This window comes from Stenotrophomonas sp. CASM101, from assembly GCF_049384845.1.
GTDB classification, from domain to species: domain Bacteria; phylum Pseudomonadota; class Gammaproteobacteria; order Xanthomonadales; family Xanthomonadaceae; genus Stenotrophomonas; species Stenotrophomonas hibiscicola.
The window spans coordinates 172,003-219,003 of sequence record NZ_JBMRFR010000007.1; the positions used below are offsets into that span (position 1 = coordinate 172,003).

At 66.5% G+C, this 47,001-nt stretch carries 40 protein-coding genes (1 of these 40 only partly in view); 22 read left to right on the forward strand and 18 right to left on the reverse strand.

What is annotated here, in order from left to right:
- Positions 1 to 124: the 3' portion of a phosphogluconate dehydrogenase (NAD(+)-dependent, decarboxylating) gene (gnd, locus tag VG543_RS12555; protein WP_111098686.1), read on the forward strand. Its footprint begins 782 nt before the window's first position; only the last 124 of its 906 coding nucleotides appear in the window; the start codon falls outside the window, past its left edge; it ends in the stop codon at positions 122 to 124.
- A gap of 349 nt (positions 125 to 473) precedes the next feature.
- Here gnd and VG543_RS12560 read toward each other — a convergent pair whose 3' ends face one another.
- Positions 474 to 1,517, reverse strand: a complete 1,044-nt coding sequence (locus tag VG543_RS12560) for an oxidoreductase (RefSeq protein WP_262213993.1) — start codon at positions 1,515 to 1,517, stop codon at positions 474 to 476.
- 169 nt (positions 1,518 to 1,686) lie between these two features.
- Here VG543_RS12560 and VG543_RS12565 point away from each other — a divergent pair, with 169 nt between their 5' ends.
- The 4 genes from VG543_RS12565 to VG543_RS12580 all read left to right on the forward strand — a co-directional run bounded on the left by VG543_RS12565 (position 1,687) and on the right by VG543_RS12580 (position 6,077).
- Positions 1,687 to 2,070, forward strand: coding sequence for a BON domain-containing protein (locus tag VG543_RS12565; RefSeq protein ID WP_423178987.1), 384 nt, complete (start codon positions 1,687 to 1,689; stop codon positions 2,068 to 2,070).
- A gap of 236 nt (positions 2,071 to 2,306) precedes the next feature.
- The gene (locus VG543_RS12570) at positions 2,307 to 4,124 is read left to right on the forward strand and encodes a sensor histidine kinase (protein ID WP_251103458.1); all 1,818 of its coding nucleotides are present in this window, start codon (positions 2,307 to 2,309) and stop codon (positions 4,122 to 4,124) included.
- Positions 4,121 to 4,561 carry a response regulator gene (locus VG543_RS12575; RefSeq protein WP_005411057.1) on the forward strand — a complete coding sequence of 147 codons (441 nt, stop codon included), beginning with the start codon at positions 4,121 to 4,123 and terminating at the stop codon, positions 4,559 to 4,561. The genes VG543_RS12570 and VG543_RS12575 overlap by 4 nt, the downstream gene beginning before the upstream one ends.
- A gap of 4 nt (positions 4,562 to 4,565) precedes the next feature.
- Positions 4,566 to 6,077, forward strand: a complete 1,512-nt coding sequence (locus VG543_RS12580; protein WP_019660666.1) for an ATP-binding protein — start codon at positions 4,566 to 4,568, stop codon at positions 6,075 to 6,077.
- Between the two features lie 75 nt (positions 6,078 to 6,152).
- On the opposite strand, the gene VG543_RS12585 is transcribed toward VG543_RS12580, so the two are convergent.
- Complete coding sequence (locus tag VG543_RS12585; protein ID WP_019660665.1) at positions 6,153 to 6,896, reverse strand: proteasome-type protease; 744 nt, start codon at positions 6,894 to 6,896, stop codon at positions 6,153 to 6,155.
- A 91-nt stretch (positions 6,897 to 6,987) separates the two neighbouring features.
- Here VG543_RS12585 and folK point away from each other — a divergent pair, with 91 nt between their 5' ends.
- The gene (gene folK / locus VG543_RS12590; protein ID WP_346470129.1) at positions 6,988 to 7,473 is read left to right on the forward strand and encodes a 2-amino-4-hydroxy-6-hydroxymethyldihydropteridine diphosphokinase; all 486 of its coding nucleotides are present in this window, start codon (positions 6,988 to 6,990) and stop codon (positions 7,471 to 7,473) included.
- 76 nt (positions 7,474 to 7,549) lie between these two features.
- Here folK and VG543_RS12595 read toward each other — a convergent pair whose 3' ends face one another.
- Positions 7,550 to 8,287, reverse strand: coding sequence for a pteridine reductase (locus tag VG543_RS12595; RefSeq protein WP_019660663.1), 738 nt, complete (start codon positions 8,285 to 8,287; stop codon positions 7,550 to 7,552).
- 58 nt (positions 8,288 to 8,345) lie between these two features.
- On the opposite strand from VG543_RS12595, the gene VG543_RS12600 reads away from it, so the two are divergent.
- Positions 8,346 to 9,530, forward strand: coding sequence for a class I SAM-dependent methyltransferase (locus VG543_RS12600; protein WP_058981625.1), 1,185 nt, complete (start codon positions 8,346 to 8,348; stop codon positions 9,528 to 9,530).
- Positions 9,527 to 9,919: a VanZ family protein gene (locus tag VG543_RS12605; protein ID WP_312542095.1), complete on the forward strand. Its 393-nt coding sequence runs from the start codon at positions 9,527 to 9,529 to the stop codon at positions 9,917 to 9,919. The genes VG543_RS12600 and VG543_RS12605 overlap by 4 nt, the downstream gene beginning before the upstream one ends.
- A gap of 125 nt (positions 9,920 to 10,044) precedes the next feature.
- Here the strand turns inward: VG543_RS12605 and VG543_RS12610 are convergent, their stop codons facing one another.
- From VG543_RS12610 to VG543_RS12620, 3 genes are all read right to left on the reverse strand, one after another.
- A complete protein-coding gene (locus VG543_RS12610) occupies positions 10,045 to 12,396 on the reverse strand; it encodes a family 20 glycosylhydrolase (RefSeq protein WP_423178986.1) in 2,352 nt (783 codons plus the stop codon).
- A gap of 110 nt (positions 12,397 to 12,506) precedes the next feature.
- A complete protein-coding gene (locus VG543_RS12615; protein ID WP_423178985.1) occupies positions 12,507 to 15,206 on the reverse strand; it encodes a TonB-dependent receptor in 2,700 nt (899 codons plus the stop codon).
- Positions 15,207 to 15,349: 143 nt separating this feature from the next.
- Positions 15,350 to 16,366 carry a glucokinase family protein gene (locus VG543_RS12620; protein ID WP_423178984.1) on the reverse strand — a complete coding sequence of 339 codons (1,017 nt, stop codon included), beginning with the start codon at positions 16,364 to 16,366 and terminating at the stop codon, positions 15,350 to 15,352.
- 375 nt (positions 16,367 to 16,741) lie between these two features.
- On the opposite strand from VG543_RS12620, the gene VG543_RS12625 reads away from it, so the two are divergent.
- The 10 genes from VG543_RS12625 (at position 16,742) to VG543_RS12670 (ending at position 28,844) form a co-directional block, all read left to right on the forward strand.
- Positions 16,742 to 18,031, forward strand: coding sequence for a sugar MFS transporter (locus VG543_RS12625; protein WP_423178983.1), 1,290 nt, complete (start codon positions 16,742 to 16,744; stop codon positions 18,029 to 18,031).
- Positions 18,032 to 18,070: 39 nt separating this feature from the next.
- Positions 18,071 to 19,138, forward strand: coding sequence for a LacI family DNA-binding transcriptional regulator (locus VG543_RS12630; protein WP_005411045.1), 1,068 nt, complete (start codon positions 18,071 to 18,073; stop codon positions 19,136 to 19,138).
- A gap of 7 nt (positions 19,139 to 19,145) precedes the next feature.
- Complete coding sequence (locus VG543_RS12635; protein ID WP_423178982.1) at positions 19,146 to 20,174, forward strand: SIS domain-containing protein; 1,029 nt, start codon at positions 19,146 to 19,148, stop codon at positions 20,172 to 20,174.
- Positions 20,174 to 21,322: an N-acetylglucosamine-6-phosphate deacetylase gene (gene nagA, locus VG543_RS12640; protein ID WP_423178981.1), complete on the forward strand. Its 1,149-nt coding sequence runs from the start codon at positions 20,174 to 20,176 to the stop codon at positions 21,320 to 21,322. Before VG543_RS12635 ends, nagA begins: the two co-directional genes overlap by 1 nt.
- Entirely contained in the window at positions 21,322 to 22,389 is a 1,068-nt protein-coding gene (locus VG543_RS12645) for an acyltransferase family protein (RefSeq protein ID WP_423178980.1), read from the forward strand. The genes nagA and VG543_RS12645 overlap by 1 nt, the downstream gene beginning before the upstream one ends.
- A gap of 226 nt (positions 22,390 to 22,615) precedes the next feature.
- Complete coding sequence (locus VG543_RS12650; protein ID WP_423178979.1) at positions 22,616 to 25,642, forward strand: autotransporter outer membrane beta-barrel domain-containing protein; 3,027 nt, start codon at positions 22,616 to 22,618, stop codon at positions 25,640 to 25,642.
- A gap of 224 nt (positions 25,643 to 25,866) precedes the next feature.
- The gene (locus VG543_RS12655) at positions 25,867 to 26,901 is read left to right on the forward strand and encodes a S41 family peptidase (RefSeq protein ID WP_423178978.1); all 1,035 of its coding nucleotides are present in this window, start codon (positions 25,867 to 25,869) and stop codon (positions 26,899 to 26,901) included.
- A gap of 3 nt (positions 26,902 to 26,904) precedes the next feature.
- A complete protein-coding gene (locus VG543_RS12660) occupies positions 26,905 to 27,240 on the forward strand; it encodes a hypothetical protein (RefSeq protein ID WP_423178977.1) in 336 nt (111 codons plus the stop codon).
- Between the two features lie 49 nt (positions 27,241 to 27,289).
- On the forward strand, positions 27,290 to 27,724 hold the full coding sequence (locus tag VG543_RS12665; protein ID WP_021204661.1) for an SseB family protein: 435 nt from the start codon (positions 27,290 to 27,292) through the stop codon (positions 27,722 to 27,724).
- 115 nt (positions 27,725 to 27,839) lie between these two features.
- On the forward strand, positions 27,840 to 28,844 hold the full coding sequence (locus VG543_RS12670) for an RHS repeat-associated core domain-containing protein (protein WP_423178976.1): 1,005 nt from the start codon (positions 27,840 to 27,842) through the stop codon (positions 28,842 to 28,844).
- Between the two features lie 237 nt (positions 28,845 to 29,081).
- Here the strand turns inward: VG543_RS12670 and VG543_RS12675 are convergent, their stop codons facing one another.
- Both VG543_RS12675 and VG543_RS12680 read right to left on the reverse strand, forming a co-directional pair.
- On the reverse strand, positions 29,082 to 30,302 hold the full coding sequence (locus VG543_RS12675) for a multifunctional CCA addition/repair protein (RefSeq protein WP_423178975.1): 1,221 nt from the start codon (positions 30,300 to 30,302) through the stop codon (positions 29,082 to 29,084).
- Positions 30,303 to 30,508: 206 nt separating this feature from the next.
- Entirely contained in the window at positions 30,509 to 32,494 is a 1,986-nt protein-coding gene (locus VG543_RS12680; RefSeq protein ID WP_423178974.1) for a transglycosylase SLT domain-containing protein, read from the reverse strand.
- Positions 32,495 to 32,645: 151 nt separating this feature from the next.
- Between VG543_RS12680 and VG543_RS12685 the strand changes: the two genes are divergently transcribed.
- Positions 32,646 to 33,053 (forward strand): ExbD/TolR family protein, encoded by a 408-nt coding sequence (locus tag VG543_RS12685; RefSeq protein WP_423178973.1) that lies wholly within the window; start codon positions 32,646 to 32,648, stop codon positions 33,051 to 33,053.
- A gap of 9 nt (positions 33,054 to 33,062) precedes the next feature.
- On the opposite strand, the gene VG543_RS12690 is transcribed toward VG543_RS12685, so the two are convergent.
- The gene (locus VG543_RS12690; RefSeq protein ID WP_423178972.1) at positions 33,063 to 33,404 is read right to left on the reverse strand and encodes a hypothetical protein; all 342 of its coding nucleotides are present in this window, start codon (positions 33,402 to 33,404) and stop codon (positions 33,063 to 33,065) included.
- A 411-nt stretch (positions 33,405 to 33,815) separates the two neighbouring features.
- On the opposite strand from VG543_RS12690, the gene VG543_RS12695 reads away from it, so the two are divergent.
- The gene (locus tag VG543_RS12695) at positions 33,816 to 36,626 is read left to right on the forward strand and encodes a TonB-dependent receptor (RefSeq protein WP_423178991.1); all 2,811 of its coding nucleotides are present in this window, start codon (positions 33,816 to 33,818) and stop codon (positions 36,624 to 36,626) included.
- Between the two features lie 132 nt (positions 36,627 to 36,758).
- On the opposite strand, the gene fhuE is transcribed toward VG543_RS12695, so the two are convergent.
- From fhuE to VG543_RS12710, 3 genes are all read right to left on the reverse strand, one after another.
- On the reverse strand, positions 36,759 to 38,918 hold the full coding sequence (fhuE, locus tag VG543_RS12700; protein ID WP_423178971.1) for a ferric-rhodotorulic acid/ferric-coprogen receptor FhuE: 2,160 nt from the start codon (positions 38,916 to 38,918) through the stop codon (positions 36,759 to 36,761).
- A gap of 173 nt (positions 38,919 to 39,091) precedes the next feature.
- Entirely contained in the window at positions 39,092 to 39,643 is a 552-nt protein-coding gene (locus VG543_RS12705; protein ID WP_049452794.1) for a peptidoglycan DD-metalloendopeptidase family protein, read from the reverse strand.
- Positions 39,644 to 39,720: 77 nt separating this feature from the next.
- Complete coding sequence (locus VG543_RS12710) at positions 39,721 to 40,203, reverse strand: Lrp/AsnC family transcriptional regulator (protein WP_423178970.1); 483 nt, start codon at positions 40,201 to 40,203, stop codon at positions 39,721 to 39,723.
- Between the two features lie 72 nt (positions 40,204 to 40,275).
- Here VG543_RS12710 and VG543_RS12715 point away from each other — a divergent pair, with 72 nt between their 5' ends.
- Positions 40,276 to 41,151, forward strand: a complete 876-nt coding sequence (locus VG543_RS12715) for an EamA family transporter (protein WP_138952485.1) — start codon at positions 40,276 to 40,278, stop codon at positions 41,149 to 41,151.
- 48 nt (positions 41,152 to 41,199) lie between these two features.
- On the opposite strand, the gene VG543_RS12720 is transcribed toward VG543_RS12715, so the two are convergent.
- From VG543_RS12720 to VG543_RS12735, 4 genes are all read right to left on the reverse strand, one after another.
- On the reverse strand, positions 41,200 to 41,937 hold the full coding sequence (locus VG543_RS12720; RefSeq protein ID WP_005411026.1) for an endonuclease/exonuclease/phosphatase family protein: 738 nt from the start codon (positions 41,935 to 41,937) through the stop codon (positions 41,200 to 41,202).
- 53 nt (positions 41,938 to 41,990) lie between these two features.
- On the reverse strand, positions 41,991 to 42,821 hold the full coding sequence (locus VG543_RS12725) for a thiol:disulfide interchange protein DsbA/DsbL (RefSeq protein WP_134735977.1): 831 nt from the start codon (positions 42,819 to 42,821) through the stop codon (positions 41,991 to 41,993).
- A gap of 107 nt (positions 42,822 to 42,928) precedes the next feature.
- A complete protein-coding gene (locus tag VG543_RS12730; protein WP_019660639.1) occupies positions 42,929 to 43,579 on the reverse strand; it encodes a thiol:disulfide interchange protein DsbA/DsbL in 651 nt (216 codons plus the stop codon).
- Positions 43,580 to 43,684: 105 nt separating this feature from the next.
- The gene (locus VG543_RS12735; protein WP_019660638.1) at positions 43,685 to 44,485 is read right to left on the reverse strand and encodes a c-type cytochrome; all 801 of its coding nucleotides are present in this window, start codon (positions 44,483 to 44,485) and stop codon (positions 43,685 to 43,687) included.
- 156 nt (positions 44,486 to 44,641) lie between these two features.
- Here VG543_RS12735 and yihA point away from each other — a divergent pair, with 156 nt between their 5' ends.
- Positions 44,642 to 45,244 (forward strand): ribosome biogenesis GTP-binding protein YihA/YsxC, encoded by a 603-nt coding sequence (gene yihA / locus VG543_RS12740; RefSeq protein WP_005411022.1) that lies wholly within the window; start codon positions 44,642 to 44,644, stop codon positions 45,242 to 45,244.
- 98 nt (positions 45,245 to 45,342) lie between these two features.
- Here the strand turns inward: yihA and VG543_RS12745 are convergent, their stop codons facing one another.
- Positions 45,343 to 46,317: an MBL fold metallo-hydrolase gene (locus VG543_RS12745; protein ID WP_423178969.1), complete on the reverse strand. Its 975-nt coding sequence runs from the start codon at positions 46,315 to 46,317 to the stop codon at positions 45,343 to 45,345.
- A gap of 262 nt (positions 46,318 to 46,579) precedes the next feature.
- A partial coding sequence (locus VG543_RS12750) for an IS3 family transposase (RefSeq protein WP_423181119.1) occupies positions 46,580 to 47,001 on the reverse strand: 422 nt, incomplete at its 5' end.

Genomic DNA, 47,001 nt, shown 5'->3' on the forward strand with positions numbered 1-47,001 from the left:
GGCCCCGGTGATCACCTTGTCGCTGCTGGAACGCCTGCGTTCGCGCGAATCCAACTCGTTCACCGACCGCCTGCTGTCGGCGATGCGCAACGAGTTCGGTGGGCACGCCATCAAGAAGTCGTAAGCCTTGCTGGGGTCGGACCCCTTTCCGCAGGAAAGGGGTCCGACCCCATGAGGCCACACGAGCGCATTCCGATCATTTCCACGCCATCCACGCATGGCGTGGATCTACTGTGCGGACCAACGGTCGGCACCCACCAACAGCCGCGGGAAACTGTCGAAGGCGGGGTGGGTCCGGTTGCGGGGGTGTCTGCGGCATGGATGGCGCGGCCAAGCCTCCAGGGACGGATTTACGGCGTCCCCCGCAACCCGACCCACCCCGCCATCCCACGGATAGCCGGCTTTTGCTGTTGAGGTTGCCGGCCAGCGGCCGGCACTACCGCTTCTGCGGGTGCAGGGCGCAGCCCTGCCGATCACCCCAACGCGATTCGCCGCCCTTCGCGCGCACTGTCCATGCCGGCCTGCAGCAGCCGCATCAACTGCAATGCCTGCACCGGGCTGACCGTGGCTTCTCCGTCGCCGTGCATCGCCGCGGCGAACTGCGCATACAGCCGCCGGTAGTCGCCAGGCAGGTTGTCCACCGTCGTGCGCTGCACGTTGTCTTCGGCATCGCAGCGCACCAGCTCACCATGCCGCGGATCGATACCCCAGCCTGGCGCACCGGGTGCCACACTGCGGCGCAGCTGCGCCTCCTGCACGTCCAGGCCGTGCTTGATCCAGCTTGCCTTGCTGCCATGCACGCTGAAGTGCGGGGTCTGTGCCGCGACCAATGAACCGGAATGGAGGATCGCGCGATGCCGCGGGTAGTGCAGCACGGCGTGGAAGTAATCGATGCCGCTGCCGCCTTGGCGCAGCACGGCAAGATCCGCATCGATCGCCTCGGGCCAGCCGAACAGCACCAGCATCTGGTCCAGCAGATGCGGACCCAGGTCGTACCACAGGCCACTACCGGGCCCGTCCTGCTCGCGCCAGCGATCGCGCACCTGCGGCCGGTAACGGTCGAAATGCGCATGGCACTCGGCCACGTCGCCCAGTGCGCCTTCGGCCAGCAGCGCCTGCAGGGTGAGGAAATCCGCATCGAAGCGCCGGTTCTGGAACACGGTGGCGATGCGGCCGGCGCTGCGTGCCGCAGCCAGTACCGCTTCGGCTTCAGCGACATCCAGCGCAAACGGCTTGTCGACCAGCACGTGCTTGCCCGCGGCCAGCGCCGCGATTGCAAGCGGCGCGTGCTGCGCGTTCGGTGTGGCAATCACCACCGCGTCCACGGCCGGATCGTCGAACACGTCCTGCGGCATCGCACGGACGTGCACGTCGCTGAACGCGCGCAGCAATGTGTCGCGCTGCGAACTGACGATGCTGTGCAGCGCCAGCCCGGGTGTGTGCTGGATCAGCGGCGCATGGAAGACGCGGCCGGCGAGGCCGTAGCCGATCAGGGCCAGTTGCAGGTCGGGGCGCATGGCAGAGCTCCGGCTGTGGGAAGGGCAGGGTATACGACGGGTGGTGGCAGGCCAAACTGAACCGTTGCCCCAGGAAACAGTTCGATTCACGGCGGCATGACCGCAGCGCCACGCCTGCTCTACGGCGGCTTGTCCAGACTGGCAGCACATCCCGAAGGAGTACGACACGATGAGCAATACCTCCCGCACACTGATTGCTTCTGCCTTGACGCTGGGCCTGGCGCTGTCCTCCTCGGCTGCATTTTCCAAGGATCCCGCTGCCAAGAGCCCGCCGACCAGCAGCCATCCGGCCACGCATGCTGATCGCCATGACTCCAATGAGCCTGTGACCGATACCTGGATCACCACCAAGGTGAAGGCCGACCTGCTGGCCAGCAGCAACGTTCCGGGCACGGAGATCAAGGTGGAAACCGTGAACGGCGTTGTCAGCCTGAGCGGCGCGGTGGCTTCCCAGGCCGAGAAGGACAAGGCGGTTGCCACTGCCAAGGGCATCAAGGGCGTGACCCGCGTCGATGCCGCTGCACTGAAGGTCAGCACTGCTGCCAAGCGCTGACCTGGCGGAGTGGGCGCCCCGGTATGGGGCGCCCACTCCCGTGTGACGCCGAGCCGTGCTCGGCTGCCGTTGGGTTCCAGCCGACCGTGGGCTCGGCCGTACAGCGCCGAAGTACCAGCCGTTCAGCCAGCGGCGCTGGAAACTCCAGAGTTTTGACCCGCCTGCGCTATATTGCCGGTTCCGCCGCACTGGGGCCGGGTACGGCCCATGCTTTGCGGCCGTGTTGATGAGGAACTATGGCGCTGGTTTTCAGTGATGACATCTGGGACCGCTGGCGGATGCCCGCCCTGGCGCTGGCCGCCGCAGCGATCATCGTGGTGCCGTGGTTGACACTGCGCCACCTGCAGCAGGACAGCGAAGATGCGATGGCCTGGGTCAATCATACCCAGGCTGTCGGCGTGGCCTTGCAGCAGCTGCAGGCCGATGTACGCGATGTCGAATCGGCCGCGCTGACCCTGTCCAAGGGCGTGGACGCGCCTGGCCTGCGCGAGCGCATGGCCAAAGCCAATGAACTTCCCGGTCGCCTGGCTGAACTGGGCCGGATGACCCGCGACAATCCTGAGCAGCTGATCCGCATCGGCCGCATCGAGTCGATGCTGGAAGGGCGCATGGCGCTTGCCCGCGAACTGGCAAAGTCAGAGCCCAACAGTGACCAGCGCGAGCTGGTGCAGGACCTGAGCACGCGTTATCCGATCCGCGGGCTGGTGGAGGAACTGCAGGCCAGCGAGCAGAAGCTGCTGGCACAGCGCGCTGAGCAGGCCGCCCGCCAGCGCAAGCAGACCGAGTTGGTGTCGTGGAGTTCGCTGGTGGTCCAGCTGGCGTTGCTCGGCCTGGTGCTGTGGCTGCTGCAGCGGCAGATCGGCCGCCGCCTGCACGCCGAGCGGCAGTCATTGCGTTCGGCCGCGCGTGCAGCGTCGGTGCTGCAGACGGTGCGCGAGCCGATCGTGCTGCTCGACCGCGATCTGCGCGTGCAGCTGCACAATCCTGCTTTCGCCGAGCTGTATGGTCTGCAGGATGAGCGCGCCGAGGGCCTGTTGCTGGATAACGTCGGCAACGGTGCGTGGCAAGACCCGGTGATGCGCCAGCGACTGTCCGATGTGCTGCTGCGCGGCCGGGAACTCTGGGACTTCGAGCATGAACAGCGCACCGCCGATGGCTTGGTGCGCTACATGCTGCTCAACGCTCGGCGCATGCCGCTGCCGGACACCGATGACGAAGTGGTGTTGCTCACGGTCAGCGACGTCACCGTGCAGCGTGCGGTGCAGCTGCGTGTGGAGGAACTGAACCGCCAGCTGGAAGGCAAGGTTGCACAGGTGTCCGAGGTCAACAGGGAACTGGAAGCCTTCAGTTACTCGGTCTCGCACGATCTGCGGGCGCCGCTGCGCCACGTGGCTGGATTCTCCGACAAGCTGTCGCGCCATCTCGGCGATGCGGCCGATGACAAGAGCCGCCATTACCTGGAAGTGATCTCCAGTTCGGCGCGGCGCATGGCCGCGCTGATCGACGACCTGCTGGTCTATTCGCGGCTGGGCCGTGCGGCAATGCGGCACCAGGCGGTGGACATGCAGTCGCTGGTGGCCGATACCCGCGCCATGCTCGATTCCAATCTGCAGGCCGAGGCTGAGGCCAGCGGCCACGTGCACCAGGTGGAGTGGAACATCGCGCCGCTGCCGATCGTGGTGGGTGACGAGAACATGATCCGCCAGGTCTGGCTGAACCTGCTTGGCAACGCGGTGAAGTACTCGGGCAACCGCGAACCGGCGAAGATCCGCGTGGATTACCAGCCCCAGCCCGACGGCGGCCATCAGTTCACGGTCAGCGACAATGGTGCAGGCTTTGACATGGCCTATGCCGGAAAGCTGTTCGGTGTGTTCCAGCGCCTGCACAAGGCCAGCGACTACCCCGGAACCGGTATCGGCCTGGCCAGCGTCCGTCGCGTGCTCACCCGCCATGGCGGCCGTATCTGGGCCGAGGCCGAACCGGACGTCGGCGCCACCTTCCACTTCTACCTGCCCCCCGCGACCGACGCGGACAAACAAGGTCCCTCTGCATGACGACTCTGCGCACCATTCTTCTCGCCGAAGACAGCCCGGCCGATGCCGAAATGGCGATCGACGCCCTGGAAGAGGCGCGTCTGGCCAATCCCATCGTGCACGTCGAGGATGGCGTGGAAGTGATGGACTACCTGCTGCGCCGCGGCGCCTTCGCCAACCGCGAGGAAGGCCTGCCGGCGGTGCTGCTGCTGGACATCAAGATGCCGCGCATGGACGGCCTGGAAGTGCTGCGGCAGATCCGCGAGCACGAAGAACTCAAGCGCCTGCCGGTGGTGATCCTGTCGTCCTCGCGCGAGGAAAGTGATTTGGCCCGCAGCTGGGACATGGGGGTCAATGCCTACGTGGTCAAGCCGGTGGACGTGGACCAGTTCTTCGGTGCGGTGCAGACCCTGGGCAAGTTCTGGGCGTTGATCAACCAGGCACCGGAACTCGAGTGAGCCCATGCCCCTGACCGGTCCTGCCCTGGGGGCGCTGCGCATCCTGCTGGTGGAGGACTCACCGGAAGATGCCGAGCTGATGTCCGAACAGATGCTCGATGCGGGCCTGGACGCTCGTTTCGAGCGCGTCGAGAGCGAGGCGGAGCTGCGCCAGGCACTGGCCGCGTTCCAGCCGGACATCGTGCTGTCCGACCTGAGCATGCCGGGGTTTTCCGGTGATGATGCGCTGCGCATCGTGCGCGAGACGGCGCCGGAAGTCCCTTTCATCTTCGTCTCCGGCACCATGGGTGAGGAGAACGCGGTGGCGGCGCTGCAGAAAGGCGCCAACGATTACATCATCAAGCACCAGCCGGCGCGCCTGCCGTCGGCGGTGGCGCGTGCGATCCGCGATGCCCGCAGCGCCGTAGAGCGCGCACGGGTGGAGACCGAACTGATGCGCGCGCAGCGCCTGGAAAGCCTGTCGCTGCTCGCCGCCGGCCTCAGCCATGACCTGCGCAACATCCTGCAGCCGCTGCTGATCATGCCGGACCTGTTGAAGGCGCGTACCGACGATCCGCAGTTGCACCACCTGGCCGACGTCATCGCCGAGTGTGGCCGCCGCGGCCACGAGATGGCCGAATCGATGCTGTCGTTCGTGCGCGGTTCGCGCAAGCCGAGCGAGCGTATCGAGATCAAGGGCCTGTTCGATGCGGTGGCCCTGCTGTTGCGCAGCAACGTGCCCGATGCCGTGCGCCTGGAACTGCAGGTGCAGGACGAAGGCCTGGTAGTGGATGCGAACTACACCGAACTGCAGCAGGTCATGCTGAACCTGGCACTCAATGCGATCCAGGCGATGCCCAACGGCGGCCGACTGAGCCTGACCGCCAGCCATGCCGGCCAGCGCGATGGCGTGGACTGGATGCGTATCTGCGTTGCCGATGAAGGCATTGGCATGGATGCGGACACGCTGTCGCACCTGTTCAATCCATTCTTCACCACCAAGGCAGATGGCACTGGCCTGGGCCTGATCTCCTGCAAGCGCATTGTTGAGGGCGCTGGTGGCAGCATCCATGTCAGCAGCCAGCCGGGACAGGGCACCTGCTTCGAACTGCGCCTGCCGATGCACGAGATCATCGACGGCAGCGAGCCGATCGAACAGCTGGTGGCCTTGGGTAGCGGCCAGTCGATCCTGGTGGTCGATGGGGAAGCCACGCGCCTGTCGCTGCTCGGCAACGCGCTGTCCAGCCAGGGCTACCAGCTGCAGTTGGCCTCCGATGGCCCGGCGGCGCTGCGCTGGATGCAGCAGGAGGCAATGCCGGCGCTGGTGATTGCCGATGCCGGCTCCAAGCTGCTGCCGGCCAGCCAGCTGCTGGGCGAGATGGCTGCGCTCGGTTACCGCGGCCCGGCGCTGGTGCTGGAAGACCCTGCGGTGCCGGTCTCGGCCGACGCCTTCCCGGCCGGAGTGGAGGTGCATGTACTGCACAAGCCGCTGCAGATGCAGCAGGTATTCCGCGCCGTGGCAGAAGCGCTGGGCTGATGCCCCGGTAGCGCCGGCCGCTGGCCGGCATCCCTGTGTGCTGGTATCAACGCGGTCGCCGGCCAGCGGCCGGCACTACCGTTCGTCGGTTTCCCAGGGGAACCGCGGCAGGGCGTCCACCGCCTGTTCCAGGCGCCGTGACCAGTTCTGGTGGATATCGGCATACAGCGCTGAATCCGCGCCCAGCCGCAGTTGCCGACCGATACGCAGTTCACCGTCGCGCAGCAGCGCCAGGTCGATCGGCAGGCCCACCGACAGGTTGGACCGGATGGTGGAGTCCAGCGAGACGATGGCCGTGCGCGCGGCGTCCTCCAGCCGCGTGGTCGGGCTGAGGATGCGATCCAGGATCGGCTTGCCGTACTTGGATTCACCGATCTGCAGGTAGGGCGTCTCCGGCGAGGCGGCAATGGCGTTGCCGAGCGGGTAGATCATGTACAGCCCGGGCCGCTCGCCGGCGATCTGGCCGCCGAAGATCAGCGTGGCCTGGGTGTTGACCCCGTCATGGCCGTGTTCGCTGTGGCTGCTGTGCACCTGGCTGTCCACCAGCAGCTGACCCACATACGCGGCGGCTTCGAACAGGTGGGTCATGTCGCGCAGGTTGGGCACGCGCCGCTCTGCGGCGTCGCGGCCCAGGCGCGACACCAGCAGCTGGGTGGTGGCCAGGTTGCCAGCCGCCATCAGCACGTAGGCTGCCTGGCCGGGATATTCGAACACGTGCAGCTTGCGATGCACGCGCACATCGTCCAGCGAGGCATTGGTCCGGGTGTCGGCAGCGAAGACCAGGCCCTCGTCCACCTCGATTCCAACGCAATAGGTCATGTCGGTGCCCTATCATGTGCGTCCCGGATTGTAGGCAGGCCGCCGTGACGACGGCATGTCCACGCCCCCCAAGTGCCGTCACCTGAACCGCATGACCACCGTGCTCCTGAGCCTGGGCAGCAACGTCCAGCCCCGCCGCTACCTCCACGCCGCGGTGACGGCCCTGCGCGAGCGCTTCGGCGCGCTGCAGGTCTCGCCGGCCTACCGTACTGCCGCGGTCGGCTTCGACGGCCCGGCCTTCCTCAACAACGCCGTGGCGATCGACACCGACCTGCCGCTGCAGGAACTGGACGACTGGCTGCACGCGCTGGAAGACGCGCACGGCCGCGACCGCAGCGGGCCGCGCTTCTCCGACCGGACCCTGGACATCGACGTGGTGTTCTACGGCGACCTGGTGGTGGAAGGCCCCGGCCACCTGCGCATTCCGCGCCCGGAACTGAAGCATGCCTTCGTGCTGAAGCCGCTGGCGGACATCGCGCCGGGCTTCATCGACCCGGTCAGCGGGCAGGACCTGGCCACGCTGTGGCGGGCGCACGCGCAGTTTGGCGAGGCGTTCGAGGTGGTGGACCTGGAATGATGGGTTGTTGTTGCCGCTGCGCTCGCCGGGCATGGCCCGGCGCTACCGGTGGTGCCGGCCGCTGGCCGGCAAGATTTCAGCTGACGGTGCGCCCACCATCCACGCGCAGGGTGTGGCCGGTGACGAAGCTGGCTTCGGCCACCAGCCAGTAGACCGCTTCGGCGATCTCCTCGACCGTGCCGATCCGCGCCAGCGGCGTGCGCGCCAGCAGCGCCTCGCGGGCGAAATCGTCCTTGCCCTGTTCCGGCCAGAGGATCGCACCCGGCGCCACCGCGTTGACCCGCACCTTCGGCGCCAGCTCCAGTGCCAGTGCGCGGGTGGCCATCTCCAGCGCGGCCTTGGCCATGGTGTAGGCGATGTGGTCGCGCATCGGATCGGTGCCGTGCAGGTCGGTCAGGTTGACGATGCAGCCCTGCTGGCGGCGCAGGTAGGGCGCCGCCGCTTGTGACAGCAGCAGCGGCGCACGTGCATTGACTGCATACAGTGCGTCCATCGCCTCGGCGGTGACCTGGCCGAGCGGGGTGGGGAAGAAGTTGGAGGCGTTGTTGACCAGCGCGTCCAGGCGGCCGAAGTGGGTAACGGCCTGTTCCACCAGGTCGGGCAGGGCGTCGGCGTCACGCAGGTCGGCCTGCAGGGCCAGCACGCTGCCCGGCCGCACATTGTCGAAATCGAACGCGGCCTGCTGCAGTTCGGCGCTGGAGGTGTTGGCATGCAGTACCACCGACCAGCCACAGGCGTGGAACTGGCGGGCGATGGCCGCGCCGATCCGGCGCGCGCTGCCGGTGATCAGGACCACGGGGTGGGTATCGCTCATCGAGGGTCCTCCAAGGCTCAGCTATCCTGTGCACATTGTCACCGCATTCGAACACGCCATGCAGCCCACCTTCCCCCTGCCCGAAGCCGATGCCCTGGCCCACAGCGACCAGCTGGCGGCCGCCCTGCGCGCCGAGATCCTTGCCCAGGGCGGGGCCATGCCCTTCTCGCGCTTCATGGAGCTGTGCCTGTACACCCCGGGCTGGGGCTATTACAGCGCCGGCGCCAGCAAGTTCGGTGGCAGCGGTGACTTCACCACCGCGCCGGAGCTCGGCAGCCTGTTTGCCGGCAGCGTGGCCAATGCGCTTGCACCGGTGTTCGCCCAGCTCGGCGCGCAGGCGCGGATGCTGGAGCTGGGCGGCGGCACCGGCGCCTTCGCCGAGGCAGTGCTGCTGCGCCTGGCCGAGCTGGATGCGCTGCCGTCGCGCTACGCCATCCTCGAACCCAGTGCCGATCTGCGCGAGCGCCAGCAGCAGCGTCTGCAGCAGAACCTGCCGGCCGAGCTGGCCGCGCGCGTGGACTGGGTCGACCGCCCGTTCGACGAGGACTGGGAAGGCGTGGTGTTCGCCAACGAGGTGATCGACGCGCTGCCGACCCCGCGCTTCCTGATCCGCGATGGCGAGGTCTATGAGGAAACCGTCGAGCTGGATGCCGAAGGCAACTTCATCCGTGGTGCGCAGCCGGCCGATATCCTGCTCAACGGTGCGGTGCGCCATATCGAGCGCTACCTGGAAAAGCCTTTCGCCGAGGGCTACCGTTCCGAAGTGTTGCCGCAGCTGCCGTACTGGCTGCAGGCGGTGGCTGGTGGCATGCAGCGTGGTGCGATGCTGTTCGTCGACTACGGCTACAGTCGCAGCGAGTTCTACCAGCACGACCGCGACGAGGGCACCGTGCGTGCGTTCTACCGCCATCACGTGCACAACGACGTGCACCGCTGGCCGGGCCTGCAGGACATCACCGCGTCGGTGGATTTCACCGCGATGGCCGAGGCCGGCATGCACGGCGGTTTCGAGCTGGCCGGCTACTGCAGCCAGGCCAGCTTCCTGCTCGGTAATGGCCTGGACCAGGTGCTGCTGCTGGCCGAGGAACGCACCGACGAGGTCGGCCGCATCCAGTTGCGCGACCAGGTGAAGAAGCTGACCCTGCCGACCGAGATGGGCGAGCGCTTCCAGGCCATCGGCCTGCAGCGTGGCGTCGATTTCGAACCGGCCTTCGAACTGGGTGACCTGAGCTGGCGCCTGTGAGCGAGGTGTTGCCGGCGATCAAGCCGCTGCGGCGGCCGCGGTTGTGGGCCGGGCTGTGGGGTTTGGCCGTGCTGCTGGTGATTGTGGTCTGCCTGATCCCGCCACCGCCGATTCCGTTGCCGGAAAACAGCGACAAGGGCGAGCACTTCGTCGCCTACTTCATCCTGGCCGGCAGCGCCGTGCAGCTGTTCCGCCGCGGCAGGCCGCTGCTGTGGGTGGGCGTGGCCCTGGTGTTGATGGGCATCGGCATCGAGTTCGCCCAGGGCGCACTGACCAGCAACCGCATGGCCGACCCGATGGACGCCATCGCCAACACGGTGGGCGTGCTGGTCGGCATGGTCACGGCCCTGACCCCGCTGCGCGACCTGCTGCTGCGCTGGCGAGGGTGAGGTTCCTGTAGAGCCGAGCCCATGCTCGGCTGCCTTTCAACCGGAAAGCCGAGCATGGGCTCGGCTCTACAGTAGATCCACGCCATGCGTGGATCCGGCCGCAAAGCGCCAACCAAGGTTGGCACCTACCTGAGCGTGACCTCATCCAGCACCCACATCGCCGGGCGCGTGTCGCCGGTGAAGTTGATGCACAGGTCACCGGTGCCCTGCGTCCCCTTCGGCAGCGCCGCACGCAGCGTCACGAAGCCATCGGCATCGGGCGTGGCCGGCAGCGGTACTTCGGCCAGCACCTTGCCGCTGCAATCTCCGCGACGCACCTGCATCTCGCCATGCGCGCGCCTCGCTTTTTCGAAGCGACGCTTCGGCTCGTCGTGGGCCAGCTGGAAGTAATAGGGGATGCGCCCGGCACGGACTTCCACGCTGCCGACGCCGTCCAGCTGCGCCTGCGGCCAGCGCCAGCAGGGCTGGAAGATATCCACGTTGAACACCGCGCGGTTTCCTTCGCGCGGGCCATCGTCCTCCAGGCGCAGCACCAGCCCCTTCTTGCCCACGCAGCTGAGCAGCTCATCGCTGCGGCGGCTGAGCAGCGATTGTGCGCTGAACGCCGCGATCGTCGGCTTCGCCGCCAGCATCTGGCCCTGGTAGAACGCGGCGGCCTGCACGGTAGCGGGCAGCTGCGCGGTCAGCGGCTGCTGGTACAGCGGCGACTGCGCCGTCACCGGCTGGCCATCGGTGCTGTAGCGCACTTCATAGCCCAGCGGATTGGCCAGCGACACGGTCACCGTGTTGGCCGCGCGGTTGTTGGTGTAGTCCACGCCCACTTCGAACGGGGTCTGCGCGTAGGCCAGGCCCCAGGCGCGGTAGCGCTGCAGCTGCGCGGGCAGGCGCGCGAGGAAATCGCGGAAGTCGCGATGTTCCGGCGTGCTCCAGCCGGTCTCGGCCACTGCCGCCAGGCGCGGGAACAGGTTGTGCTGCAGGCGTGCGTAGGTGCGCGTGTGCTCGGTGAACATGTTGGCCTGCAGACCGAGAATGTGCTGGCGCTTGTCGGCCGCCAGCTCGGCCGGCACCGGCTCGTAGTTGTACAGCTTGCCGAGGTTGACCTGGGCCGGGCGGCCCGGCGGTTCGTTCGGCGAGGCCGTCTGCAGGTAATCCAGATAGAGGTAGCCCACCGGCGACATGACCACGTCATGACCAGCACTGGCCGCGGCCAGGCCACCTTCGGTGCCCTGCCACGACATCACCGTGGCCTGCGGTGGCAGGCCGCCTTCGAGGATTTCGTCCCACCCGATCAGGCGCCGGTCGTGCTTCTCCAGGAAGATCTCCAGGCGCTTGATGATGTGGCTCTGCATGGCCATTTCATCCTTGATGCCCAGTGCACGCATGCGCTGCTGCACCTGCTTCGAGGCTTCCCACTGGTCCTTGACTGCCTCGTCGCCTCCCACGTGCACGTACTTCGCAGGGAACAGTTCGATCACTTCTTCCAGCACGTTCTCGAGGAAGGTGACGGTGCTGTCTTCCACGTTGAACAGGTTCGGGAACACGCCCCATTCACTGATCGGCTTCAGCGGGGTGTCGATCGAACCCAGTTCCGGGTACGCGGCAATCGCGGCGGTGGCATGGCCGGGCACGTCGATTTCCGGAATCACCTGGATATGCAGCTTGGCGGCATAGGCGATCACTTCGCGGATCTGCTCCTGCGTGTAGAAGCCGCAGTACGGATGCTCCTGGCCATTGGCCGGATCGACGCCGCCATCACCCGCCGGCAGGCGGCAGCTTCCCACCTCGGTCAGCTTGGGGTAGCGCTTGATCTCCATGCGCCAGCCCTGGTCATCGGTCAGGTGCCAGTGGAAGGTATTGAGCTTGTGCGCGGCCATCGCATCGAGCACGCGCTTGATCTCGTCCAGGCTCTGGAAATGCCGTGCCGAGTCGAGCATGAAACCGCGCCAGCTGAAGCGCGGCGCGTCCTGGATCTGCACTGCGGGAAGCACGCCGTTGCTTCCGCCCGTGGCCAGCTGGGCAAGCGTGGTTGCGCCGTAGAACAGGCCGGTTTCGTTGCCGGCCTGGATCACCACGCCCTGCGCGGTGCTTTCCAGCGTGTAGCTCTCGCCGCTGTCACGGAAGGTGGGCACGATCTGGAAGCGGATGCCGCCCGGGGCGGCTGCCGTCTTGCCCTTGGCCGGCGTAAGGCGCGGACCGCCACTGCGCGCCAGCAGGTCGGTGAACTGGATGGCGACGCGCTGCGCGGCTTCGCCTTCGGCGTGCAGCGCGGTATCGGCGCGTACGGTGATGCCGCTGCCCTGGCCGCGCTGCACGGTGGCTGGCGCGGGAATCAGCATCAGGCTGCCGGTGCGTAGCTGCGGGCCGGGTGCTTCGGTGGCCGGCGTGGGATCGGCGGCCAGCGCCGGCAGTGCCGGCAGCAGGGCAATCAGGCTGCCCAGCAGCGCGCTGCGCATCCCGGCGCGGGAAGGCTTGACCATCGGAACGACTCCTTGGAACGGTGCGATGAACGCTATACATGAAAAACGCCGGGCCCGGAATGACCAGGCCCGGCGTGCGTGCACGACTCGGCGATGTTGCCGCCGCTGGATCAGTACTTGAAGCGGAAGTTGAGGTAGTACTGGCGACCGTTCTCATAGAACGCGCTCGGGATCGAGGCGCTCTGGTAGTACTTCAGGGTCGGGTTGTTGAGGTTCAGCGCATCGAAGCTCACGCTCATCCAGTCGGTAGCCTTGTAGCTGAGCGACAGCGACAGTGTGCCGAAATCATCCTGGTAGTACGGGCTCGCGCCCTTCAGACCGATCAGGAACGAGGACCGGTAGGTGTAGCTGACGCGCGCACCGAAGGTATCATTCTCGAAGTAGGCACCCACGTTGTAGGTGTTCTTCGAGGTACCCAGCAGGTTGTTGCTGCCGTCTTCCCAGGTGTGGGAGGTGCTGCCGTCGGCGTAGGTGTAGTTGGCGTTCAGGCCGAAGTTCTCACCCAGCGGCTGTTCGTAGGCGAACTCCATGCCGTAGACCTTGCCGTCGGCGTTGACCGGCACGGCGACCTGGTAGGCCTCCAGCTGGTTGCTCAGCTCGCTGTACAGCATCTGGGTCTGGGTGCCGAAGGCCACGTAGTCCTTCAGGTTCATCGAGTACGCGCCCAGCGACACCAGGCCGCGCGGCATGAAGTACCACTCCAGGTTGGCGTCGAAGTTGGTCGACAGCACCGGCTTCAGCTTCGGGTTGCCGCCACCGCCGACCTTGGTCAGGTCCGAACCCCAGGACGATGCGCCCAGTGCCGAGAAGTCCGGCAGGGTCTGGGTCTGCGACGCGGCGAAGCGGAACACCAGGTCATCGGCCAGATCGAACTTCAGGTTCGCGCTGGGCAGGATGCGGTCGTGCTTGTTTTCGAACGACAGCGCCTTCCATTTGCCGAACAGGCTGCTGACGTCGGCGTTGGCGATATCGCTGACCGCCTGGTAGGTGTCGATGTCCTGCTTGATGTTGACGTAGCGCAGGCCGACGTTGCCGCTCCAACGGTCGCCGCTGAAGTTGGCCTGGACATAGCCGGCGAAGTTCTTTTCGGCCACCTTCCACTCGGCGCCATAGTTGTGGCGACCGGTCGGGCCGTCATTGCCGGCCAGCCAGGTGGAGTTGTTGAGCACTGCGTCCTTCAGCGCACCGGGGGTGTAGTACCAGATGTTGCGCGGGAAATTGCCGCCGATGCCGCCGGCGAAGCCACCCGGGAAGCTGCCGGTGGGGGCGCCCTTCAGTGCGTCCCAGATCGCGCCCGGCGTTGCCCCTTCCGGCGACAGCGCCTCGCGCTTGTGGTCGGCATAGCGCACGCCGAAGTCGAGCGAGTTCAGCACGCCGCCATCGTTGAAGTACTGATTGAAGTCCGCCGTGAACCACTTTTCCTTGTCTTCGGCAGTGACTTCCTGGTTGCCCCAGGTGCCGAAGCTGGTCACGCCGTTCGGGCTGATGTCGCCGCCGACGTTCCAGTCCACCGGCGAACCGTTGCCGTGGGTGGTCCAGTTGGCGCCGCCGCCGTCAGCCACGGTCACTTCCGCGATGAACTGGCGCGGCGTGGTGCCGGTGCCCTTGGTGCTGCCGGCCTGGAACTTGGCGTTGAGGCTGTCGTTGATCTGCCAGTCGGCATCGAGGGTGATGTAGTTGCTCTTGGCGGTGGCCTCGCGGTAGATCATGTCGTACACCGCGTACGGCGTACCGGCGACGCCTGCGAAGTTGGCGTTGGTCAGCACGCCATCCTTGACCACATAGCCTGGCAGCGGGGCCTGGCCCGGGCGGGTGATCACGCCGGCGTCGTCCTTGTCGTCGCCCATGATCTTGCTACCCCACAACATGAAGTTGCGGTTGTAGTTGTTGGCTTCCAACTTGGAACTGAAGCCTTCCAGGCCCAGCGTCAGATTGTCGGCCGGCTTGAACTGCAGTGAGATCAGGCCACCCTTGCGCTCGCGGGTCTGCTCGAACAGGGTCGAGCCGAGCAGGGCGGGCGCATAGACACCGGCCAGGTCCGGGTTGGACTTGGCTACGGTGCCGTTCGGGTCGATCTTGAAGAAGCCCGACGGGATTTCCTGCGCTTCACGACGCAGTTCACGCTTCTGGCTGAACCCCTGCACCATCACGCCGAAGGTGCCGTCGTCGTTCTTGTAGTTGAACAGGCCCGACAGCTGCGGGTCGGTCGACTTGGCCTGGTCCGAGCGCACCGCGCCGATCGAGGCTTCAGCGGTGATCTGCTTGGAAAATTCCAGCGGCTTGCGGGTGAGGATGTTGACGGTGCCGGTGGTGCCGCCGTCCTGCAGCTTGGCCTGCGAGGACTTGTTCACCTCCACCGAGCGCACCAGTTCCGACGGCAGCAGGGTGTAGCTGACGCTGCGGCCGACATTGCTACCTTGGCTGAGCACGAACCAGTCGGCCGAGCCGACGCTGTGGCCGTTGATCAGGGTCTGGGTCAGGCTCGGGCTGGTGCCGCGCAGGCTGACACGGTCGGCTTCGTCGAAACCGCCTTCATCGGCGCTGGACGAGCTGATGTTCACGCCCGGCAGGCGCTGCAGGGTATCGGCCACGTTATGCGCGGGCAGCTTGCCCACGTCTTCGGCAGTGACCACTTCCACGCGCGCATTGGCTTCGCGCTTGGTGTCCAGCGACTTTTCCATCGAGCCACGGATGCCGGTAACGGTCACGGTGTCCAGATCGGTGGCGGTCGGGGCCGCCTGCTGCGCGTGCGCACTGAAGGCGATGCAGCTGACGATGGCGGCCGAAAGCAGGGTCTTGCGGGTGTTCATGATGTCTCTCCTCATCACTCGATTGGGTGCCGGCGGCGGTGTTCGGTTACGGTTGCGATGACATGCGCGGGGCGGCGGCGAAGTCCCGTGCGTTGGCGTGCCACGTACTGCGTGCTGCGATTGCGTTGAAGCCTGTTGCGGTGTCAGGCGGCCGATTGCTGCAGGTACCAGCTGGCAGCGCCGACCACGCCCAGCTGGCCGTGTTCGACGACCTTCACCGGGATGCGTGCCAGCGCTTCGCCCATCGGCCCCTTCTGAAGGTAGCGTTCGACGAAGGTGCTGGCGTGCAGGTATTCGCGGATCTGCGGCAGGATGCCGCCGGCCAGGTAGACGCCACCGTGGGCGCCGTAGAACAGCGCCATGTCGCCGATGGTGCTGCCGAGCAGGCCACAGAACACGTCCAGCGCCTGGCGCGCATGCGCATCGGTATCGGCCATGGCGGCGGCGGTGACTGCGTCGGGGCTTGCCAAGGTCGGCGCCTGCCCCTGCAGTGCACACACGGCTCGGTACAGGTTCATCAGGCCGGGGCCGGAGATCGCATGCTCGATCGACACGTGCGCGCGGTCGCGCTGCATGTGGCGGACGATGGCCATTTCCAGTTCGGTGCTGGCCGCCAGAGTCGGCTGGCCGGCCTCGGTGGCCAGAACCACCGGGCCGTGCGCGGTGGGGATCCACAGCGCGGCGCCCAGACCGGTACCGGGGCCGACCACCAGGGTCGGACCGCGTGCGGCGCTTTCCGGCCCGCACAGGTGCAGCACGCCACTGGCGTCCACCTGCGCGGCGGCGTAGGCCACTGCTTCGAAGTCGTTGACGATGTAGACCCGCTGCAGGCCGACGTCGGCTTCCACCTGGCGCGCCGACAGCGGCCACGGCAGGTTGGCGGTGATCACGGTGCCGTCCTCGCGGGCGTAGCCGGCGCTGGCGACCACGCAGTGCGTGGGCCGCGGGCCTTCGCCCAGGAAGTCGGACAGGATCGCGCTGAGACCGGCATGGTCGGCGTTGCGGTACTTGCGGTACTCCAGCACCTGCACCGGGTGGGCGGCATCGCCGCTGGCCTGGACCCGGGCCACGCGCACATGGGTGCCACCGACGTCGGCGGCCAGGAACGAGGGCGCAACGCGGGACAGGACATGGGCCGGGGCGGGGTGGCTGGCGGTCACGCGGGCTCCTGCTGTCAGGTGGGGCCGGCCCGGAACCGGGGCGGCGATTGTGGCGGAGTCTGTAACCGCGCTGACAACGATGTCAACGAGTTCGTGACACTTTCGTTGCTGCGTTGCAACGAACGCGGCGTGTAGTAAACGTTTACATGGTGTGAGTGCGGGTTTCACGTGGGAACCATTGCCGCACGTGGCTCTAGGACTGCCGCGCATTCAGCGGGGCGTACCGCGGTGGACTTGCGCAGTGCAGCACGAGGTTCACAGGGCTGCGCGTGGAAGTTGACAAACCGCGGCTGTCCATCGAAAGAATGTGACAACGTTGTTCCCAGCCACTCTCCGACGCCGCGTTCTGCGGCCGTCGCCGCAGGAGCCCTCCTGATGTCCGCCGTCCCCGCTGCAAGCGCGCGCCCGAACGTGGCCACCTCCATCGCCATCGTTGGCGTGTTGTTCTTCCTGATCGGCTTCTTCACCTGGCTCAACGGCCCGCTGATCACCTTCGTCAAGTTGGCCTTCGAACTCAGCGAGGTCGGCGCCTTCCTGGTGCTGATGGTGTTCTACCTGTCCTATTTCTTCCTGGCCCTGCCGGCGTCCTGGATCCTGCGCCGCACCGGCATGAAGAAGGGCCTGAGCCTGAGCCTGCTGGTGATGGCCGGTGGTGCCGCGCTTTTCGGTGAATTCGCCACCCAGCGCTGGTACCCGGGTGCGCTCGGCGGCCTGTTCGTGATCGGCAGCGGCCTGGCCCTGCTGCAGACCGCGATCAACCCCTACATCTCCATCCTCGGCCCGATCGAGACGGCGGCGCGCCGCATCGCACTGATGGGCATCTGCAACAAGATCGCCGGCATGCTGGCGCCGGTGCTGATCGGCACCCTGGTACTGCATGGCATCGGTGACCTGGACAAGCAGGTACAGGCGGCCGACGCGGTCACCAAAGTGGCCCTGCTCAATGAGTTCGCCGCCAAGATCCATGCGCCGTACCTAGCCATGGCGGGCCTGCTGGTACTGCTGGCCGTCGCCGTATTGTTCTCGCCGCTGCCGGAGATCAAGTCCTCCGAGGCCAACGCCACCCCGACGACCGCCGGCGCAGCCGAGCGCAGCAGCATCTTCCAGTTCCCGCACCTGTGGCTGGGCGTGCTCTGCCTGTTCGTCTACGTCGGCGTGGAAGTGATGGCCGGTGATGCGATCGGTACCTACGGTCATGGTTTCGACCTGCCGCTGGACCAGACCAAGATGTTCACCTCGCTCACCCTCGGCGCGATGCTCATCGGCTACGTGGTCGGCCTGCTGGTGATCCCCAAGGTGGTTTCGCAGTCGCGCTACCTGACCATTTCGGCGGTGCTGGGCGTGGTGTTCTGCCTCGGCGCCTGGGCCACCCACGGCTACGTATCGGTGGCCTTCGTGGCCCTGCTGGGCTTCGCCAATGCCATGATGTGGCCGGCGATCTTCCCGCTGGCGATCCGCGGCCTGGGCCGCTTCACCGAGACCGGCTCGGCCCTGCTGGTGATGGGTATCGCCGGCGGCGCGATCATTCCGCAGCTGTTCGCCGTGCTCAAGCAGCACATCGACTTCCAGCTGGTGTTCGTGCTGCTGATGGTGCCGTGCTACCTGTACATCCTGTTCTATTCGGTGGTCGGCCACCGCGCCGGCCTGCCGCAGGACAAGGCCTGATCGGCGATGATGGACGGCAGCCAACCCCAGGGAAAACCCATGCGCAGAGCGACCATCAAGGACGTTGCGGAGAAGGCCAAGGTCTCGCTGAAGACGGTCTCGCGCGTGATCAACAACGAGCCCTCGGTGATGCAGGCCACCCGCGCGCGGGTGCTGCGTGCCATTGCCGAGCTCGACTATGAACCCGATCCGTCCGCGCGCAACCTGCGCAGCGGCACTACCTTCGTGATCGGGCTGGTCTACGACAACCCGAACCCGTACCACATCATCGGCGTGCAGAACGGCGTGCTGGCCGCCTGCCGCGAGACCGGTTTCGGTCTGCAGATCCACCCCTGCGATTCCAGTTCGCCGCTGCTGGCCGACGAGCTGGCCGACTGGGTGCAGCGTTCGCGCCTGGCCGGGCTGGTGCTGACCGCACCGATGTCCGAGCGCCGCGACCTGATCCAGGCGCTGACCGCGCGCGGCATCAAGCTGGTGCGCATCATCGCCGCCACCGAAGACCCGGCCGATGGCGCCTGTGTGTTCGTGGACGACCGCGAGGCCGCCTACGAGATCACCGAGCACCTGATCCAGCTGGGCCACCAGCGCATCGGCTTCCTCTGGGGCGGCAGCTCGCACCGGTCTTCGGGCGAGCGCTACGCCGGTTACGAAGCCGCGCTGAAGGACTACGGCATGACCGTGGACAAGCACCTGGTGGTGCAGGGCGACTACACCTTCGATGACGGTTTCCGCGGTGCGCGCCGCCTGCTGGCGCTGCGCGAGCCACCTACCGCCATCTTCGGTTCCAACGATGAAATCGCTGCCGGTGTACTGGCAGCCGCAAAGTCGGCCGGCATGAACGTGCCGTACGACCTGTCCATTGCCGGTTTCGAGGACAGCCCGTTCTCGCGCCAGTCGTGGCCGCCGCTGACCACCGCCAAGCAGGCCACCGAAGACATCGCCCGCCACGCCGCGCGCCTGCTGATCGCGCAGCTGCGCAGCGATGCCTACGACGACGCGCCGGCGCCGCTGCACAACCAGGGCTTCGTGCCGCAGCTGGTGGTGCGTGGTTCGACCGCGCCGATGCGCCCCGCCGGCGCACGCCCCCTTCCTTCCGATCCTGCCTGAGCCTGCCATGTCGCTGTCAGACCCCACGTCCACCCTGATGTTCGCCGAGGCCGCTGAAGCGGCTGACGTGGTTGCCCGCCAGTTCTCGCGCAACCACGCCACCCTGGAATCCCTGGCCGCCAGCCTGCGTGCTGCGCCGCCGCCGTTCGTGGTCACCTGCGCACGCGGCAGTTCCGATCATGCCGCCACCTATGGCAAGTACCTGCTGGAAACCCAGCTGGGCCTGGTGGTCGCATCGGCCTCGCCGTCGGTGGGGTCGGTCTATGCCGCACCCCTGCAGCTGCGCGGCGCACTGTTCATCGTCATCTCGCAGTCGGGCAAGAGCCCGGACCTGCTGCGCAACGCCGAGGCCGCCAAGGCGGCCGGTGCGCGCGTGATCGCGCTGGTCAACGTCGAGGATTCACCGCTGGCGCAGCTGGCCGACACGGTCATTCCGCTGCACGCGGGTGCCGAAAAGAGCGTGGCGGCGACCAAGAGCTACCTGGCGTCGCTGGCCGCGCTGCTGCAGCTGGCCGCGTACTGGAAGCAGGACAGCAGCCTGCGTGCGGCGCTGGACCTGCTGCCCGACGCGCTGCGTGAGGCGTGGCAGTGCGACTGGAGCGCGGTGACCGAAGGCCTGGTCGAGGCCACCAACCTGTTCGTGCTCGGCCGTGGCCTGGGCCTGGGCGCGGCCCAGGAAGCGGCGCTGAAGTTCAAGGAAACCTGCAGCCTGCATGCCGAAGCCTACAGCTCGGCCGAGGTCAAGCACGGCCCGATGGCGCTGGTTGGCCGTGGATTCCCCGTGCTGGCCTTCGCGCAGCCCGATGAAACCGGCGCCGGCACCCGCGCGGTGGTCGAGGAATTTTCTGCCCGGGGCGCGCAGGTGTGGCTGGCCGGGGCCGGCGGCAACCTGCCGGTGGCTGCAGCGCCGCATCCGTTGTGCGCACCGTTGTTGACCGTGCAGAGCTTCTACCGCGCAATCAATGCGCTGGCATTGCGTCGTGGCTTCAACCCGGACCTGCCGCCGCACCTGAACAAGGTGACGGAGACGGTGTGATGGCAACCGTGCTGCGCAATGCCCGCATCCTGGCGGGCGATGAGTTCCGCGACGATCTGGCAGTGGTGATCGAAGAGGGCCGCATCAGCGCGCTGCTGCCCGATGCCGCGCCGCAGCTCGGCCACGCTGCCGAGCAGGTCGACCTGGGCAGTGGCTGGCTGCTGCCCGGCTTCATCGACGTGCAGGTCAATGGTGGTGGCGGCGCGCTGTTCAACAATACGCCGGACGTGGCGGCGCTGCGCACCATTGCGCAGGCGCATCGTCGTTTCGGTACCACCGCGATGCTGCCGACGCTGATCAGCGATGACGTGGCGGTGATGCGCGAAGCCATCGGTGCGATGCGCGACGCAATCGCTCAGGGCGTGCCCGGCGTGATCGGCATCCACCTGGAAGGCCCGTACATCGCGCCGGCGCGCAAGGGCACGCACGATGCCAGCAAGTTCCGCGTGCCGGATGAAGACGAGATCGCGCTGGCGGCATCGCTCGACAACGGCGTGACCCTGCTGACGCTGGCGCCGGAACGCGTGCCGCTGGAGACGATCCGCGCGCTGGTCGAGCGTGGCGTGATCGTTGCCGCTGGCCACACTGCAGGCACCTACGAGGAGATCCGCGCCGGCCTGGATGCCGGTGTGCGTGGCTTTACCCATCTGTACAACGCGATGTCGCCGCTGCAGGGCCGCGAGCCGGGCGCGGTGGGTGCTGCACTGGAAGACCGCGATAGCTGGATCGGCATCATCGTAGATGGCGTGCATGTGCACCCGGCCAGCCTGCGCGTGGCGCTGGCTGCCAAGCCGCGCGGTCGCCTGCTGCTGGTGACCGATGCGATGCCGCCGGTCGGTGCCGACGATCCCAGTTACGTGCTGTATGGCGAAACCATTACCGCCATTGATGGCGTGGTGCGCAATGCCGCCGGTTCGCTGGCGGGCTCGGCGCTGGACATGGCCACGGCGGTGCGCAACACCGTGCAGCTGCTTGGCCAGTCGCTGGCCGAAGCGGCACGCATGGCCTCGACCTACCCGGCGCAGTTCCTCAACGTCGATGATCGCCTGGGCCACATCGCCGAGGGCTACCAGGCCGACCTGGTGCTGCTGGATGACGCCCTGCAGGTGCGTGGCACCTGGATTGCCGGGCAGTACGAGGCCGCCTGATGAACAGTTCGCCGCCACGCCGGCTGGGCTCGATCGATGCCCTGCGCGGCATCACCGTGGCGGCGATGCTGCTGGTCAACAACCCGGGTGACTGGAGTGCGGTGTTCGCACCGCTGCGCCATTCGGAATGGCATGGCTGCACGCCCACCGATCTGGTGTTCCCGTTCTTCCTGTTCCTGGTGGGCGTGTCGATGGCGTTCAGCGTAGCGCCGCGCGCGCTGGACGTGTCGGCGCGACCTGCACTGGCGCGCGGCGTGCTGGAGCGCGCGCTGCGCATCCTGCTGGCCGGTGCGCTGCTGCACCTGCTGATCTGGTGGGCGTTGGATACCCATCACTTCCGCATCTGGGGCGTGCTGCAACGCATCGCGGTGTGTGCGGCGTTGGTGGGCGTGCTTGCGGTCTACGCGCGGCCGCGCGTGCAGGTGGGCGCTCTGATCGCGCTGCTGGTGGGGTACACCGTGTTGCTGCTGGGCATCGGTGACCTGGCGCCATGGACCAACCCGGCCAGCCGCCTGGATACCGCGTTGTTCGCGCCGTGGATCTATCAATGGCACGCCGATGCCGGGCTGGGCCATGACCCGGAAGGATTGCTGAGCACGCTGGGCGCGCTGGCCAGTACCGTGCTCGGGCTGTTGGCCGGAGGCCTGCTGCGCAGCGGACGTGCCGCGGCGCTGGCCGGGCTGGGTGTGGCGACTGCGGTATTGGGCCTGCTGCTGGCGGTGGTGCTGCCGTTGAACAAACAGCTGTGGACGCCCAGCTACGTGCTGTGGACCGGCGGCCTTGCCGCGCTGGCGCTGTGGCTGGGCCACCTGTTGATCGACCAGAAGGGCTGGCCGGCGCTGGGCCGGCGCTTCGGCGTCAATGCGATCACGGCGTATCTGGGCGCATCGGTGATGTCGGTGGTGCTGATGGCTACCGGGGTTTGGGGGTGGGTCTGGCAGCGATTGGCCACCGCAATGCCGCAGGCGCTGGAGCTGGCGTCCATGCTGCAGGCGCTGGTATTTGTCGCGCTGTGGTGGGGCGTGGCATGGTGGCTGGACCGGCGGAAGATCTATCTGAAGATCTGATGGCACCTCATCCACGCCATGCGTGGATGCTCTCCGCGCGGCCTGTGACCGCTGCAAAGATGAATAATTTCAGCCACGTGGAGGTGGCGTGATGGCCGATCAAGTTCGCAACTGAACTGTGATGGCCGCCACGCAATTTCACCTATCGAAACCGTTCACCACACGGCAGACTGCCTGCGCAGTACCGCATATCCGCAGTTCCTGATCCCTTGTCCAGGAGTGCTGTATGTCCCGTGCCGTTCCGCGCGCTTTCCGTCCGCGCCGCCTCACCGTTTCCGTGCTGCAGGCCCTGGCTGTCCCGTCCGTCATGCTGTTGAGTGCCAGCGTCGCCTGGGCCGGCTGTGACAGCGCCGCCCCCGTCGCCGGCCAGACGGTCACCTGCGATGCCAATGCGCCGAACCCGCAGACTGTTCCCATCACGGCCAATGGCGCGGCCGGCATCACCATCAATATCGCCAACACGGCACAACTGCAGCAGAGCGGTGGCAGCAGCGCGATTTCGCTTGTTGGTGCCGGTGGGCACCTGTTGTCCAACTTGGGCACGATCAGTTCGGTGGGCGGTGTGGCGGTCCAGCTCGGTGGCGGCAGCCGTGTCGAAAATGCGGGCAGCATCAGCACCGGCAACAACACCGCCCTGCAGTTCGTCGGTGCGGGCGACAGCGTGCTGGTCAACCGCGGAACGATCAGCGGGCGCACCGGCGTACAGTTCGATTCAGGCAACGACCGCCTGGACATGCAGGCCGGCAGCATCAGCGGCGGCGTCCTGCAAGGGGATGGCAACGATGTGCTGCTGCTGGGCAATGGCACCATCGACAGCGTCGACCAGGGCAACGGCGATGACCAGATGACCGTCACCGGCGGCACCGTCACCGGCCTGGTAGCGCAGGGCAGTGGCCGCGATGATTTCGTCATGAGTGGCGGCACGGTCGGCGCGCTGCAGCAGGGCGACAACATCGATACCTTCCGCATGAGCGGTGGCCGCATCATCGGCGCGTTCGAGGATGGCGACCAGGCGTGGATGACCGGTGGCCGCATCGGCCGCGTCAACATGAAGCTGGACAAGAACCTGTGGGACCAGTCCGGCGGCACCGTGGATGGCAATGTGGTGACCGGTTTCGACACCGATACCATCATCATCTCGGGTACCGCCTACATCGGCGGCAACATAAGCGTCAGCGGCGGCAACGACAGCGTGACCATTACCGACGGCACCGTGCGCGGGCAGGTACTGCTCAGTACCGGCGATGACACCTTCAACTGGAATGGCGGCGGCATCGTCTACGGCGCGATCGACATGGGCCCGGACAACGACGTGGCCAACCTCAGCAACCTCAACCAGGGCAACCTCGGTGCGGTGCCGCTGTTCGACGGCGGCAGTGGCATCGACCAGCTCAACCTCAGCAACGTCAAGACCACGGGCGTGGGCCGCTTTCAGAACTGGGAGACGATCCGCCTGGCCAACAGCACCGAGCTGAGCTTCGATGGCGACCTGGTGCTGGGCGACAGCGCAACCGGCACCGGCACGCTCACCGTGGATGACACCAGTACCGTGTATGCGGGCAGTGGCGGCCATGCCATCCGTCCGTTCAACAGTGGCGCACTGGTGGAGATGGTCAATGCCGGGCGCATCGACCTGACCGGTACCGGCGCGGGCGACGTGTTCACCGTGCGTGGCAATTATCGAGGCGATGGCGGTGGCCTTTACCTGCGTACCGTGCTGGGCGCGGACAACTCCACCAGCGACCGTCTGGTGATCGACGGCGGTACTGCCACCGGGACCACCGGCATCGGCGTGCTCAATGCCGGCGGTAGCGGCGCCGCCACGCTGGCCGATGGCATCCTGGTGGTGCAGGCCTTGAATGGTGGCCGCACCGCGCCGGGCGCGTTCTCGCTGTTCGCACCGGTCGCCGCCGGTGCCTACGAGTACTTCCTGTTCAAGGGCGGTGTCAGCGCTGGCACCAGCGAGAACTGGTACCTGCGCTCGACGCTGGTGACCGGCCCGACGCCGGCACCCAATGGCGGCGGTACTGCCGTACCACCACCATTGACGCCGCCGGTGGCACCACCGCCGCCGATCACCCCGGCACCGCCGCCGCCGCCCGAAGGCGCCACCGATCCGGATCTGACCGCGGGCGAGACCGCGCCGCCACCGCCGCCACCGGAACCGGCGCCGGTGGCGCCGCCCAGCGATCCGGCCGTGCCGGACGTGCCGGTGGCCGGCGGTGCGCTGCCCGGAACCGGTGCCCCGCCGACGCCGGGTGCACGCCCCGCCGAGGGCGCAGTGGTGCCGCTGTACCGCGTGGAGACTGCCACCTATGCCGTGGTGCCGCCGCTGCTGCGCGAGACCTCGCTGGCCAGCCTGGGTACCTTCCACGAGCGCCAGGGCGAGCAGCGCCTGCTGTACAACCAGGGCGCATTCCGCACCGCCTGGGGCCGGTTGGTGGGGCAGAGCAGCGAGATCCACTGGAAGGGGGATGCGCAGCCCGGCTTCGATGGCGATGTGATGGGCCTGCAGGCCGGCCTCGACGTGTGGGCTGCGGCGTCTGACAACCACCGCAACCAGATCGGCGTGTTCGTCGGCCGCACCCGCGCGCAGGGCAAGACCACCGGCCTGGCACTGGGCTGGGAGAACGTGCAGGTGGGCCAGAACCGCCTGGACGACAAGCACGTGGGCCTGTACTGGACCTTCACCGGCAGCAGTGGCGGCTACATCGATGCTGTGGCGATGCAGAGCCGCTACGACGGCCGCGTGCGTTCCTCGCGTGGGCTCGGCTTCGGCATTAAGGGCGATGGCACCAGCGTGTCGGTGGAGTCGGGCAAGCCGCTGCTGCGGTTTGGGCAGTCGGCGTGGTGGTTGGAGCCACAGGTACAGGTGATCTGGCAGCGCACCTCGCTGGACGACCGCCGCGATGAGGTGTCGAGCGTGCGTTTCGACAACGACAACGCCTGGACCGGCCGCATCGGCCTGCGTCTGGCCGGCGACTACCAGCTGGCCGACAACGGCTGGCAGCCGTATTTCAAGCTGAATTACTGGCATGGTCGTTCCGGCGAGGACCGCATCCGCTTCGACGACGACACGATCATCAATTCGCAGCGCTCACGCGCGCTCGAAGCCGGTGTCGGCGTGGTAGGGCGCTTCAACCGCACCATCAGCGCGTACGCGGTGGCCGACTACACGCGCGAGCTGGGCGGTGACCGCAATGAGAAGCGCCGCATCATCGAAGGCAACATCGGCCTGCGCGCGGACTGGTAGCGCCGGGCCATGCCCGGCGGCATGACCCGCTCTGGTAGGTGTCGACCTTGGTCGACACGAACCCCGCCGCCGTCATGACTCTGTAGAGCCGAGCCATGCTCGGCTGCTTCAGTCGCAATTTCCCCAAGCCGAGCATAGGCTCGGCTCCACAGAACACTAGCGCGTGGCGAGATCGATCCCACCGCGGCTATCCTACGGCTTCGATACATGACAAGGAGTCGTCGATGCTGGACCTAAGGAATGTCCGTGCCGCCATGCTCACCACGCTGCTGCTTTCATCTTCGGCCGCAGTTGCAGAGGAGACAGTAGAGCTGCCGTCGCCGGAAGCGCGTGAGCAGATGCTGCAGTTGTTGGAAACCCAGTCCTTGTACCGTGGCCGCGTAGATTGGAACGACGTGCGCGCGCGCCTGAACGCGGCAGGCGACGACCGCGCGCAACAGCGACGTGTTCTGGATGAGGCCGCCGCACGCAGCAGCGGAGGCCATGGCCGTTGGTTTTCACCAAGCGAGCAGCGTCAGCGTTCCGAACGTGCTCAGCGCTTGAATGCCGGTCAGGCGACCGACCTCGCTGCCCCCAGTCATGCCAATCCCCGCATCGGCGTGCTTCGGGTGAGCCCCTTCGTGGAAGACCTGCAACGCAGCGAATCGGAACGCTATGAAGCACGCAAGGTCTACGCGCTGGCGTTGCAGGGGCGTATCGCTGGCCTGGATGACGGCACGCGGTGCGGCTGGGTAGTGGATGTAAGCAGCAATGGTGGTGGCAACATGTGGCCGATGTTGTTTGGTTTGTTGCCATTGCTGCATGGAACGCAGGATACGCAGGGGGCGTTGATCGGCGCCTTCCGTAGTGCCGATGGATTGCTGTGGTGGCGGCAGGCGGAAGGTGAAGTCGTGCAAGGAAATGCCTCGATGCTGCGTTCACGACAGGGCGCGTATCGGTTGCGTGCGGGCACGGCGCCGGTGGCGGTGGTGATGGGGGCAGGCACTGCAAGCTCCGGCGAAGCAGTGGCACTCGCGTTTCGAGGGCAACCTGGGAGTCGCAGTTTCGGTCAGCCGAGCGCGGGCTTTTCTACCGGCAATCGACCGACGACGCTGGTGGACGGTACCACCTTGTTGTTGACCCACAACGTGATGACCGATCGTAACGGGCAGGGCGACGGTGGCAGAATGCAGCCGGATCAGGCTACGGCCAGCGGGCCGGCCACCCTTGCCGCCGCCCAAGCCTGGCTGCTGGCCCAGCCCGCCTGCCAGGCGCGCTGACCCATGATCCTGATCGGCCAGCAGGAACGGGTGCTGATCGTCGGCCCAACCGAAACCCACCACTGCCTGCGCTGCCAGACGGAAAGTGAGTTCGCGCCGCAGCTGCGCTACAAGATGGCGCGCATCGACCTGCTGTTCGGCCTCACCTACCATCGCCGTTATGAGCTGGCCTGCACCCGGTGCGGGCACGGCTGGGTGCTGGACACCGACACCATGGACCAGCAGCTGGGCGGGGTGCCGATCCCGTGGCGGCACCGCTTCGGCCTGCCACTGATGCTGGTGGTGGTGGCCGGTCTGGCTGCGTTGGGCTGGCTGTGGCGGCATGGATTCCTCGGTTGAGGAGCGGGCCTGCTAAAGTCTGCCCTGCAATCACGTACCGGAAGCGACCATGGACCACGACACCCCGTTCGACCCCCTCAACGACCTCGAGGTGCGCCTGCTGCAGGCCCAGGACGGCACGCTGACCGCAGCGCAGTTCCTCGATGGCCTGCTGACCTCGACGGCGTTCGTGCTGCTGGACAAGGCCATTGGCGAAGATGGCGCCTGGGACGAGAGCATCTCGCCGCTGGTGCTGACCAGCGAAAGCGGCGAACCGATGTTCGCGGTGTTCACCGCCCCCGAGCGCGCGGGCCTGTGGCACGAGCAGCTGCCGCAGTTTGCGCATGCCATGCCGATCGCGGTGCACGCGCTGCTGGCCGGTATCGGCGACGGCGTCGGCCTGGTGCTGAACCCGGGCCTGGACGTGGGCATGGAGATGATTCCCGATGCCGTGGCCCAGCTGAAGCAGCGTGCGGCGGCGATCACCCGCGGCATGGCGCATTGAGATTGATGGCATAGAAATCGAGCCGTCCTCTTCGTTCCTTGCTGCTAGGCATTGATATGCCATTCGATTTGGGAATGTAAGAGCAAGAGCATTGGTGAAGAGCTTAAGAGCGAATATGCTGTTCAAGGAGAGAGTAGCTATGCGGTCGATAGGTGTTGGTCTAGTTTTCGCTGTTTTCTCTGTAATCCATGCTTTTGAATCCAAAGCGGAAACAGTTACATATATTCATACTGATGCTCTGGGGTCAGTAGTTGCCGAGTCAGATGAGACTGGCCGGGTGACAAAGCGCTATAGCTATGAGCCGTACGGAGCGCAGATTGGAACTGGTATTGAAGATGGAGTGGGTTACGCCGGGCACGTGAGTGATTCGGCGACTGGGCTGAGCTACATGCAGCAGCGCTATTACGATCCAGGCTTGGGGCGTTTCTTGTCAGTAGATCCAGTCACAATGTACGGGAATGGTGACGGGAGACATTTCAATGCCTATGCATATGGATTCAACTCACCCTATACATTCAAAGATCCTGATGGCCGTTGTCCAATCTGCCCAGCCCTGTTTGGAGGCGCCGGTGGCATGGCGGTGGACTATGGGATTCAGAAGTACATGAATCCCGGAAAGCCAATCAACAAGACAGAGCTGGCAATTGCCGGCGTTGCTGGAGTTGTAACTGGTGGTACCGGCGGCCTGGTGGTTGGAGCCCTGGCGAGAGGGACGATTTCGATCGGTCAGGTCGTAGCAATTCAAGCGACGGTGGGTGCCGCGACTGGTGTTGCGGGTACGGCTGCACAGGGCGCAATCGAAGGAACACCAGTGACAAGCGCTCAACTGGGCTTATCGGCTGTCGGCGGGAGTGTTGGCAGTTTGGCGGGCAGCGGAATTGGAAAACTCGCTGGAGACTTTTCGCAGGCGTCTACTCAAGGGGCAGTGAGTAATATGATGAAGGCGCCAGTGAGTTCACCTGCTGGCATCGGTGCACATATTGCAGAGGCGACTGCGAGCGCCGGCGCAATTGGAGCAAAGCAAGGGGCGGTACAGGGTGCATTGTCTAATGCGGGCCAACGCGGTGCTGATGCCGCAGTTGGAACTGGACAGAAAATCGCTGAGGACAGGTTGAAGTGATGAGATTTTTTAATCGATCTCTCCTTGTGTACGAGCTTGGGCTTCTAGTCGTATTCATACTGGTCGCATTCTTCATCACCCGGTTCAATCCGGTGGAGACGCTCCGGTTGGGTGGATGGCTGTTCCTCTTGATGCAACCCATCTTGTTGGGTGCTCATGCTGTCGACCATTTTTCGCGTAAGCGTCGTCGATAGACGGGCGATCGGTGCCGGCCAGCAGCCGGCATCACCAGGTGCTTCAGCGTGCGGCGGCGATGGCTTTCACCCGCGCCTTGGCCAGCGCTTCACCGATGGCCGGCCCCCTCAGGTGTGTCGTATCCAGATCCCGTGCCTGCACTGACAGCGCCGCCTGGTGCAGGCGCTTGAGCGTTTCGCCCTGTGGGTAGTCGGCGTCCTCGAAGCCGAGCCGGCCGCGCTTGTCGGCCTCGCAGCACAGTGCGATGCGGGCCACGCGCTCCGGCCGACGCAGCGCATCACAGCGGCCCAGCAGTTCCAGCACGGTGGCATCGCGCAGTTCGTCGATGCGGTGCACGTTCAAATGCTCGCGGCAGACCGCTTCAGCCAGCTGCTGGTGTTCGGCGGGAATCTTCAATCGTGCGCACAAGGCCTTCAGCGGCTTGATGCCGCGCTGCTCGTGCATGATGTGGCGCGGCCATTCCTCCGGCGGGGTCAGGCCCTTGCCGAGATCGTGGGTGAGGGCCGCGAAGCCGACCAGGTCATCACCCGGCGCCAGTTTCGCGGCCATGTCGCTGACCATTTCCTGGTGGATGCCGGTATCGACTTCAGGGTGGAATTCAGCACGCTGCGGCACGCCGTACAGCGCTTCCAGTTCGGGCAGGATCGGGCCCAGGGCATGCGCATCGTGCAGCGTGCGCAGGAAGGCGGAGGGCCGTTCACTGACCAGCGCCTTGCGCAGTTCCTGCCAGACGCGTTCCGGCACCAGCGCGTCCAGTTCACCGCTGGCGGCGACCTCGCGCATCAGTGCCATGGTCTCTTCGGCGACGGTAAAGCCCAGTGGTGCAAAACGGGCCATGAAGCGCGCCGCGCGCAGCACGCGCAGCGGATCCTCAACGAAGGCCGGCCCGACATGGCGCAGCACGCGCTGTTCCAGGTCACGGACACCGCCATAGGGATCGACCAGCGTGCCGGTATCTTCGTCGCAGGCAATCGCGTTGATGGTGAAGTCACGGCGCTGCAGGTCCTCTTCCAGCGTCACCGCCGGATCGGCATCGACCACGAAGCCGCGGTAGCCACGGCCGGATTTGCGCTCGGTGCGCGCCAGCGCGTATTCCTCACCCGTCTTCGGATGCAGGAACACCGGGAAATCGCGGCCGACGGCGGTGTAGCCCTGCGCTTCCATCTGCGCGGGCGTGGCACCGACCACCACCCAGTCATGGTCGCCGGCAGGTCGCTGCAGCAGGCGGTCACGCACGGCGCCGCCGACAAGATAGATCTTCATGGCTGGAATCATCGCATGCCCGGCGCAGATGCACCGGTAGTGCCGGCCGCTGGCCGGCAACCGCAGTCACCCCGAAGCTGCCGGCCAGCGGCCGGCACTACCGATACAGCGGCCAGCCTGATCCAGGCCGGCAGGCTCATCGTTTCCCTCCCCAGGGCGTGGACACCGGGGAAGGCCGGCCAGCAGCCGGCAGTACCGTGTTGCGGTCAATCGCCGCCCTGCTCGGCGTCGGCCGCGCAGCTGAAGCGCTTGCGCTTGTCCACCAGGCGGCCCATCAGGCGGTCGCTCAGCGGCAGCGCATCACCATTGAGGCGCCAGTCGTAGATCACGCTGAAGGCCAGCACGCGGGCCACGTACTCGCGGGTTTCCTTGTAGCTGATGGTCTCGATCCACAGATCCGGATCGAAGCCCGGGCGCTGGCCCTGCCAGCGTGCTGTCGGCGTCGGCCCCGCGTTGTAGGCGGCGATGGTCACGTACGGCAGGCCATCGTACTTGTTCATCAGCTGGCGCAGGTAGGCGGTGCCGATCGCGATGTTGGTGTCCGGGTCGTACAGGCTGTCGGCGCCGCCGTAGCCGGTCAGGCCGATGGACTTGGCCACGCTGGCACCGGTGGCCGGCAGCACCTGCATCAGGCCCATGGCGTTGGCAGGCGAGCGCGCACGCGGAGTGAAGGTGCTTTCGGCTCGGATCTCCGCAGCCACCCAGGCCGGGTCGATGGCATTGCGTGCCGACTCGCGGCGGATGGTGGCGTCGTGGTGCAGCGGGAAACGCAGGTCGTACAGGCGCTGTTCCTGCGGCTGCTTGCCGAGCGCGAACACGGCGCGGTCGAACCAGCCGTTGTCCTGCGCGACACGTACCGCCAGGCGGCGCTGGGTGTCATCGAAGCGCGACAGCGCGCTGTTCCATTCGGCCACGGCCCAGCCGGCACGGTCGATCTGGTACAGCGCCATCGCGCGCTGGATGGCCGGATCGCGCGCGACTACTGCCTGTGCCTGCGCGCTGTCATTCGGCTTCCACGGGCACAGCGTGTAGCCCTGCTGCAGCTTGTCGGCGGCCAGGAAGCCATGGAAGGTGGGGGCACGCGCCGCATCGCGGAACAACGGCTGCGCCTGCTGGGCCTGGCCGGTCTTCTCCAGCATCCGGCCTTCGAAGTAGCGCCAGCGCGGGTCGCTGCGCTGCTTGCTGCCCATCTTGCGGATGGCGGTCAGCGCCGCCGGCCAGTCGCCGCGCGACATCGCTTCGCGCACGCGCCATTCGTGCAGGCGTTCGTCATACGCCGATTCCGGCACCGCGTTGAGGCGGCGCGCCGAATCGGGCAGGTAGGAGGCCACCGTCCACAGCGCGATCTGGTACAGCACCTGGCCCTGCTGGTCGGCACTCAGGCCGAGCGCCTGGGCGTACTGCGGCAGCTGCTGCTCGGTGGCGCCGGGGTCGGCCTTGGCCAGCTTGGCCAGGCCATCGGTGGCGATGCGCCGGCTGCGCTCGTTACGCGGCCAGTTCAACGCGCTGGCGTTGGGCTTGTCGACAAAGGCGGCGTAATTGTTCGCCAGCGCCAGGTCGGCGGCGGGCAGGCCGCGTGCGGCGCTGCGCATCACGGCGGGCTGCTGGGCATCGGCGGCGGCATCGATGCGTTCCCAGCGCAGGGCGTCGCTCAGGCCGCCTTGTGCCTGCAGCACGGCAAAAACGGCATCACAGCCATCCGGCAGCGACTTGCCGTTCTTGCGCCACAGGTCCTGCGCTTCACTGATCCACTGCGGATCGACCTTGCCCGTCACCTGGCGCGCGGTCAGCTGCGCACAGCGCAGGCCGGTGTTGTCGGTGGGCGCCCAGTTGGCGAGCAGGGTGGACCAGTCCTGGCGGCGTGCGAGCGAGGGCAGCCACACGCTGCGGAAGGTGGTGGCCACGGCCTGGCCGTCATAGCGCTTGAGGAAGGCCTGTGCCTGCGCGGTATCGACGGTGTCGATGTTACGGCGCAGGTTGGCGTACTCCAGCCATCCGTAAGCCGGATGGCGGCTGAGTGCAGCGGCCTGGCCGGGATCGAACTGGCCGCGTTCGGCGGCTGCGATCGCGGCCTTCAGCTGCGCGTTCTGGGCGTCGAGGGACTGGGCGTTGGCGCAGCCGATCAGCAGCGTGGTGGCCAAGGGCAGCAGGGACAGGGCAGTTGAAGTGCGTCGGGTCATGGCGACCAGCATAGCGGGCGATGGCTGAATTCAGTTTCGCATTGCGTGCACGCCGAGCGTCGGCAACGACAGCTGAATGACCCCGCGCAGGCCACTGCCGCAGGGGACGGGAGGCGTCGTAACGTCGGCCTTGGGCGAACGGCCCGGCTGCAGGGAGCGGCACATGGCGTTCAGTAGCGCAGGAAGAAGCGGTCCGCTGGCGGACATCAATGTCACGCCACTGGTGGATGTGATGCTGGTGCTGTTGATCATCTTCATCGTGACCGCGCCGATCGTGGCCCGGCCGATTGCCGTGCAGCTGCCACAGACCACCGATCGCACGATCGATCGCCCCGAACCGCCAGCGCCGATCGAGCTGCGCCTGGATGCTGCCAACCAGCTCAGCTGGAATGGCCAGCCGATGGCGATCGGCGAACTGCAGGCGCGCCTGCAGGCACAGGCGGGCGAACATGCCGGCAACCTGCCGGAGCTGCGCATCGCCACCGATCCGGCGGCCGAGTACGAAGGCATGGCGAGGATTCTGGCCGCGGCCGAGGCGACCGGTATGGAGCGGATTGCCTTCGTGCGATAGAGCGTTGTCTCACTGCCGCTCATGCGGTGATTGCTGCATGAGCGGCGCTTGCCCCGCTGACAGCGTTGCATCGAGGATCCGCAGAAAAGCCATTTCAATCTGCGCTGGAACCGGGGTCGGATTTGCTCGCCACTTTCCGCTCTCAGGGTCATGTTCAACGTCGAAAGCAGTCAACTCGGCTCTCTCGAAATCCACCACAACCGTCAGTCCCTCGCCTGAGGCCAGGGCCGCATCGCTGGGAGAGGGGCAGTCGTTGCACTCGATCACGCCGCCCGCTCTCGATTCGCCTGCCAGGAAAAGAAGCAGCGTCATCACCATCGTAATGCCCGGCGCGCCACTTGCTGGTTTCATGATCGATCCTCCTGCGATTGGCTGGAGGTTCGAGTCTGCACCGGACCGATCAGCGGGGCCTTCTGAATCAAGCAATTCCAGACTACTCCTGAAACGGTTCGGCAAAGACCTGTTCGATAAATGCGGCAACTCCCGGCGCGCGATGTCGCGGCCGGCATCAAGGCCGCGTGCCGTGAACACCATCGCAAGGTCATAACTGCAGCTATCTGACGCAAAGCGCCTGTAATTGCGTCAATTCCACGTGAAAGAGTGTCGACCGTCACGCCGGGCCTTTTACCACTTGTTTACAAAGGAGACGCTGCCGCCATGCAGGGGGAGCGCGGCAGTCCATGTCCCGACATTCCTTTGGAGAGAGAGCGAATGAATTACCTGCACCACCGCCCGTTGGCGGTTGCCGTCGCGCTGTGCGTGATGGCCCTGGCACCGCTGGGTGCCGCTGCACAATCCACCACCAACCTCGATGCGGTGGAAGTGACCGGCACCCGCATCAAGCGCGCTGAAGTCGAAGGCCAGGTGCCGATCCAGACATTGACGCGCGGTGACATCGAACGCACCGGCCTGACCTCGATCGGCGAAGTGCTGCAGCAGCTCACCGGTTCCGGTTCGGCGCTCAACGCCAAGTTCAACTCGTCCGGCAACTTCGGTTTCCCGCCCGATGGCAGTGGCGTGGGTGCTGGCTCGGCGCAGGTCGACCTGCGCCACCTGGGGGCCAAGCGCGTGCTGGTGCTGGTCGATGGCATCCGCTGGGTCAATGAGTCGTCCGCCTCCGGCGTCGGCTCGGCCACCGATCTCAATACCATTCCGTTGGCCATCGTCGAGCGCATCGAGGTGCTGGAAGATGGCGCGTCGTCACTGTACGGCTCCGATGCCATTGCAGGCGTGGTCAACATCATCACCCGCCGCGATTTCGATGGTGGCCAGGTGACGCTGAACTACGGCGAGTACAGCAAGGGCGACGGCACGCAGAAGGGCGTGGACCTGGCCTGGGGCAAGAGTGGCGACCGCTTCAGCCTGTTCCTGGGCGCCAGCTGGACCAAGCAGGACCCGGTATTTGCCAAGGACCGCGAGCAGTCGCGCTTCCCGATTCCCGGCACCGGCCTGGCGTTCGGCAGCGGTGGCATTCCGCAGGGCCGTTTCATGTTCACCGACCCGAACACCGGTGCGGTGCAGAACATCGTGCCCAATACCGGCGTGAGCAATCCGCGCTACGACGGCAGCGCCGGCTGCAGCCGCACGGATGACTACCACTGCTTCACCACCGCCGACCGCTTCAACTTCGCCGAATACAACATGGTGCTGACGCCGTCGGAGCGCAAAGGCCTGTTCGGTCAGTTCCGCTTCGACATCACCGACAACGTGCAGTGGTACGTCAAGGCACTGGGCAACCGTCGTGAGTCGACCAACCAGGCCGGCCCGGAGCCGCTGTTCTTCGGCCCCGATGGCGCCACCGGCAATCCGCTGGCCGACAACATCGTGGTCTCGCGCCTGAACCCGTACAACCCGTTCGGCTTCGATCTCGTTTCCGGCGACAACATGAGCCTGATCGGTCGTCGCCCGGTGGAAGGCGGTGCGCGCGTGTTCAAGCAGAAAGTGGACACCACCTACTTCGCCACCGGCCTGGTCGGTGACTTCCATGCCGCCGACCGCAGCTGGTACTGGGACGTCAACGGCATGTACAGCAAGAACAAGGCCGAACAGACCAACTACGGCAGCTATGACATCTACAAGGTGAACATGGCGCTGGGCGATCCGGCGGTGTGCGCGGCCACGCCGGGCTGCGTGCCGCTGAACATCTTTGGTGGCGTCGGTTCGATCACCCCGGACATGCTGAAGTGGATCCAGCCGGTGGTGCGCGACCGCAGCCAGAACGAGCTGAGCCTGTTCACCGCCAACCTGTCCAGCGAGCTGTTCTCGCTGCCGGCAGGTCCGGTGTCCTTCGCCACCGGTTTCGAGTACCGCAAGTACAAGGGCTCCTATCAGCCCGATCCGCTGACGGTGATTGGTCACTACAACGGCGTGCCGTCGCAGCCGACCTCCGGTTCCTACGATGTCAACGAGGCTTACCTGGAGTTGAGCGTGCCGATCTTCGCCGATTCCTCGTTCGGCAAGAAGCTGGACCTGAGCCTGGCCGGCCGTTATTCGGACTACTCCACCTTCGGTGGCGAGTTCACGCCCAAGTACGGCCTGCGCTGGCAGGTGACCGATGATTTCGTGCTGCGCACCACCTACGCCGAGGGCTTCCGCGCGCCGTCGATCGGTGAACTGTACGGCTCGGCGGCGCGTGCCGACCTGCAGCTGTTCGATCCGTGCTCGGTGGGCCTGGGCGGCACGCCGCCGCGTGGCAGCGCCGCCAACTGTGCCGCGCTGGGCGTGCCGGCCGGCTTCCAGCAGGCCAACTCGCAGATCTCGGTGACCACCGGCGGCAACCGCGAGCTGGACCCGGAGCGCTCGCGCAGCTTCAGTGCCGGCTTCGTGTGGAGCCCGTGGTTCGGCAACAATGCCTCGTGGTCGGAGCGCTTCGATGTGGAGGTGACCTTCTACCGCCATGCCATCGACGGTGCGATCCAGGCAATCAACGCGCAGACCCAGCTGGACCTGTGCGTGGAGACGCTGGACCCGGTCTACTGTGATGGCATTACCCGTGCAAGCACCGGTGCGGTCAGCAGCTTCAACAACCGCCTGACCAACCTGGGGTCGATCAAGACCGACGGCTGGGACGTGGATCTGTTCTGGACGCTGCCGCAGACGTCCATCGGCCAGTTCAAGCTGGGCTGGAAGAACACCTTTGTCGGCCGCTACGAGGCCACCGGCGCGGCCGGGCAGAAGCAGCCGCAGAAGCCCGGCGTGGAAGTGGCTGACAGTTCGATTCCCGAATGGACCAGCAACGCCAGCATCGGCTGGACGCTGGACCGCTGGAGCGCCAACTGGACGGTGCGGCACATCTCCGAGCTGACCGAGAACTGTGGCGATGCCGCGGCCTTCCCGGTGTGCAGCAACCAGGCTGCGGGTACCAACACGCTGTCGGCCACCACCTTCCACGACATGCAGGTGGGCTACAAGATCGACTGGATGAAGGGGTTGCAGCTGACCGCCGGCCTGAACAACGTGTTCGACAAGGATCCGCCGATCTGCCTGTCGTGCTCGTTGAACGGCTACGACGCCTCGACCTACGACATCCCGCGTGGCCGTTACTGGTACCTGCGCGCGGACCTGCGCTTCTGATGTGAGGGTGGCAGCGCCGGACAGTTCCGGCGCTGCCTTGCGGATGTAGCGCCGAGCCCGCGCTCGGCTGATTCTCTGAGCCGAGCATGGGCTCGGCTCTACAGGTGCGGCGCGGTCGTACCCCGCGTCTGATCAGAACGCCCAGGTGAACGTCAGCGAGCCGTTGCGGCCATCGCCGTAGGCACCGTAGCCGTTGATCTGCGACAGGTACTTCTTGTCCAGCAGGTTGTTGAGGTTGGCCTGCACGCTGAACTCCGACGAGATGCGGTAGCGCACGAAGGCGCTGACCAGTGCGTAGCCGCTCTGCTCGATGCGGCCGTAGGCCGGCACCGGGTAGTAGATGCGGTTCTGCCAGTTGGCACCGCCACCGACGGTCAGTGCCTGCAGCGACTGCGGGGTGTAGCTGGTGAACAGCTTCAGTGCGGTCTGCGGCAGGTTGGTGTTGATGTCGGCGTCGTTGATGTCCTTGGCCACGTAGCGCGACGCACCGAAGGTCGCATTCCAGCCCGGGGCGAGTTCGCCGTTCACCTCGAACTCGAAGCCGCGGCTGACGGTGCCGCGTGCAGCGCGATAGGCGAACTCGTTCTGGCTGCCCAGCACCGGCTCACCGGTGGCCTGGCCGACGTTGTCCTGTTCGATGCGGAACACGGCCAGCGAGGCGTTCAGGCGGTTGTCGAACCACGCGCCCTTGACGCCAACTTCGTAGCTCTTGCCATCGACCGGATCGAGGTAGCCGCCATTGCGGTCCTTCAGCGTCTGCGGCTGGAAAATTTCGGTGTAGCTGGCGTAGGTCGAGTACGTCCCGTTGATGTCGAAGACCAGGCCGGCGTACGGCGTGGTCACCTTGTGCGCGCGGTCGGCGCCTTCACCCTCGCTCTTCCAGTCAGTGTAGCGTGCGCCAATGATCAGCTTCAGCGGATCGGCCAGCGACAGGCGCGCGGCCGCGTAACCGGCCTTCTGCGTGATGGTGCCCTCGCTGGCCAGGGCCAGCGGGTTCCAGTTCGGCTCACCGATCTTGCCCGTCCAGTTCAGATAGCTGGCGAACGGATCCCAGGCCTGGCCCGGGCCACCGACCTGGTAGTCGCCGTAGTTGGCGTACTCGCGCCTGTTGTAGCTGAGGCCGGCCATCAGCTGGTGCTCGCGGCCGAACAGCTGGAACGGGCCGTCAATGTAGCCATCAACGCCGGTGACCTTGCGCTCAGTGTTGTAGAAGCCTGCGGATGGCGAGATGCCCGCGCCGGTGGTCCTGTCGAAGTTCGATTCGCCCGTGGTCCAGTCGTTGTAGGCCGGGTAGAACAGTTTGTCGTCGGCCTTGGTCTCATCGTGCGTGGCGCCAACCTTGAACTTCCAGCCATTGCTGAAGGCGTGCTGCAGGGTGGCGAAGGCGCGCTTGCTGGTGGTGTCCCAGTAGGTCCAGTCCGGGCTGGCGTTGAACGATTCGTCGTAGCCGGTGCGCGAGCCATCCGAATACAGCATCGGGAAACCGCCCCAGGTCGCGCCGTTGGCGCGCTTCTGCTGGTAGTCGTAGCCCACGCTCAACTGGGTGTCCGGAGTCAGGTCGGCGTCGATGACGGCATAGCCCAGCGTCTTGCGCTGGTTGTAGCGGTCCATCTGGCCATCGGTGTCCAGGTAGCTGCCGATTACGCGGCCGCGCACCGTGCCACTGGCGTTGAGCGCGCTGCCTACGTCCACGGTGGTGCGGGTGCGGCCCCAGCTGCCGACGTTCACCGACACGCTGCCGGCCAGCTCGGCACTGTCGGCATGCTTGCGGATCAGGTTCACCGACGCGGACGGATTGCCGGCACCACTGAGCAGGCCGGTGGCGCCACGCACCACTTCCACGCGGTCGTACAGCGCAAGGTCCAGGCCGGAATCACCGTAGCTCCAGTTCTGCACCATCTGCGTGGGCAGGCCATCGAACTGGTAGGCGTCGATGTAGAACCCACGTGCGTAGAACTCGGTGCGCTCGCTGTCGGACTGGGTACTGGTCACGCCGGTGGTGTTGGCCAGCACGTCGATGATGTCGTCCAGGTTCTGATCTTCGATGCGCTGGTGGCTGATGATGCTGAGCGACTGCGGGATCTCGCGCGGTGCCAGGTCGAAGCGGGTACCGGCCGAGGTGCGGCGCACCGAATAGCCTTCGGCGCGTTCGCCCTTGACCACCACCTTGTCGAGGGTGGTCGGATCGGCGGCGGTGTCGGCGAAGGCGGCCGGGGCCACGGCGCAGAGAACGGCGAGCACGGCAACGGACAGCCGTTGCGGCTGCGGGGTACGGAAGGCGGAACGGGTCATGGGGGTCCTGGACGAGCACGCGCGCTCGGCCGGCATCCAGAAGGCGAGGCGCTACGGGTAGGGGGAGGGCGGGCAGGCCGTCCTGGCGCCACCGGAAACGAAAGAAATCGTAATACGAACTATTCCTATTTACAAATGAACGAATCGATCCGATGATCCGGGTGTGGGCTGGGTCAGCGCAGCAGCGGGAGTGGATCGCGCGCGCCGTCGGTGCCGTAGATGCCCCAGTGCAGGTGCGGCGGCGTGCCCTTGGCATTGCCGCTGTCGCCTACATGCCCGAGCAGGTCGCCGGCCTGGACCACCTGGCCGCGCGCCAGGCCCTCGGCCCAGTCGTCCAGATGGGCGTAGTAGTAACGTTCACGCCCGGGCCCGATCACCCAGACCTGGCGGCCACCGAGGCCGCGCTCGCTGACATCCACGACGACGCCGGCGGTGGCACTGCGCACGGGGGTGCCGCGCCTGGCGAAGATGTCGATGCCGGCGTGGGAGCGGTCACGGCCGCGCGGAGCGCCGAACGTATCGGCGATCTGGCGGGGCCGCACGCCTTCCACCGGCACCGGAAGCTCGGTGGCCGGAGGCATCCGCGAGAGTGTCCACAGCAGTTTCGGTGCAGCGGCCCATGGGCTGTTCCACAGTGCCATGGCGGCAACGATCGCGATGACCAGCCACAGGCCGCGCAGCAGCCAGCGGCGCAGGCGACGGGCGGGGGAGGGCGATGTGTTCATGGTCTCCGACTGTAGCGCCGAGCCATGCTCGGCGGCTGTTGCTTTGCGGTCAAAGCGCAGTCGAGCATGGCTCAGCGCTACAGAACCGGGTCCAGTGGCACTTCGAAACTGCGCTTCAACGTTCCCAGTGCAACCGAGGTGCGGAAGCGCTCGATGTTGTCATCGCCGCCGAACAACCGCTCGGTGATCGCCTCGTACTCCTCCATCGACGCGGCCGACACCAGCAGCAGGAAATCGCCGTCGCCGGTGATCGAGTAGCACTGCTGCACCGCCGGGTCGTCCTGCACGCGGCGCTTGAACGGCGCCACGTGATCACGCTGCTCGCTGACCACGCGCACTTCGACGATGATGGTCAGCGGTCGCCCGACCTTGGCTGCGGCGACTACCGCCGCGTTGGCCGAGATCACACCGCTGTCCTGCAGGCGTTTGATCCGGCGTTGCACGGCCGGGGTGGACAGGTGCACGGTCTCGGCGATCTCGCGCTGCGGCAGGGTGTTGTCCCGCTGCAGCAGGTCGAGGATGGCGCGGTCGAAGCTGTCGAGCACGGGGGCGGTGGCCATGGCGAGCAGAAGTTGCACGAACGGGCTGTCAATTGAGCCAAGTGCTCGGCGCTGGCGCAATAGACTTTGCGCATGCAGACCTCACGACTTGCGCCGATGTTGCCGGCGCTGGCGGTGCTTGGCTCGGTCACCTCGCTGGCCATCGGCACCTCCTACGCAAAACACCTGTTCCCGCTGATCGGCGCCCAGGGCACCAGCGCGCTGCGCGTGGGCTTCTCGGCGCTGTTGCTGCTGCTGTTCTGGCGGCCGTGGCGCTGGAAGACCGGCCGCGCGGACGCGATCACCCTCCTGCGCTACGGGCTCACCCTGGGCCTGATGAACCTGCTGTTCTACATGGCCCTGCGCACGATTCCCTTCGGCATCGCGGTGGCCATCGAGTTCACCGGGCCGCTGACGGTGGCGATGCTGTCATCACGGCGACCGATCGACTTCGTCTGGGTGGGCTGCGCAGTGGTGGGGTTGTTGCTGCTGCTGCCGCTGGGCGGCGGCCCGGCGCTGGATCCGGCCGGCGTGCTGTATGCGATGGGCGCAGCGGCGTGTTGGGGGCTTTACATCGTATTCGGCAAGCGTGCCGGACACCTGCACGCCGGGCATTCGGTGTCGCTGGGGCTGCTGGCGGCTTCGCTGGTGGTGGTGCCGGTGGGCGTGGTGCATGCCGGTGCCGCGCTGCTCGACCCGAAGATCCTGGCAGCCGGGCTGCTGGTGGCGCTGGTGTCCAGCGCGATCCCGATGTCACTGGAGATGATGGCGCTCAAGCGCCTGCCGAAGGAGACCTTTGGCATCCTGATCAGCATGGAGCCGGCGGTGGCCGCGCTGTGGGCGATGCTGCTGCTGCACGAGCACCTGCATGGATTGCAGTGGCTGGCGATCGGTTGCACGGTGCTGGCTTCGGTGGGCAGCACGATGACCGCGCGGCGATTGAAGGTGCCGGTGGTCCAGGCCGGGTAGCGGCAGAGAGCGCGCGGACCAACGGTCCGCACCTACCGTAACGGCGAGTCAGCGCAGGGCGTCGGCCGGGACGTCGATCTGCATCGCCAGGGCGAGGTGATCGGAGAACGCGGCTGGTACGGCTTCCACGGTGCGGGTCTGCAGGCCACTGCTGACCAGGATGTGGTCGATGGCGCGGTCGGGGCGCCAGCTGGGGAAAGTCGGCACGATGCAGCCCGGGGGCTGCAGCCGGGTCTTCTGGTACAGCACCTGCATTTCCGGGCGTTCGGCCAAGCAGTTGAAGTCACCCATCAACACCGCGTTGGGGTGGTCGGACAACAGCTCGGCGATGAAGCCCAGCTGCGACATCCGCGAGCCCGCGCCCAGCGACAGATGCGCCACTGCCACCGCCAGGCCATCGGCGCCGTCGCCGAACTTGGCCAGCAGCACGCCGCGCCCGCCGATGCGGCCGGGCAGGGCGTGATCCTGCACTTCAACCGGTTCCAGCTTGCTCAGCAGGCCATTGGCGCTGGATGCGACCCCGCCCATGCGCCGGTTCGGCTGGTGACTCCAGTAGTTGAAGCCGGCGCGTTGGGCCAGGTAGTGGGTCTGGTTGGTGAAGCCCGAACGCAGGCTGCCCGGGTCGGCCTCCTGCAGGCCGACGATGTCATGGTCGCGCGCCAGCGTGGCGATCGCGTCCAGGCTGCTGCGCTTGCGACCCGCCGGCAGCGCATGTGACCAGCTGCGGGTCACATAGTCGCTGTAGCGGCGGGTACTTGAGCCGGCCTGGATGTTGGCCGTCAGCAAACGCAGGGTCCGTGTGCGGGGGGAATTCACGGCCGGGAACAACGTCCTTTGGATCAGTGAGCCTGGGCCGCACCGCGTTCGCGGGCGATCAGGTGGTCGGCAATGCGCAGCATGTCCGGGAAGCTCTTGCCCTTCACCAGGTACTTGCCGTTGACGATGATCGACGGGGTGCCGCTGATCTGGCTGCGCTGGGCGAACTGCTTGGCCGAGTTGGTCTTGGCATTCACCGCGAAGCTGCCCATGGTGGCGGCGAACTGCTTCGGATCGACGCCGTAGGCGGCGTAGAACTTGGCGATGTCTTCCACCGAGTCACGGCCGCGCTCGCCCTTCAGGGTCTTCTGCGAGTGGATGGCGGCGTACAGCGCTTCGTGGGTCTTTTCCTGCACGCCCAGGGTCTGCGCGGCGTAGAAGGCACGGGCGTAGTCATCCCAGGTGCCGCCGAACATGGCCGGCACGTAGACGAAGTTCACGTCGCTGGGCAGGCCGGCCTTCCACGGGCCGACCAGCGGCTGGAATGCGGCGCAGGCCGGGCAGACGTAGCCGAAGATCTCGGTCACTTCGATCTTGCCGGCAGCCGGCTGGAACGGCTGGCCGTTCGGGATCACCTGGTAATCGGCGCCTTCCACCGGGGCCGGGCCGGTCAGCGCGGCGGTGGTCGGGGCCGGCGCCGCGGCGGGGGCGGCTTCGGCCGGGGCCTTTTCGCCTTCGGCGGCAGCCGGAGCGGTGCCTTCGCTGCCCGCGGCCGGAGCGGCCGGTTCGGTGGCCGCCGGAGCTGCAGCCGGTTCGGCTGGCGCCGCGGTGGTGTTGGTGCTGCCGTCGTCGGCCTTGCAGGCCGCCAGGATCGGCAGCAGCGCTGCGAGGGCGAGGGCGTAACGGATCTTCATGGAAACGTCTCCAGCATCTGGAAAGGTGGGGGCCGGCGCCAGGCGCCAGCCAGGGGGAAATGATGACATGCGGCGGCGACAGCGCCGTGTCGATGGTGTGTGTTGGTTCAGCGGCCGCGGGCGGCGCGGGCCTGGGCGATCAGGGCCGAGGCGATGCGCAGCTGGTCGTCGAAGCTGTTGCCGCGCACCAGATACTGGCCATTGATGATCAGCGCCGGGGTACCCGGGATCCTGGTGCGCTGGGCGAACGCACGGGCGGCATCGACCTTCTTCTGTACGGCATCGCCGCGCAGGGCCTGCAGATAACGGTCCGGGGTCACCCCGTAGGCCTTGTAGAAGGTGGCAAGCTCATCGGCCGAAACGTTCTGCATCGGCAGCGAGCCATCCTGGTGCAGGGCCTTGAAGACCGCCGCGTGGCTGCGCTTGGCCACGCCGACTTCGTCGGCGGCGTAGTAGGCCAGGGCCCATGCATCCCAGGCGCCACCGAAGGCGGCCGGGACCGGGGTGAAGCGCACGTCGGCCGGAAGCTTGGCCGCCCAGGCTTCCAGTTGCGGTTCAAAGTGGGCGCAATGCGGGCAGGTGTAGCCGAAGACCTCGACCACCTCGATCTTGCCGGCCAACGGCTGGAACGGGCCCGGCTGCGCGATGCGCTCGTAGTCTTTGCCCTCGACCAGCGGGGCATTGGCGGGGGTGGCGGCGCAGGCTGCCAGCGGCAGCAGTACCAGCACGGACAACAGCAGGCGGGAAATCAACCTCATCGACACGCATCTCCGTTGAAAAAAGCAACGCCGGCGCAGCCGCCGGCGTGAAGGAACATACCGCAGCCGTGGGCCGACGTGGCGGCCCAGGCCGACCAGTGGTGGTCAGGGGGCGGCAGCCGGTTGCGTCGGCGTAGCTGCAGCGGCCACGTCGTCGGCCTTGTTGTGCAGGCCCTGCAGGTAGCTCGACAGCGCCTGCACCTCCTGCTCGCTCAGCTTCTGCGCGACCGTGGCCATGATCTGGAAGTGTGCCTTGTCGGTCTCGTTGGTCTGGCCGGCCTGGTACTCCTGCAGGCGGCGCGCGACATAGCTGGCGTGCTGGCCACCGAGATGCGGATAGGCCGGGCCGGGATTGCCGGCACCGCTGGGGCCATGGCAGGCCATGCAGGCCGGCAGGCCGCGCTTTGCATCGCCCCCGCGGTACAGCTGCTGGCCGATCTCGTAGAACTTCATGCCCTTGTAGGGGCCCTCGGTGACCGCCGTGTCATCGGCAATGCCGGCGTTGGCTTTCTGCGTGGCGAAGTAGGCGCCGATATCACGCATGTCCTGCGGGGTGAGGTTCTGCACGAACGGCACCATCGCTACCGCGGCGCCGGAACTGCGCTGGCCATTGGCGATCAGCGCCATCTGCTGGGCCACGTAGCGTTCGCTCTGGCCGGCAATGGACGGATACATCTCCACCGTGGAATTGCCGTCGACGCCATGACAGGCCGCGCAGGCCGAGGCCTTGGCCTGGCCGGCCTTGGCATCGCCCCAGTGGGTCTTGCTGAAATCCACCTCCAGCGAGGCGGTATTGATCGGCCCGTTGTCGGGCAGCGGGGTCAACGTGGTCTGCGCGAACGCAGCAGCGGCAACGACTACAGCAGTGGCAAGGGCGGATACGGCAAGAACGCGAGCGTGGCGCATGCTGAAGCTCCGTATGGACCGGGCCGGGCGGCGGCCGCCGGCATCGCCCGGATTATCAACGCCGTTTCAGCACACGGTCAACGCAGCAGTGCAGCAAAATGCCCGCAGCGGCCGCCGGCACGGGCGCGCGGCGTCGCAACATGCGATCCTAGGCATATGTCATTGCTCATCGAACGCGCCCGTTACCACCTTTCGGCCCACAACGTGCGGCAGCTGCCGCCCGACGAAGGCGCCGAAGTGGCCTTCGCCGGCCGCTCCAACGCCGGCAAGTCCAGTGCGCTCAACGCGCTGACCCGCCAGAACGCCCTGGCCCGTGTCTCCAAGACCCCTGGCCGCACCCAGCAGCTGGTGTTCTTCCAGGTCACCCCGGAAGCGCATCTGGTCGACCTGCCAGGTTACGGCTACGCCAAGGTGCCGCTGGACCTGCAGGCGCACTGGCAGGCCTTCATCGACAAGTACTTCCGCACCCGCGAAGCCCTGAAGGGGCTGGTGGTGGTGATGGACATCCGCCATCCGCTGAAGGACTACGACCGGCAGATGCTGTCCTACGCCGTGCAGCGCGGCCTGCCGGCGCACGCGTTGCTGACCAAGGCCGACAAGCTCAGCCGCAGCCAGCAGATGCAGTCCCTGCAGAAGGTGCGCAAGGAGCTGCAATCGGCCTACGGTGACAGCGTCAGCGTGCAGGTGTTCTCCGGCGAAGACCGTACCGGCGTGGACGAAGCCCGCGGCGTGATCGGCGGCTGGCTGGGGCTGGAGTAAGGCATCCCCTGCCTTCCTGTAGAGCCGAGCCTACGCTCGGCTGTGGAATCCCGGCACGCTGAGCGCGGTAGCCGAGCATGGGCTCGGCTCTACACGGGTCATTTCAACGGCGAATACTCCGCCGGCACCCACGCATAGGCCTTGCCCTCGCCACGCACATGGCCCAGGCCGGGGAACGGCAGGTGCGCACCGGCCACCCACCAACCGTTGGCGGTGGCCTGCTGCAGCAGCCCGCGACGGCTGGCGATGGCCGCCTTGCGGTCCGAATCGGCCTCGAATGCCGCTTCCGGATGCGCGAACTGCACCGCGTGGAAGTGCAGCACATCGCCCCATACCAGCAGTGACTGGCCCTGGCTGTGGAACCGGTAGGAGACATGGCCGGGGGTGTGGCCATGGGTGTCCATCGCCACCGCGCCGCCGGGCAGGGCATCGCCGGGGCTGAAGGTGCGCAGGTGGCCGCTGGCCTGATACGGCGCCACCGCGTTGCGTGCCAGCGGGAAGGCGAAGCGCACGCCCTTCGGCGCGGTGGCCTCGCTGGCTGGGTTGAGCCAGTAATCGGCATCCGCCTTGGACAGCCACACCGTGGCATTGGGATAGGCCGGCTTGCCCTGCGCGTCGAGTACGCCGCACAGGTGGTCCGGATGGGCGTGGGTCAGCAGCACCTCATCCACCTCGGCCGGATCCACGCCGGAGGCGCGCAGATTGCCCAGCACCTGGCCCAGGCCGGGGCCGAAGCACTGCGCGGTGCCGGTGTCGACCAGGGTCAGGTGGTTGCCCTGGCGGATCAGGAACGCATTGATCGCGGTCTGCAGGCCCTTCTTGTCTTCCGGCACGTAACGGCCTTCCAGCAGGCGGCTGACCAGCGTCGGCGGCACGTCCACCACTTCCTGCCGACCCAGCGCGACCACGCCGTCGAACAGGGCGGTGACCTGCAAGGCGCCGACGCGCTGGTGGTAGACGCCCGGTACCTGTCGGGTGGGGGCGGGCGAGGTGGCTTCGGCCAGCGCGGCCAGCGGCAGGGAGGAGAGGGCCAGCAGCAGGGCGGAGCGAAGGGGAAGGTGGCGCAGGGTCATGAGGGGTCTCGGTGGATGACGGGCGGTTCTGTTGGCCTAGCGTGCCGTGGCTGGCGTGTGCGCGGCGCTCAAACCACTGCGTGGAATGCTCAGGGGGGGGGCTGCAGGGCTGCGCCCTGCACCCGCAGAGGCAACGGCCGCAGCCGAAGCAACAGCAACAGCAACAGCAACAGCGGGCTATCCGTGGGATGGCGGGGTGGGGCCGGTTGCGGGAGACGCCGTAAACCCATCCCTGAAGTGACCCCCGAGACTTGGACAGGGGTCAGGCGGCCGATTGGGCCTGTTGGGCCTGCTCCCGGTACTGTACCGGGCTCAGGCCCTTCAATTTCAATTTGATTCGCTCTTGGTTGTAGTACTGGATGTATTCCACCAGCCCCGCCTCCAGACTCTCGATGCTGTCAAAGCTGTTCAGGTAAAAGAGCTCCGACTTCAGCGTCCCAAAGAAGCTCTCCATCGCTGCATTGTCCAGGCAGTTGCCACGCCGGGACATGCTTTGTTTCAAAGAGTGCTTTTCCAGCATGTGCCGGTAGTTTTCATGCTGGTACTGCCAGCCCTGATCGGAGTGGATCATGGGGCGCTCATCCGGCGAAAGCTTCTTGATGGCCTCCTCCAGCATCTGACCTACCAGATCGAACACGGGCTGGCGCTTGATCTGATAAGCCACGATTTCGCCGTTGTAGAGGT

Bases quoted from the DNA above. Each gene is read 5' to 3' on its own strand.
- VG543_RS12665 (WP_021204661.1), top strand. From the start codon at position 27,290: ATGGACCACGACACCCCGTTCGACCCCCTCAACGACCTCGAGGTGCGC.
- VG543_RS12725 (WP_134735977.1), bottom strand. From the start codon at position 42,821: ATGAAGATCCGTTACGCCCTCGCCCTCGCAGCGCTGCTGCCGATCCTG.
- VG543_RS12580 (WP_019660666.1), top strand. From the start codon at position 4,566: ATGCCCCTGACCGGTCCTGCCCTGGGGGCGCTGCGCATCCTGCTGGTG.
- VG543_RS12680 (WP_423178974.1), bottom strand. From the start codon at position 32,494: ATGCTGGTCGCCATGACCCGACGCACTTCAACTGCCCTGTCCCTGCTG.
- nagA (WP_423178981.1), top strand. From the start codon at position 20,174: ATGGCAACCGTGCTGCGCAATGCCCGCATCCTGGCGGGCGATGAGTTC.
- folK (WP_346470129.1), top strand. From the start codon at position 6,988: ATGACCACCGTGCTCCTGAGCCTGGGCAGCAACGTCCAGCCCCGCCGC.
- VG543_RS12585 (WP_019660665.1), bottom strand. From the start codon at position 6,896: ATGACCTATTGCGTTGGAATCGAGGTGGACGAGGGCCTGGTCTTCGCT.
- VG543_RS12650 (WP_423178979.1), top strand. From the start codon at position 22,616: ATGTCCCGTGCCGTTCCGCGCGCTTTCCGTCCGCGCCGCCTCACCGTT.
- VG543_RS12705 (WP_049452794.1), bottom strand. From the start codon at position 39,643: ATGAACACATCGCCCTCCCCCGCCCGTCGCCTGCGCCGCTGGCTGCTG.
- VG543_RS12745 (WP_423178969.1), bottom strand. From the start codon at position 46,317: ATGACCCTGCGCCACCTTCCCCTTCGCTCCGCCCTGCTGCTGGCCCTC.
- VG543_RS12610 (WP_423178986.1), bottom strand. From the start codon at position 12,396: ATGGTCAAGCCTTCCCGCGCCGGGATGCGCAGCGCGCTGCTGGGCAGC.
- VG543_RS12730 (WP_019660639.1), bottom strand. From the start codon at position 43,579: ATGAGGTTGATTTCCCGCCTGCTGTTGTCCGTGCTGGTACTGCTGCCG.
- VG543_RS12635 (WP_423178982.1), top strand. From the start codon at position 19,146: ATGTCGCTGTCAGACCCCACGTCCACCCTGATGTTCGCCGAGGCCGCT.
- VG543_RS12735 (WP_019660638.1), bottom strand. From the start codon at position 44,485: ATGCGCCACGCTCGCGTTCTTGCCGTATCCGCCCTTGCCACTGCTGTA.
- VG543_RS12575 (WP_005411057.1), top strand. From the start codon at position 4,121: ATGACGACTCTGCGCACCATTCTTCTCGCCGAAGACAGCCCGGCCGAT.
- yihA (WP_005411022.1), top strand. From the start codon at position 44,642: ATGTCATTGCTCATCGAACGCGCCCGTTACCACCTTTCGGCCCACAAC.
- VG543_RS12715 (WP_138952485.1), top strand. From the start codon at position 40,276: ATGCAGACCTCACGACTTGCGCCGATGTTGCCGGCGCTGGCGGTGCTT.
- VG543_RS12655 (WP_423178978.1), top strand. From the start codon at position 25,867: ATGCTGGACCTAAGGAATGTCCGTGCCGCCATGCTCACCACGCTGCTG.
- VG543_RS12660 (WP_423178977.1), top strand. From the start codon at position 26,905: ATGATCCTGATCGGCCAGCAGGAACGGGTGCTGATCGTCGGCCCAACC.
- VG543_RS12630 (WP_005411045.1), top strand. From the start codon at position 18,071: ATGCGCAGAGCGACCATCAAGGACGTTGCGGAGAAGGCCAAGGTCTCG.
- fhuE (WP_423178971.1), bottom strand. From the start codon at position 38,918: ATGACCCGTTCCGCCTTCCGTACCCCGCAGCCGCAACGGCTGTCCGTT.
- VG543_RS12565 (WP_423178987.1), top strand. From the start codon at position 1,687: ATGAGCAATACCTCCCGCACACTGATTGCTTCTGCCTTGACGCTGGGC.
- VG543_RS12685 (WP_423178973.1), top strand. From the start codon at position 32,646: ATGGCGTTCAGTAGCGCAGGAAGAAGCGGTCCGCTGGCGGACATCAAT.
- VG543_RS12670 (WP_423178976.1), top strand. From the start codon at position 27,840: ATGCTGTTCAAGGAGAGAGTAGCTATGCGGTCGATAGGTGTTGGTCTA.
- VG543_RS12595 (WP_019660663.1), bottom strand. From the start codon at position 8,287: ATGAGCGATACCCACCCCGTGGTCCTGATCACCGGCAGCGCGCGCCGG.
- VG543_RS12675 (WP_423178975.1), bottom strand. From the start codon at position 30,302: ATGAAGATCTATCTTGTCGGCGGCGCCGTGCGTGACCGCCTGCTGCAG.
- VG543_RS12690 (WP_423178972.1), bottom strand. From the start codon at position 33,404: ATGAAACCAGCAAGTGGCGCGCCGGGCATTACGATGGTGATGACGCTG.
- VG543_RS12625 (WP_423178983.1), top strand. From the start codon at position 16,742: ATGTCCGCCGTCCCCGCTGCAAGCGCGCGCCCGAACGTGGCCACCTCC.
- VG543_RS12600 (WP_058981625.1), top strand. From the start codon at position 8,346: ATGCAGCCCACCTTCCCCCTGCCCGAAGCCGATGCCCTGGCCCACAGC.
- VG543_RS12695 (WP_423178991.1), top strand. From the start codon at position 33,816: ATGGCCCTGGCACCGCTGGGTGCCGCTGCACAATCCACCACCAACCTC.
- VG543_RS12615 (WP_423178985.1), bottom strand. From the start codon at position 15,206: ATGAACACCCGCAAGACCCTGCTTTCGGCCGCCATCGTCAGCTGCATC.
- VG543_RS12710 (WP_423178970.1), bottom strand. From the start codon at position 40,203: ATGGCCACCGCCCCCGTGCTCGACAGCTTCGACCGCGCCATCCTCGAC.
- VG543_RS12560 (WP_262213993.1), bottom strand. From the start codon at position 1,517: ATGCGCCCCGACCTGCAACTGGCCCTGATCGGCTACGGCCTCGCCGGC.
- VG543_RS12645 (WP_423178980.1), top strand. From the start codon at position 21,322: ATGAACAGTTCGCCGCCACGCCGGCTGGGCTCGATCGATGCCCTGCGC.
- VG543_RS12570 (WP_251103458.1), top strand. From the start codon at position 2,307: ATGGCGCTGGTTTTCAGTGATGACATCTGGGACCGCTGGCGGATGCCC.